We start from the raw sequence: 57,671 nt of genomic DNA, 5'->3' as shown, positions 1-57,671 counted from the left end.
CGCTGACCCGCACGGTCGCGGTGGACACCTCGTCCTCGCCCTCGGCGCCCAGCATGTGCACCATGCCGACGGCGTAGCCGATGCCGCGCCGCACCGCCGCCGGGTCGCCCGCACCGCCGGGCCCGCCGGGCAGCAGCCACTCGGCGTCCGGGTCGTCCACCGGCAGGGCCGGCAGCGGCTCGTCCGCGACCGCGTCCAGCAGCGCCCGCACCGGCGCCGGGCAGGTGACGGCCTGTCCGGTGGGCAGCGGGTCACCGGTGGACATCGCGTTGCGCCGACGGATCTCCACCGGGTCCACGCCCACCCGGGCGGCCAGCTGGTCCAGCTGCGACTCGTAGGCGAAGCAGGCCTGCAGCGCGCCCTCGCCGCGCATCCGCCCGGCCGGCGGGTTGTTGGTGCGCACCGCCCAGGCGTCCACGAAGACGTTGGGGCACAGGTACGGTCCGACCGAGAACGCCGTCGCGGCGGCCAGCGCCTCGGCGGAGACGTCCGCGTAGGCGCCGCCGTCCAGCAGGATCTGCGCCTCGACCTTCACCAGCGTGCCCTCGGCGTCGGCGTGGTGGCGGTAGCGCAGCAGCGCGGGGTGGCGTGAGGCGTGGGTGTGGAAGGACTCCTCGCGGGTGAGGGTCATCTTCACCGGGCGGCCGGTGCGCAGCGCCAGCAGCGCCAGGGTGACCTGGAAGGAGAGGTCCTCGCGGTCGGTGGTGGCTCCGGGCACGCCGGTGACCACCAGGCGGACCCGGTCGGGCTCCAGGCCGAGGCAGGCGGCGGTGCGGTCGCGGTCGCCGTGCGGGTCGGTGGAGGACAGGTGCAGCTCGACGCCGCCGTCCGGGCGCGGCACGGCCAGCCCGGCCTCGGCGCCGAGCGGCGCCGGGTCCTGCCGGCCGACCTGGTAGAGGCCCTCGACGACGATCTCGCCGACCGCGTCCGGGTCCCCGGTGCGCAGCGGCAGGTGGCGGAAGAGGTTGCCGTCCGGGTGCAGCGCCGGAGCGGTGAAGGACTGCTCGGGGTCGGTCACGGCCTCCATGGGCTCGTAGTCGACCGCGATCAGACCGACCGCCAGCCGGGCGGTGTCCGGGTGGTCGGCGGCCACTGCGGCGACCGGCTCGCCGTGGTGGCGCACCACGCCGGCGGCGAGCACCGGCCGGTCGGCGACGACCGGGCCGGCCGGGGCGCCGTCGGGGGTGCCGTCCGGGCCGGGCGGCAGGTCGGCGGCGGTGACCACGGCGTGCACGCCGGGCAGCGCCAGCGCGGCCGAGGTGTCGATGCCGCGGATGCGGGCGTGCGGGTGCGGCGAGCGCAGCACCGCGCCCCACAGCAGCCCCTCGGCCCACAGGTCGGCCGCGTACGGGTAGATGCCGAGCGCCTTGGGCAGCGCGTCACTGCGCAGCGGGGAGCTGCCCAGTCCGAACGGCTCCGGTGCGCCGCCCTCGCCGCCGTCCTGCTGGAGTGCTGCGCCGATGTCGGTAGGCGACGTCATGATGCGTGGTCGTCCTCGGGGAGCCGGATGCCGTGGGCGGGGGTGGCGCTGTACGGGACGCCGGCCGGGGCACCGCCCTCGACCGGGGCACCGTGCGGGTGCGGGGCGTACGGGGTGCCGTGCGGCGGCGTGCCGTCGTGGACGGCGCCGGGCAGCGGGGTGCCGTGCGCGGGGGTCGGCTCGTAGACCGGGGCGTCGTAGCCGGTGTCGTAGCCGTTCTGCTGCTGGTGGCCGTCCGGGTAGGGCAGGTAGGTGCCGTGGGCGGGGGTGCCCTGGTACGGCTGCTCGGGGTAGCCCTGCGGCGGGTAGTAGACCTGGTCGTCGGCGGTCTGGGCGGGGACGGCGCCCTGGACCTGGATCGGCACCGTGTCGTAGACGCCGGTGTCGTAGCCGCCCGTGTCGTAGCCGCCCGGCACGTCGCCGTAGGGCATCCCGGCCGGGGCGTGGGGCTGCTCGACGGGCTGCGGCGCGACCGGGTGGGCCTCGGCGGGGTGGGCCGCGAGGTGCTGCGGCTCGACGTGCTGCTGCGGCTCGACGTACTGGGGCACGACGTGCTGCTGCTCGGCGTACTGGGGCTCGGCGTGCTGCGGCTCGACGGGCGGCTGCGGGACGTGCTCGATCCAGGCGTCGGCGTCGGTGTAGACCGGCGGCTCGACGGCGGGCTGGGGTTCGGCGGGCAGCGCGGACAGGGCCTCGGCGGCCGCCTCGGCCGCCGGGTCGGCCGGTGCCCCGGCGGCGGTCTCCCCGGCCTGCGCGGCGGTGGCCTCGGCCGCCTCCTCCGCCCCCTCGGCTTCCACCGCACGGGCCTCCGCGACGGTCTGCACGGCGGCCAGCACGCCCTTGTAGCCGGTGCAGCGGCAGAGGTTGCCGCAGAGCGCCTGTCGGGCCTCGACGTCGGTGGGCCGGTGGTTGCGCTGGAGCAGGTCGTGCACCGCCATCGCCATGCCGGGGGTGCAGTAGCCGCACTGCACGGCGCCGGAGGCGGCCAGCGCCTGCTGGACGTCGCTCGCGCCGCCGCCGGCCGACAGGCCCTCGACGGTGTTGATCTCGCTGTCGGCGGCCAGCGCGGCGGGCACCAGGCAGCCGGCCACCAGCTGGCCGTCCACCTGGACCGAGCAGGCCCCGCACTCGCCCTGCTCGCAGCCGTCCTTGGCGCCGGCCAGGCCGAGCCGCTCGCGCAGCACGTAGAGCAGGCTCTCGCCGATCCAGGCGTCGGTGACGGGCCGTTCGAAACCGTTGACCCGCAGCGTGTAGGAGGCGCACGGGCGCAGCTCGCGGCTGACCTGCGGGGAGAGGCCGAGCGGGTCGGCGTCGAGGGTCTCGATGGGGTCTGTGGTCACTTCAGCGCCCTTCCCAGTGCCCGTCGGGCCAGCACCGCTACGGTACGCCGCAGCCGAACGGCCGCCGCGGTCGGCCCCTCGGTCACGGCTTCCCAGGCCCCCTCGGCGCCGTAGTTGTCGGGGACGCAGGCGGTGGCCACGTACTCGCCGAAGGCGGCGTTCGCGGCCGGGTCGATCTCGCGGCTGCCGTCCCAGTCGATGCAGCCGGCCACCCAGGCCTCGGCCTCCAGCGGGCGCAGCGGCACCGGGGCGACGGCGCCGACGGCGCAGCGCACCGAGCGCCGGGCGGGGTCGAGGACGAGGGCGACGGAGGCGGTGGCGCGGGCCGGGCCGCTGCGGCCGGTGGCCTTGAGGAAGACCTGCGGGGCGTGCAGCAGCGGGACGCGCACCCAGGTGAGCAGTTCGCCGGGGCGGACCGGGTCGAGGCCGGTGAGCAGGTGGCTGACCGGCACCTCGCGGCTGGCGCCGGCCCGGGCGAGGGTGACGGTGGCCTCCAGCGCGGTGAGCACCGGGAGGGTGTCGCCGGCCGGGGCGGCGCTGACGATGTTGCCGCCGAGGGTGCCGACGTTGCGGACCTGCGGCGGGCCGGCGGTGCGGGCGGCGTCGGCGAGGGCGGGGATGAGCGCGGCGAAGTCGGGGCGGTCCATCCGGGCGTGGGTGAGTCCGGCGCCGAGCACGGCGGTGCCGCCGTCCTCGTAGCGCCAGCCGCGCAGTTCGGTGATCCGGCCGAGGCCGACCAGGGCGGCGGGGCGCAGCCGTCCGGCGTTGACGGCCTCCATGAGGTCGGTGGCTCCGGCCACCGGTACCGCGGCCGGGGCGGCGGCCAGCGCGTCGACGGCCTCGTCGAGCGAGGCCGGCAGCATGATCGTCCGGTTCACCTGGGTCCCACCGTGCTCCACTTGCTCATCGATCGCCTGCCGCCCGCGGCCTTGGGCCGTGGTGTCCGCGTCAGCAGCCCGGCCTGGCCCGTAGGGTACGGGCGATCGGGCCGGGTTGGGCAACTCTGGCACACAATGCTCGATGATCATTTCGGGGCCGGTGAACGGGACTGCCCGATTGGGACCGTTACCGGGCGGTATCTGCCCCGGCCCGGATGGGGCCAGGGCAGATGTTCATCTGCTCTTGACGTCCGACGACCACTCAGAAGTTCCCGGCGGGTGGCACCCGTACCCGTCGCCGCCTCCCGTGGACAGCAGTGCGACGCCCCGGCGACGCCCGGCCTACCGCACCGGCGGCGGACCCTCGATCGGCCGGCCGGCCACCCCGGGGCGGCGCTGCCAGGGCAGCGGCCCGTCCGCCGGGCGGTACTCGACGCCGAGCGCGTCCAGCGCCTTCAGGTGCGTGGCCAGCCGCCGTTCGAAGCCGGCGAAGTCGCGCTCGGCCGGGCGGACGGGCAGCTCGGACCAGGCGACCTCGGCGAAGGCGACCAACCGGGGGAAGGCCCGGTAGTCGATGTCCCGGGCGCTGTCCGCGAACTCGCTCCACAGGTTGGCCTGGGTGCCGATCACGCGCCGCGCCGCGGCCCCGTCCAGCTGCGGGGGCACCGGCTCGAAGCGGTAGACGTCCTCCAGCGTGCGCACGAATCCGACCGGGATCGGCTCGTCCGGCCCGTCCGCCTGCCGGTGGTCGAAGTAGACGTGCTGCTCGGGGCACATCACCACGTCGTGCCCGGCCTTCGCGGCGGCGATCCCGCCGCCGAAGCCGCGCCACGAGGAGACGGCCGCGCCCGGGGCGAGCCCGCCCTCCAGGATCTCGTCCCAGCCGATCAGCCGGCGGCCGCGCTCGGCGAGCCAGCGGTCGAAGTGCCGGATGACGTGGCTCTGCAGCTCGTCCTCGTTGGCCAGGCCCAGCTCGCGGATCCGGGCCTGGGCGGCGGCGCTGTCCTTCCACTGCTCCTTGGGGCACTCGTCGCCGCCGAGGTGGACGAACTCGGACGGGAAGAGCTCCAGCACCTCCTCCAGCACCCCCTCGAAGAAGCGCAGGGTCTCCTCGGAGGCGTTGAGCACGTGGTGGCTCACCCCCCAGTCCGTCCAGACGCCGAGCGCGGTGGTGTCCACCACGTCGGTGTTGCCCAGTTCGGGGTAGGCGGCGACGGCGGCCTGGGTGTGGCCGGGCAGGTCGATCTCCGGGACGACGGTCACCCCCCGCGCGGCCGCGTACGCGACGATCTCGCGCAGGTCGTCCTGGGTGTAGTAGCCGCCGTGCGGGCGGTCGTCGCGCCGCCGGCCGGAGCGGTAGCCGACCATCGAGCGCTCCCGCCAGGCACCCCGCCGGGTCAGCCTCGGGTAGCGCTTGATCTCCACCCGCCAGCCCTGGTCGTCGGTCAGGTGCAGGTGCAGCACGTTGAGCTTGTGCGCGGCCAGCAGGTCGACGAAGCGCAGCACGTCCGCCTTGGGCAGGAAGTGCCGGGCGACGTCGAGCAGCGCGCCGCGCCAGCCGAACCGGGGTGCGTCCTCGATGTCGGCGCCGGGCAGCACCCAACCCTCGTGGCGCAGCGGCGACCGCCGGTAGGCGTCCGGCCCGAGCAGCTGCCGCAGGGTCTGCGCGGCCCAGAGCGCGCCCGCCGGGCCGCCCGCGGCGAGCAGCGCGTGGCCGGGGCGCACCGTGATCCGGTACGCCTCGGCGGCGAGCGCGTCGTCCCGGACCAGTTCGATGCCCGCGCCCGGCCGGCCGGGGCCCAGGGGCAGCCCGGTGGCGGCGGACAGCGTGCCGCGCAGCCAGCGCTCGGCGTCGGCCAGCGCGGGCGGTGCGGTCAGCGTGGTGGCGGCGTCGAGCGGGAAGTCCTCGTCCGGGCGGCGGACGGCACTCGAAGGTGCGGGAATGAGGTCCATTCCGACATCCTGCCCACGCCCGGAACGATTGGCATAGACCACCGCGCGATCGCGGTGCCATGCAAAACGGCCCTGCGGGACCGCGGACTACTTGTCGTCGCCGTCGCCGCCCTGCGGCTTGCCGATGCCGTCGTAGATCTCCTTGCACATCGGGCAGACCGGGTACTTCTTCGGGTCGCGCCCGGGCACCCACACCTTGCCGCACAGCGCCACCACGGGAGACCCGGAGAGTGCGCTCTCCATGATCTTGTCCTTCTGGACGTAGTGCGCGAAGCGCTCGTGGTCGCCGTCCCCGTTGGACACCTGCGGGACGGGCTCGACCAGGGTGCCGGTGCCGAGGCCGCGCTCGGGCTCAAGAGTGCTCATGAGTGCCAAGTCTATGGGCGCCCCGGGAAACCGGGCCAGTGTCGCGCCGCGGGGCCCGTTCCTCAGTTCATCGTGGGGTCGTCCGGGTAGGTCGCCAGCAGGGCGAGCGGACCGCGCTGGCGGCGCAGCACCGAGCGCCACAACCGCTCCGGCTCGGGGCTGGAGACGTCCCCCGGCTCGCAGTCCACCAGGAACCAGGCGCCGCTCTCCAGCTCGGCCTCCAGCTGCCCGGGCGACCAGCCGGCGTACCCGGCGAAGATCCGCAGGCTGCCCAGTTCGCCCGCCAGCACCTCGGGCGGCGCCTCCAGGTCCACCAGGCCGATCGCGCCGTGCACCCGCCGCCAGCCCAGCGGCTCGCCGGTGCCGGGCTCCCCGGGCGCCACGGCGAGGCCGAGCGCCGAGTCCAACGCCACCGGCCCGCCCTGGAACACCACGGCCGGCTGCCCGACGAGCCTGCCCCAGCCGTCCAGCACGGCGCCCACCTCGACCGGCGTCGGCCGGTTGAGGACCACACCGAGCGCCCCCTCGGCGTCGTGGTCGAGGAGGAGCACCACCGCCCGCGCGAAGTTCGGGTCGGTGAGCAGGGGCGTCGCGACGAGCAGACGGCCGGTGTGGGACCGGCCTCCGTGCGAATGGGCCGCCGTCATGCCTCACATGATCCCGCAGAACGGCCGCTCGGACACCGCAACGCGCGAAACCCCGCCACGCCGAACGAACACCCGTACAGGCGCACCGGCGGGCGCCGCCGACCCCGGAGAGAGCACCATCACGGGAGAGGCTCACGGGAACCATCGGGACGCCTACTACCATCTACGTCTGGTGGACGCCCTTATGCGGTGCCGACTCGGTCACGCCGGGGGCCCGAACGCGCCCGTACGACCGGTCCACCACCGGCTCTCTACCGGAGCCCTTCCCCAACTCCTCTGGCACCCCGGATTGCGAGAACGATGACCGACGACGTCCTGCTGGTCCACGGCGGAAACCCGCTCGAAGGCGAGATCCGCGTCCGCGGTGCGAAGAACCTGGTCCCCAAGGCCATGGTCGCCGCCCTGCTCGGCCAGGGCCCCAGCAGACTGCGAAACGTCCCGGACATCCGCGACGTCAAGGTGGTTCGCGGTCTGCTGCAGCTGCACGGCGTGACGGTGCGCGCCGGCGACGAGGACGGCGAGCTGATCCTCGACCCCTCGCACGTCGAGAGCGCCAATGTCGCCGACATCGACGCACACGCCGGTTCCTCGCGGATTCCGATCCTCTTCTGCGGCCCGCTGCTGCACCGCCTCGGCCACGCCTTCATCCCGGGCCTCGGCGGCTGCGACATCGGCGGCCGCCCGGTCGACTTCCACTTCGAGGTGCTGCGCCAGTTCGGCGCCACCATCGAGAAGCACCCGCAGGGCACCTACCTGGTCGCCCCGCAGCGCCTGCGCGGCACCAAGATCGAGCTGCCCTACCCCTCGGTCGGCGCGACCGAGCAGGTGCTGCTCACCGCGGTGCTCGCCGAGGGCGTCACCGAGCTGCGCAACGCGGCCATCGAGCCGGAGATCGTCGACCTGATCTGCGTCCTGCAGAAGATGGGCTCGATCATCACGCTGGGCACCGACCGGACCATCCTGATCACCGGTGTGGACGAGCTGAACGGCTACACCCACCGTGCGCTGCCGGACCGCCTGGAGGCCGCTTCCTGGGCCTGCGCGGCGCTCGCCACCAAGGGCGACATCTACGTCCGCGGCGCCCGCCAGCTGGAGATGATGACCTTCCTCAACACCTTCCGGAAGGTCGGCGGCGCCTTCGAGGTGGACGACGAGGGCATCCGCTTCTGGCACCCGGGCGGCGAGCTCAAGGCGATCGCCCTGGAGACCGACGTGCACCCCGGCTTCCAGACCGACTGGCAGCAGCCGCTGGTCGTCGCGCTGACCCAGGCCACCGGCCTGTCCATCGTCCACGAGACGGTGTACGAGTCGCGGCTCGGGTTCACCGGCGCGCTGAACCAGATGGGCGCGCACATCCAGCTCTACCGCGAGTGCCTGGGCGGTACCCCGTGCCGCTTCGGCGCCCGGAACTTCCTGCACTCCGCGGTCGTCTCCGGCCCCTCCAAGCTGATGGGCTCCGAGCTGGTCATCCCGGACCTGCGCGGCGGCTTCTCGTACCTGATCGCGGCGCTGGCGGCCGAGGGCACCTCGACCGTGCACGGCATCGACCTGATCAACCGCGGCTACGAGAACTTCATGGACAAGCTCCGTGACCTCGGCGCCCACGTCGAGCTGCCCAGCGAGCAGCTGGTCGACGCCTGATCAGCGGCCCGACACACGGCGAGAGGCCGGGCTCCCCACGTGGGGAGCCCGGCCTCTCGGGCGTTCAAGGGGTGGCTCAGGCAGCGCCCTTGGCGGCTTCCTTCAGCTTGGAGCCGGCGCTCACCTTGGCGCTGTAGCCCGCGGCGATCTGGATCGGCTCGCCGGTCTGCGGGTTGCGGGCGGTGCGGGCAGCGCGGTGGGTGCGCTCGAAGGTCAGGAAACCGGGGATGGTGACCTTCTCGTCGCCCTTGGCGACGACCTCGCCGACGATCTCGGCGAAGGCGGCCAGAACGGCGTCGGCGTCCTTGCGGGTCACCTCGGCGCGCTCGGACAGCGCGGCCACCAGCTCACTGCGGTTCATGTGTACTCCTGTGGTCTGTTCGCTTGCGGTGTGCGGGGGCCCATCGGTGCTCCCACCGGGGGGCACCCGGATGGGCCGCAGGTCCGCACACTGTGCTCATGCAGGCAATGCGTGGTCGCAGGCCGGGTCCGTACCCGATGCCGCGCGCCGGAGCCTTCGAAGGCCCGCCCGCCCGCCTGGATACGAATCCTGCCCCGACCGGCCCCGAGAAAGCCAATCGGGCCCCGGCCGGGCCACCCGAACAACGCCCGCCCGTTGGAGGTGTGACGCTCCGTCGGCTCCGGCGGACCGGGCGCGGGCGGCGGTCGGGACGACTCGCCGGAAGACCAGGGGGACGTTCCGTACTTGTCGGACACGCCTGCCCCGTGCAGGGCTACCGTACGCCCTACGACTGACAAGCCCAAACACGCCCCTCGCCCTTGTGTCGCAAGGGTTCGGGGCGGGCTGGGCGGGTATGACCGCTATTCGTGCGTTTGAGCGACCGACGACACGTCCGCCGGTCCGGTCGTCAGAGCTTGACGGTGGGGAAGGCGGAGGTGTCCAGGGTGCCCACGATGCCCGGGGTCGGACGGGCCGGCGCGGGGGCCTCCTGACCGCCCGCCAGGGCCGCCTCGCGCACCGCGGCGGCGACGGTCTTGGCGACGTCCTTGTGGAAGACGCTCGGGATGATGTAGTTCGCGTTCAGCTCGTCGTCGGCGACGGTGGTGGCCAGCGCCCGGGCGGCGGCGATCATCATCTCGGTGTTGACCGTACGGCTCTGGGCGTCCAGCAGGCCGCGGAAGACGCCCGGGAAGACCAGCACGTTGTTGATCTGGTTGGGGAAGTCGCTGCGGCCGGTGGCGACCACGGCGGCGGTCTGCCGGGCGATCCCGGGGTCGACCTCCGGGTCCGGGTTGGCCAGCGCGAAGACGATCGCGTCGGGGGCCATGGTGGCCAGGTCGTCGCCGTCCAGGACGTTCGGGGCCGAGACGCCGATGAAGACGTCCGCACCCGCCACGGCCTCCTTGAGGCTGCCGGTGCGGCCCGAGCGGTTGGTGTGCTCGGCGATCCACCGCAGGTTGTCGTTGAGGTCCCCACGGCCCTGGTGGACCACGCCCTGCACGTCCGCCACGGTGGCGTGCTCGACGCCGGCCGCCATCAGCAGCTTGAGGATCGCGGTGCCCGCGGCGCCGGCGCCCGACATCACCACGCGGATGTCGGCGATCTCCTTGCCGACCACCTTGAGCGCGTTGGTGAGGGCGGCCAGCACCACGATCGCGGTGCCGTGCTGGTCGTCGTGGAAGACCGGGATGTCCAGGGCCTCGCGCAGCCGGGCCTCGATCTCGAAGCAGCGCGGCGCGGAGATGTCCTCCAGGTTGATCCCGGCGAAGCCCGGGGCGATCGCCTTGACGATCGCGACGATCTCGTCGGTGTCCTGGGTGTCCAGGCAGATCGGCCAGGCGTCGATCCCGGCGAACCGCTTGAAGAGGGCCGCCTTGCCCTCCATGACCGGCAGCGCGGCCGCCGGGCCGATGTTGCCCAGGCCCAGCACCGCCGAGCCGTCGGTGACCACGGCGACGCTGTTGCGCTTGATGGTGAGGCGGCGGGCGTCCTCGGGGTTCTCGGCGATCGCCATGCAGACCCGCGCGACACCCGGGGTGTAGATCATGCTGAGGTCGTCACGGTTGCGGATCGGCAGCTTGGACGACATCTCGATCTTGCCGCCGAGGTGCATCAGGAAGGTGCGGTCCGAGACCTTGCCGATCGACACGCCGTCGATCGCCCGGAGCTTCTCGACGATCTCCTCGCCGTGCGCGACCGAGGAAGCCGCCACCGTGACGTCGATCCGCAGCGCCTCCAGGCCGGAGGCGGTGACGTCGAGGCCGGTCACCGATCCGCCGGAGGACTCCACGGCCGTGGTGATCGCGCTGACGGCGTTGCCCCGGGCCGGGACCTCCAGCCGTACCGTGATCGAGTTGGAGACACTGGGCACCGTCGCCATCGACGCTTCCTTCTTCCGTCTGTCCCGCAGGCTCAACATTTTGTTGAAGGCATCGCCTGCGCATGCTAGACCTCGATCGTCGCACCTTCCAAGGGGTAGCCAGAAATATCGTTCATTGAGTGTGCGGATCCGACAATCCGGCCGGCTTCCGTCGACCTTCCGCCGACCTTCCGTCGCCGACTCCTTGCCTCTCCGGGCCGATGCGTTACATTGGACGGGCACCGGCTCGATCCAAGCCCCCGGGCCCAACCTTCGTCCCTTCGAGGGACCACTTGCCGCGAGGCGAGCATGGCGGGTCGGTGTACTAAACGTCTGAAGGCCCCTCACCGAAGCGGTGGGGGGCCTTCTTCCGTGGCTCCGACAGTGTCCGTCAGCTGCCGTCAGCCGTTTGCAGCAGCGCGGGCACGCCGGCCGCGTCCGGCAGGTCGTCCGGGCCGGACAGCACGGTCAGCCGCTGGGTCGCGCGGGTCAGCGCGACGTACAGCACCCGCAGGCCGGCCTCCGACTCGCCGGCGATTCCGGTCGGGTCGGCCACCACCGTCGCGTCGTACTCCAGGCCCTTCGCCTCCAGGCTGCCCAGCGGCACCACGCGCTCGCCCAGGCCCTCGGCCCAGCCGGCCGCCTCGGCCCGGCGGTCCATCGGCACGACGATCGCCACGGTGCCGTCCACCTCGGCCAGCAGCCGCTCCAGCTCCGCCCTGGCGGCCTTGCCGAACGCCGCCGGCGAGGGATCGGTGACGGCCGCGAAGCGCGGCTCCACGCCGACGCGGCGGACCGCGCTCGGCGACGGCGTGCCCGGCGCGGCCAGCGCCAGCACCTTGGCCGCGACCTCGGCGATCTCGGCCGGGTTGCGGTAGTTCACGGTCAGCGTGAAGCGGCGGCGCGGCTTGCCGGACAGCACCTCGTCCAGCGCGGACTGGGCCTCCTGCGGGAACGGCCAGGAGGACTGCGCCGGGTCCCCGACGATCGTCCAGGTGGCCATCCGGGCCCGGCGGCCGATCATCCGCCACTGCATCGGGGTGAGGTCCTGGGCCTCGTCCACGATGATGTGGGCGTACTCCTTGCGCTCCACCGGCTGGCGCTCGCGCTGGCGGGTGGAGCGGTCGGCGAAGGTGGTGACCTCCTCCAGGCCGGTCAGCAGGTCCATCGCGTCCACCTCGCGGACCTTCGGCCGGGACGGCTCGCCGAGCAGCACCTGGAGCTCGTCCACCAGCGCGACGTCGTGCGCGGACAGCGCCCCCTCGCCCTCCGGGGACAGGTGGCGCCAGGAGGCGGCCAGCAGCCGCGCCTCGTCCGGCGTGACGACGCGGCGCGCGATCCGGTTGATGTGACGGTGCTGCCTGAGCGTGCCCAGCACCCGCCGCGGGGTCACGGCGGGCCACCAGGCGTCCAGGAAGTCCAGGAACGGCGCCTCGTCCGAGACGTACTCGTCGAAGCTCTCCTTCTCCTCCTGGCGCTGCTCCCGGGCGTAGTGGTCGGCGGGCTTCGGGAGGCCCTTGACGACCTCCTGCCACAGGGCGTCCAGCAGCAGCCGGCGGGCCCGCGGACGCAGCAGGTTCAGCGGGGTGCCGCCGGAGCCCACCACGTTGCCGCGGACCGCCTTCAGCCGGCCCGCGTCGAGCTTCAGCACCTCCCCGCGGGCGACGACCTTCAGCTCTTGCGGCGCGCCCAGTTCCAGCGCCGCGCGGGCGGCCCGGCGCAGCAGCTGCGCCATCCGGGCCGAGCCCTTGACCCGGGCTGCCTCGGGGGTGTCGTAGGTGCCCGCCTCGATGCCGTCCACCAGGGAGCCGACGGCCCGGATGGCGACCTGGCCCTCCTCGCCGAGCGAGGGCAGCACGCCCTCGGTGTAGGAGACCAGCAGCGGGGTCGGCGAGACGACCAGGATGCCCCCGGCGTAGCGGCGGCGGTCCTGGTACAGCAGGTAGGCGGCGCGGTGCAGGGCGACGGCGGTCTTGCCGGTGCCGGGGCCGCCGGTGACGAGGGTGGCCCCGGCCGCGGCGGCCCGGATCACCTCGTCCTGCTCCTTCTGGATCGAGGAGACGATGTCGCGCATCGAGTGGCTGCGGGCGCGGCCCAGCGAGGCCATCAGCGCGCCGTCGCCGACCACGGCCAGCTCCTCGCCGTCCAGGGTCGGGGTGAGGTCGGGGCGCAGCAGGTCGTCCTCGACGCCGATCACCTTGCGGCCCTTGGAACGGATCACCCGGCGGCGGATGACCCGGCCGGGCTCGACCGGGGTGGCGCGGTAGAACGGGGCGGCGGCGGGAGCGCGCCAGTCGATCACCAGCGGGCCGTACTCGGCGTCCAGGACGCCCAGGCGGCCGATGTGGAGGGTTTCGGCGACGGCCGGGTCGGCCGGGTCCATCGGGGTGTTCGAGGGGATGCCGTGCTCCTCCGGGGCGTCCGCCTGCTGGAGGTCGATCCGGCCGAAGAGGAAGTCCTCGAACTCGTTGTTGAGGCGCTGGAGGTGCGCGCCGGCCCGGTAGACCTGGGCGTCTCGCTCGGCGAGCGCGCCCGGGGTGCCGACCTGGACGCGCTTGGCGGCGTCCTCCAGGATGTACTCGGCCTCGGCGAGCTTCTCCTCCAACCGGTGGTAGACGGTGTCGAGGTGCTGCTGCTCACCGGCGATCTCGCGCTCGCGGACGGTCTCGTGATCGGCGGTGGGGGTGGTGTCCGTGTTGCTCATGGCCTCGGTGGTTGCGGCGGAATCCGGCTCCGGAAAACGAGCGGACGGATGATCCTACGCCGCGACCCCCGGGGCGCGCTGCTCCGGAACGTACAAAAGTTGAAGGCCGCCCTCCGCGGAGCGGTGGACGGCCTTCGGTGTGAACATGGGGTGGTGGAGATGCCGGGAATCGAACCCGGGTCCAGTGGAGTTAATTCAGGGCTTCTCCGAGCGCAGTCCGCTGTGATTTTCTCGGCCCTGGCGGTCACGCGGACAAGCCGCCAACAGGCCCAGCTGCTGTTTGATTTCCCATCCACCCCCGCAGCCCGGGCGGACGGTTGAGTTCCCTAGATTATGCCAGGGTCCGGGTCGGGAACTCCCCGGTCTGACACCCAAGCGCTATCGGTGCTTATTAGGCAGCGAGAGCGAACTGCTGGGAATCGCGCTTAGAGTTGGCGATTATTTTTTTGCGACACGTGGTTTACGAGATCATTGCCGCGTTCCTCGGCTCGCTTCCCCTGTTTCAACATCCCCTGTCGAAACCGATCATCCCCATGTTTTTTTGAGAAACAGCTCGGACGGTGACCGTCCGTGTTGCTTGCGCCATAGTACGCGAGGCGACGGGCGAGGGTCCAGCGGATTAACCCTGGCGCCGCCGAGCCGCCGCCACCGCGCGGGCCGTCTCGCGGGTGTCCTGCTTCTCGCGGAGCGTCTGGCGCTTGTCGTACAGCTTCTTGCCGACGGCGAGCGCGAGCTCCAGCTTGACCCGGCCGTCCTTGAAGTACAGCGAGAGCGGGATCAGGGTGTGGCCCGCGTCGCGGACCTTGGTCTCGATCTTGCGGATCTCCAGCTTGTGCAGCAGCAGCTTGCGCTTGCGCCGGGCCGCGTGGTTGGTCCACGTCCCCTGGGTGTACTCGGGGATGAAGACGTTGTCGATCCACGCCTCGTGGTTCTGGATGTAGGCGTAGCCGTCGACCAGGTTGGCCCGCCCCTCGCGCAGCGACTTGACCTCGGTGCCGGTGAGTACGAGGCCGCACTCGTAGGTGTCGAGGATCGTGTACTCGTGCCGCGCCTTCTTGTTCTGCGCGATCAGCTTGTGTCCGGTTTCCTTTGCCATAGCGCGGTCATTCTCGCACTTCGGGGCGGGATCGGGCAGCTGCTTTAGCCGCGGGTTCCGGCGCTCAGGCCCGGGTGCCGAGCCCCGCGAGGACGCGCAGGGCGAGCGCGTCGGCGTCCTCGCCGGTGGCCGCCGGGACGTCGGGGGTCAGGCCGGTGCCGTCGAGGGAGCGGCCGGCCGGGGTGAAGTAGCGGCCGACGGTCATCTCCAGCACCGCGCCGTCGGCGAGGCGGCTGGGCTGCTGCACGGTGCCCTTGCCGAAGGTCCGCGCGCCCACCACGACGGCGCGGCTGCGGTCCTGGAGGGCGCCGGCGAGCAGTTCGGCGGCGCTCATCGTGCCGCCGTCCACCAGCACCACCAGCGGGCTGCGCTGGTCGCCGCCGCGCGGGGCGGTCAACTCCCTGGTCCCGCCGCGCTCCTGGTACGAGCCGACCGGGCCGCCGTCCAGGAAGATCCCGGCCGTGCCGGCGGCCTCGTCGACCAACCCGCCGGAGTTCCCGCGCAGATCGAGCACCACGCCGGTGTGCGGGGTGCGCAGCGCGGCGCGCACCCGATCGGCCACGCCGCCGGTGAAGGCCCGCACGGTGATCCGCAGGACGCCCCCGTCCAGGTGCTCGGCGGCGACCTGCTGACTGTCCAGCAGGACGCGCCGCAGCCGCAGTTCGCGCACCTCGCCCCCGCCGCGGCGGACCTCCAGGGTGACCTCGGATCCGGCCCTGCGCTCGCCGCCCTGGCCGCGCAGCCGCGCGACCACCTCGGTGACCGGCAGGTGGTCGGCCTGGTCCTGGCCGACCCGCAGCAGCCGGTCGCCGGGCGCGATCCCGGCCGCGGCGGCCGGGCCCTCGGGCGCGACCTGGGAGACCTCGGTCACGCCGTCCTCGCCGCGGCCCACGGACAGGCCGACGCCCAGGTACCGGCCGTCCAGGCCCTGGCTGAACTCGGCGTACTCCTGCGCGCTGTAGTACGCGCCCCAGCGGTCGCCGCTGGCCCCGAGCAGGTGCTCGGCCTGCTGCTCGGACAGCGTGCTGCCGGCCGGGTCCGCCGGGAGCCCGCCGCCCGTGGCCCGGGCGGCGTCGACGGAGGGGCGCGGCAGGTCGCTCGGGTCGCCCCAGGCTCCGGTGGCCGCGCCGACCAGCAGGACGGCACCGAACACCAGGCTGAGGGCGGCCACCTGACGTGCCCTGCGCGGAGTTTGCAGCATGGCATCGGAGTGTAGACACCGTGCCGCGCGCGACGGGCCGGAACGGGGAGCGCGGAACGACGGCGGCCCCGGACGGCGCAGTGCCGTCCGGGGCCGCCGAGGCGTCCGGGATCAGACCTTGAGGTACTTGCGCAGCGTGAAGAACGCCGCCACGCCGGCCATGCCCATACCCACCACGACCAGCAGCGGTATCACCGCGAGCACCGAGCCGAGGCCGATGAAGTGGATGAACTGCACCCGGTCGGCCAGCCAGTTCTGGACGAAGAAGTGGCCGCCGATCAGCAGCCCGGAGGCCATCGCCGCGCCGAGCAGCGCGGCGAACGCGGCCTCGGCGATGAACGGCATCTGGACGTAGAAGTTCGAGGCACCGACCAGGCGCATGATGCCGGTCTCGCGCCGCCTGCTGTACGCCGACACCCGGACCGTGTTGACGATCAGCAGCAGGGCCACGAAGAGCATCAGCACCATGATCACGAAGGCCGCCGTCTGCAGGCCGTTGAGCAGGCCGAACAGGTTCTCCAGGATCTTGCGCTGGTCCTCGACCGACTTCACGCCCGGCTTGCCGGCGAAGGCGCTCTGGATCACGTCGTACTTGGTCGGGTCGTTGAGCTTGACCCGCCAGGACTGCGGCATGGCGTCCGGCCCCAGGACGGAGATGAGCGGGTTGTCCGGGTTCATCTCCTTCCAGTGCTTGTACGCCTCGGGCGAGCTCTCGTACGTGGAGGACTGGACCACCGAGGTCATCTTGTCCAGCTGGTCCTTGATGTCCTGGACCTGCTGGTCGGTGGCCGCGCCCTTGTCGCACTGGGGCGAGTTGCGGGCATCCGCCTTCGTGCAGAAGTAGATGCTCACCTCGACCTTGTCGTACCAGTACCCCTTCATGCTGTTCACCTGGTCGCGGACCAGGAGCGAGGAACCGGCGAGGGCGAGGGAGAGCGCGACGCTGACGACGACCGCGATGGTCATCGTCAGGTTGCGTCGGAGACCCACACCGATCTCCGACAGGACGAACTGGGCACGCATGCGGAACAACTCCAGGGTCGGTACTGCTCTGGGTCGGGCGGTTCGGGCCGGCGGCCCTACGGGGTCAGCGCTGGTGGGTCAGTGCTGGTACCCGTAGACGCCGCGGGCCTGGTCGCGGACGAGCAGTCCCTTGTCGAGCTCGATGACGCGCTTGCGCATCTGGTCGACGATCGCCTGGTCGTGGGTGGCCATCAGCACCGTGGTGCCGGTGCGGTTGATGCGGTCGAGCAGCTTCATGATGCCGACCGAGTTCTGCGGGTCGAGGTTTCCGGTGGGCTCGTCCGCGATCAGCAGCATCGGGCGGTTCACGAAGGCGCGGGCGATCGCCACGCGCTGCTGCTCACCACCGGAGAGCTCGCCCGGCATGCGGTCCTCCTTGCCGCCGAGGCCGACCAGCTCCAGCACCTCGGGCACCACCTTGTTGATGGCGCTCTTGGGCTTGCCGATGACCTCCAGGGCGAAGGCGACGTTCTGCGCGACCGTCTTGTTGGGGAGCAGGCGGAAGTCCTGGAAGACGGTGCCCAGCTGGCGGCGCATGTGCGGCACCTTCCAGTTGGACAGCTTGCCCAGGTCCTTGCCCAGCACGTGCACCGCGCCGGTACTGGGCCGCTCCTCGCGCAGGCACAGGCGCAGGAAGGTGGACTTGCCCGAGCCGGACGAGCCGACCAGGAAGACGAACTCGCCCTTCTCGATCTCCAGCGAGACGTTGTCCAGGGCGGGACGGTTCTGCTTGGGATAGGTCTTGGAGACGTTGTCGAATCTGATCACGGCTGCATCACGGAGGCCATCCTAGGCGGCGCCAGTCCTCGGTCGGTCCGCCCCGGGGGCCCGGTCCGGGCGCGGGCGAAAGGAGCGCGGAGGGCGGCTCCCGGTCTGGGACCATACGCGAATCGGCAACCGGCCCGCAGGGGCAGCCCATGACAGTTCCCGGAATCTGCGGGAGAATGTTCGCTTATGCCCCGAATATTGCGAGGCATCTCACAGCCCGGGAGCCGGAACCGCCGGAACCTGGCAGAGTGGAGGTGGCGACCGTGACCGGCCGCTCCCCCGTACAGGGCAAGAAATGGAACCAAAGCCCCGTCCGGTGCGTTTGCAGTAAGCAGCGAGGAGGAGATCGCATGACCTGCGACCATCTGGTGTGCGCCAACTGCAACGGCCGCGTCAGCGACGGGCGTTGCCCGGTGTGCCGCGCCAACCGGGCCCGGCTGCAGGAGCAGCAGGGGCCGTTCGCCGCGCTCTCCCCCGCGCTGCTGCTGGCCCTGGTGGCCGGGCTGCTCGCGGTGGCGCTGATCGCCCGGCAGGCGCTGGCCTGATTCCGTCGACCGACGACGAAGGGCCCCCGACCGCTGCGGTCGGGGGCCCTTCGCTCTGTGTTCTGCGGTGTGCCCGGCGCGCTACCCGGCGCCGGTCCCGGGCTGCTCGCGCCGGCGGACAGCGGCCTCGATGCCGTGCTCGGTCGTCATCGAGGCCGACCTGCTCACGCCTCGGTCGACGTCTCGCGCTGCTTGCGCCAGCGGATCCCGGCCTCGATGAAGCCGTCGATGTCGCCGTCCAGCACGGCCTGCGGGTTGCCGGCCTCGTACGCGGTGCGGACGTCCTTGACCATCTGGTACGGGTGCAGGACGTAGGAGCGCATCTGGTTGCCCCAGGAGCTGCCGCTGTCCTTGAGCGCGTCCATCGCCGCCTTCTCCTCCTGGCGGCGCCGCTCCAGCAGCTTGGCCTGGAGGACGTTCATCGCGGACGCCTTGTTCTGGATCTGCGAGCGCTCGTTCTGGCAGGAGACCACGATGCCGGTCGGGAGGTGCGTGATGCGCACCGCCGAGTCGGTGGTGTTGACGCCCTGGCCGCCGGGGCCGGAGGCGCGGTAGACGTCCACCCGCAGGTCGCCCTCGTCGATGTCGACGTGGTCGGACTGCTCGACGACCGGGAGCACCTCGACGCCGGCGAAGGAGGTCTGCCGGCGGCCCTGGTTGTCGAACGGCGAGATGCGGACCAGGCGGTGGGTGCCCTGCTCGACCGAGAGGGTGCCGTAGGCGTACGGCGCCTTCACGGTGAAGGTCGCGGACTTGATGCCGGCCTCTTCGGCGTACGAGGTGTCGTACACCTCGGTGGGGTACCCGTGCCGCTCGGCCCAGCGCAGGTACATGCGCATCAGCTGCTCGGCGAAGTCGGCGGCGTCCACGCCACCGGCCTCGGCACGGATGTTGATCAGCGCCTCGCGGGCGTCGTACTCGCCGGACAGGAGGGTGCGGACCTCCAGCTCTTCGACCGCCTTCTGGAGGGCGACGAGCTCGACCTCGGCCTCGGCGCGGGTGTCCGCGTCGTCCTCGGCCTCGGCCAGCTCGAACAGCACGCCGAGGTCGTCGATGCGGCCGCGGAGGCCCTCGACGCGGCGCAGTTCGCCCTGGAGGAAGGAGAGCCGGCTGGTCACCTTCTGCGCGTTCGCGACGTCGTCCCACAGGGTGGGGGCGGCTGCCTCCTCCTCCAGGACCGCGATGTCGGCCCGGATCTTGTCCAGGTCGAGGACGGCCTCGATCGACCCCATGGTCGTATCGAGGTTCTTGAGCTCTTCGGAAGGATCGACGGCTGCCACGCCCCCCAGGGTAATGGTTCCGGGGGTGGTCATGACGACACCCCCGTTCCCACCGGGGTCAGGGCGCCCGCGGGGCGGTGCTGTGGACGACCGGACGGGCCGGCCGGCCGCCGTCCGGCCCGGTGGCCGCGAAGGCCGTCCAGGCCGCGGCGGCGCCCGCCAGCAGCAGGACGGTGGCCAGCAGGACGGCCAGCAGCCGGCGGCGTCGCAGCAGGGCCTGGCGGTCCCGGCGGTGCCCCGGGGCGGTGCGCTGCGCCCGTGACTCGGCGGCGTACGCGGCCAGCTCCTCCGCGGACGGGCGGCGCAGGCTGGTGTGGGTGTCCCGGGTGGAGTCCGGGGCGGCGCCGGGGACCAGCGGGACGGCCGGGCCGCGGCGGCGCTTGTGCAGGCCCGGGCCGGTGTCGGCCTCGGCGTAGACCGCCTCGCCGGGGGTCAGCTGCTCCTCGGCCGGGGCGCGGCCCTGGGCGGGCAGGGCGATCACCGGCAGACCGGCCAGCGACGGCAGCTGCTCGCGCAGCCGGGCGGCCAGCTCGGCGGCCCGCAGCCGGGAGGCGGGGGCCTTGGCCAGGCACTCGGAGATGATCCGCCACAGCCCGTCCGGCAGGCCGGGGATCGGCGGCACCTGCTCGGTGACGTGCCGGCGCAGCACCGCGCCGGTGTGGCCGCCGCCGAAGGGGGTGAAGCCGGCCAGCAGCTCGTAGAGGACGGTGGCGAGGGCGTAGATGTCGACGGCGGCGCGCGGCTCCAGGCCCTCGATGATCTCGGGGGCGAGGTAGTCGGGGGTGCCGATGATCCGGGTGGCGCGGGTGCGGCGCGGGGCGTCGACCAGGCGGGCCACGCCGAAGTCGGTCAGCTTGGCGCGCGGGGCGCCGCCGGGGCCGGGGGCGGCGGCGAGGTCGAGCAGGACGTTCTCCGGCTTGACGTCGCGGTGGACGATCCCGGCCGCGTGCGCGGCGGCCAGGCCGTCGGCGACGTCGGCGATGATCGAGGCGGCGGTCTGCGGGGGCAGCGCGCTGTCCCGTTCCAGCCGGGAGCGCAGGTCGGTGCCCTGGACCAGCTCCATCACCAGGGCGAGGTCGCTGCCGTCCACGACCATGTCGCGCACGCCGACCACCCGGGGGTGGTCGAGGCTGGTCAGCGCGGTGCGCTCCTGGACGAAGCGGCCGACCAGCACCTGGTCGGAGGCGAGGTCCTCGCGCAGCAGCTTGACCGCCACCGGGCCGTCGGGCCCCTCACCGAGCCAGACCGTCCCGGCCGAACCCCGGCCGATCACCTGGTGGACGGTGTACCGGCTGCCGATCTTGCGTGCCAATGCTGCTCCGTGGGCGGCGGGAGCGTTCCGGGGGTCCGGTTCGCTCGGTGGGGCGGGACAACAGCGACCAACCTACGCGCCCGGAGGCCCCGCGGGGGCCGCCTGAGGGGCCCGGAGCGGGAGTCTCGGGCGGGAAATCTCGTGAATTGTCGACAAAGCGTCAATCTTGCCGTCCGGCACGGGTTCGGAGGCCCGGAACGGCCCGACGCGGCCCGGTCCGCAGCCCGAACCGGCCCGAAGCGGGTCGTTCCGGGCTCCCCGACCGGGCCGGACCGGGAGCCCGGCGGCGCTACTTGCCGAAGACGCTGTTCACCCAGTCCCGCGCCGAGTCGAACCAGCCCACGGCGTTGTCCCAGTAATGCGGCAGCGGCGTGAAGTTCCACAGCGCCAGCGCGGCCACGGCCAGCACCAGCAGCACCATCAGGCAGCCCTTGAGGCAGCCGAGCCCCGGGATGTACATCCGGTTGCGGCTGCGCGGGCGCCGCTCGCGGGCCGGCGCGGGCTCGCGGCGGGCGGGCTCGCGCGGCGGCTCCTCGCGGCGCGGCGGCGCCTCCCGGTACTGCGGCGCGGGCGGCTCGGCCCGGCGCGCCGCCGGGGCGGGCGGCGGCGGGTAGCCGCCCTGCGGCCGGCCGTACCCGGCCGGGGCCTGCCGGTTGCCACCGGGCGGCTGGGCCTGCGGCTGCCGACCCTGGCGTCCGCCCTGGGGGTCCTGACCCCCCGGCCGGGCCTGGTAGGGCGGCGGGGCCACCGGCGGGCGCTGCGCGTAGCCGGGCGGCGGCGGGGCCTGCCGGTAGCCGGCCGGCGGCTGCCCCTGCGGCGGGCGGCCCGGCGCTCCCCGGCCGGGCTGCCCCCCGTGTCCGGCCTGGTAGGGCGGCGGGGCGACCTGCGGCTCGCCGTACTCCTCGTAGTCCTCCGGGCCGAAGTACCCGACCTCGGTCTGCTGGTTGCGGTCCCGCGCCGCGCGCAGCTGGGTCTGCCACGGGTGCGGCGCCTCCTCCTGCGGACCGGGGGGCGCGGTGGGCGGGGGCGGCGGCACGGCGACGGGCGGCATCACCCGGGTGCGGTCGGGGGCGCCGTACGGGGGCGCGGGCGGCTGCTGGGTGCCCATCACCCGGGTCGCCGCGGCCGGGTCGTGGTGCGGGGCGCCGGGGGCGGTCGGCGGCAGCACCTGGGTCCGGTCGTCGGTGCCGGGCGGACCGGCCGGGACGGTCCCGGGGACGACGGTGGGCTGCTGGTCGGGCTGCAGCAGGGCGGCGACGGCCAGCGCCTCGTCCACCGCCGCCGGCGAGGCGTGCACGCCGACACCGGCGGCGACCACCCGCAGGGCGCGGGCCAGCGAGGTGGCGCCGGGCCGCTGGGCCGGGTCCTTGCGCAGGCAGCGCTCGATCACCGTCCAGAGTGGCTCGGGCATGGTGCTGGGCCGCTGCGGCTCCTGCGCCAGGTGGGCCTGGAGGACCGCGAGCGCGCCGTCGCCCTGGAACGGCTGGCGCCCGGTGACCAGCTCGTACAGCATGATCCCGGCGCCGTACACGTCCACCGCGGAGGTCTGCGGGCGGCCCTCGGCGGACTCCGGCGCGACGTACGCGGGGGTGCCGACGAACTCGTGGGTACGGGTGACGCCCGGGGAGTCGGCGAGGCGGGCGATGCCGAAGTCGGTGAGCAGCGGGTGCATCCGCTCGACGCCGTCCACCACGGTGGAGGCGAGCAGCACGTTGGCCGGCTTGAGGTCGCGGTGGACGATGCCGTCCGCGTGGCTGGCCGCCAGCGCGTCCGCCACCTGGGCCATCAGCAGGGCGCCCGCGATCGGGCTGAACGGGCCGTTGGCGCGCAGGTAGCGAGCCAGGTCGGGGCCCTCCACGAGGTCCATCACCAGGGCCAGCAGCTCGCCCTCGACGACCAGGTCGCGGACCCGCACGATGTTGGGGTGGGACAGCCGCAGCAGCAGCGAGCGCTCGCGCAGGAAGCGCATCACGACGTCGGGGTCGGCCGCCAGCTCCTCGCGCAGCACCTTGATCGCCACCCGCTGCCCGGGCTCGCTGCCCGGCGCCTGCACGTCGTCGCGCACCACGCCGCGCCAGACGGTGCCGGTCGCACCCCGTCCGAGGGTCTCATCCAGCAGATACTTGCTGCCGACTGGCCGCACCTGTCGCACTCCTCGCCGTGCCGCCCGCGCGGGGCGCTCCTCCGCCGGTGCGGTGAGCCTGCCGGGCCCGTGTCTGCGGCCACTCTAACGGTGTCCGTTCGGGTTTTCGGGGTGACCGGCAGGGCATCCGAGCAGGGTTGGGGGACATCCCCTAGGGGAGTGCCCGGAGCCGGTCGGCGGGCCTGCCCGGGGGCCGCGAGGGGGGCGGTTGACCTGACCCACCGTCGCCTCCACCATGGCGATGATCGCAAGATCGTCAAATCCGGTACCGTGCGCGGACCGTCCGTGCCGGATGGCAGGATGGACACTCGCCACTCGTGTGGCCCAATGGGGTCGCCGCGGCCGCCCGGTGCGTCCGCGACGGCGCCGGGGTACCAGGCTTCACACCAGCAGAAGGGACCCGCGGGCGAGATGCAGATCCGGCTGACCGTCCTCCGACCGCGCAGCGGCCCGACCGCCGCCGGCTCCGCCATCCCCTACGTGGACGTGCTGGTCACCGCTCCCGTCGGCACCGCACTCGGCGCCATCGCGGGCGCCCTCGCCGGCGCGGTCGGCGTGCGCGGACCGCGGGCCGCCACCCATGTGCACCTGTACGCCGGGGCGCACCGGGTGGACGAGCACACCCTGCTCGGCCACCCCCCGCTGCTCGACGGAGCCGTCCTCAGCCTCAACGAGCCCGACCCGACCGCCGACGACTCCGACGACACCCCCGCCGTCGCCGAACTGCGCGTGGTCGGCGGACCGGACGCCGGCGGCGTGCACCGGCTGCACGGCCGGGAGATCCGGATCGGCCGTTCCGGTGAGGCCGACGTCCCGCTCGACGACCCGGACGTCTCCCGGCTGCACCTCGCGCTGCACCTCACCGAGGACGGCCGGGTCTCCGTCCGCGACCTCGGCTCCACCAACGGCACCACCCTGGACGGCCGGCTCGTCCCGCCCGGCCCGCCCGAGGCCGCCGTCCCGCTGGAACCCGGCGCCCTGCTGCGGATCGGCGAGTCGACCCTGCAGGTGACGGCCCCCGACCCGGCCGACGCCGCCGGGGCCGTCCGCGCCGCCCTGCCCGACGGCCACGGCCACCTCCAGCTCGCCGCGCCGGGCCCCGTCCGACCCGCGCCGCCGGCGGCCGAACCGCCCGCCGCCCCCGAGCCCGCCCCCGGCCGCGGTCGTGGCCTGTTCTCCCTGCTGCCCGGCCGCACCGCCGAACCGCCCGGCCAGGAGAGCGCCGAACGCCACCACGCCGCCGTACGGCTGCGCCAGACCGCCGCCCAGCGCGAACGCTGGCCCGACCTCGCCGCCCTGCTGCTCGGTGCCGTCGGCCCCGGCCCCCGGCTGTGGGAGCGCGGCCCCGGCCACCCCGACGCGCTCACCCTGCGCCTGGGCACCGCCGACCGCCCCGGCGGTCCCGGCACCACGCCCGGCACCCTGCTGCCCGCCGTCCCGGTCACCCTCGACCTGCAGACCGCCGGCAGCCTCGGCCTCTGTGGCCCGCGCGAACGCCTGGACGCGCTCACCCGCGGCGTCGTCGCCCAGCTCGCCGCACTGCACCCGCCCACCGGCCTGAGCCTGGTCGTGGTCGACGCCGACCCGACCCGCGCCCCCGAGGAGCGCGCCGACACCTGGGCCTGGGCCCTGTGGCTGCCCCACCTGCGCCCGGCCGACGGCCAGGACTGCCGCCTGCTGCTCGGCCTCGACGACGAACAGGCCACCGCCCGGCTGACCGAGCTCACCGCCCGGCTCAGCGGCCCCAGCGGCCTCGGCGGCCACCCCGCCACGGTGGTCGTGGTGGACGGCCGACCGGCCACCGAGACCGCCCGGCACGCGCTCGACCTGCTGCTGCGCCAGGGCCCCGCGGTCGGCATCTTCCCGATCTGCCTCGCCGAGCAGCCCGAGCTGCTCCCCCGGGGCCTCGGCGCCACCGCCCTGATCACCGGCGAGGTCGGCACCCAGCTCTCGCTCGACCGCCCCGTCGCCCGCGGCCGCGAGACCCTGCACGAGGTCTCGCTGGACGCCGTCTCCGACGCCTGGGCCGAACGACTGGCCCGCGTCCTCGCCCCGTTGCGCGAGGCCATCCCGGCCGCCCGCGGCCCGCTGCCCGACGCGCTGCGCCTGCTCGACCTGCTGCAGCTCGACACCGTCACCCCGGCCAAGCTGTCCGCCCGCTGGGCCGCGCACGCGGGCGGCATCGGCGCCGCCACCGCGCTGCTCGGCACCACCCGGGACGAGCTGTGCACGCTCGACCTGGCCGACCCCGAGCTCGCCCTCCCCTCCCCCGACCCCGGCGGCCCGCACCTGCTGATCGGCGGCGGCCGCGGATCCGGCAAGACCGAGCTGCTGCGCACCCTGATCGCCTCGCTCGCCGTCTCCGAGCGCCCCGAGCGGCTGACCGTCACGATCGTCGAGGGCCGGGCCACCGAGGACGGCCTGGACGGCTGCACCGAGCTGCCGCACGTCACCGGCCTGGTGAACGCCGCCACCGACCCGCGCGCCGCACTCCTCGCGGCCGAAGCGCTGGAGGACGAACTCGCCCTGCGGGAGCGGTTGTTCGACGGCCTGGACTTCGCGTCCTGGCACGCCGCACGGATCCTGGACGGCCAGCACGGCCGGCACGGCCTGGACGAGCAGCCCGCGGACCATCCGCAGGTGCCGGTGCCCGCCACCGTCGGAGCGGCGGCCGCCTCGGCGCCCCGGATCATCGCGCCGCGCAGCGCGGACGGCCCCCGGCCGGGCACCCCCGCGACGCCCGCCTCCGCCGCGCCCGTCCCGGCCCGCCTGGTCGTCGTCGTGGACGACTACGACGCCCTGCTCTCGCCCACCTCCCCGGCCGGCCGGCCGCTCGCCCGCGCGCTCGCCGGCATCGCCCGCCGCGGCGGCCCGCTCGGTGTCCACCTCGCCGTCGCCACCGGCCGCCCGGAGGAGAGCGCAGGAAGCGAGGTGGACGAGGCCGCCCTGCTGCGGATCGCGCTGCGCACCGACGACCCGGCCGACTCCGACCTGCTGATCCACCTCGGCGACGCCGCCGCCCTCCCCGAGGACACCCCCGGCCGCGGCTACCTGCGGCTGCCGGACGGCGGCGTCACCGCCTTCCAGACCGCCCGGATCAGCGGCCGCATCCCGCGCACCGCCACCCTGCGCCCGACCGTGGTCGCGATCGACCCGCTCCAGCTCGGCGCCCCGCCCGCCCGTCGGCCGGTCCGCGAACTCGGCAACGGTCCCACCGACCTCGCCCTGCTCGCCAGCGCCCTCCAGCGCGCCGCCGCGCAGCGCTGATCCGACGGCGGCCCGCTCCCCGGCGTGGCCGCTGCCGGTTCCGGCAGCGGGCCTCCCCGACGGACAGCCCCGGCCGGACGACGGAGGGCCCCGGCGAACCGGGTGGTTCGTCGGGGCCCTCAGCGGCCGGTCAGCCGGTCGGCCCGGTCAGACGCACTTCAGGTCGCGGTTCACCACGGCCATCCCCGCGACCTTGCCGTCCGCCATGGTGAACTCGTACTGCCAGCCCTGCTGACCCTCCACCGGAAACACGTACTTCCCGCTCTTGGCCGGCTGGAGGCCCTTGGCGCCGTACGCCGCCTGCAGGGCCTCCAGGGTGGTGCCGGCGCCGATGCCCTCGGCCGTCTTCGCCTCGGCCGGGGCGACCAGCTCGCGCAGGCCCGCCGCGGCGAAGGAGACCCGGCCGGTGGCCAGGTACGCCTTCTCCTTGGTCTCCCGGGCGACCATCATGTCGACGATGGACTGCGTGGCGTCCGCCATCAGCTTGGCGGTGGCGGCCGAGTCCTTGGCCGCGGCGGCCGAACCGGCGGCGGCCGCCGCCGCGTCCTTCGCGGAGGCGTTCGGCGGCAGGGTGCCCCCGGGGGCGGGCGTCTTGCCGGCGGCCGCGTCCGCCTTGGCGTTGAGGTCCTTGTAGCGGGCCTCGGTGGCCGCCTCGGCGGTCATCCGGGCCTGGTCCGGCGCCGGGCCGCCCTTGTAGACGAAGTCCGTGCAGCCGTCGAGCAGCGAGACGGGCGCTGCCTCCAGTGCTCCGGTGGCCAGACCCGCGTCCTTCGCCATGCCCGGCTTCAGGCCGCGGTAGCCGGCCGCCGTGAAGGCCTCCGGCCCCTTGGGCGTGGGCGCCGCCGAGGACGCGCCCGGCTGGGCCGTCGCCGCGGTGTCGGCCTTGGCCGGGTCCTTCTTCTTGTCGTCGGACGAGCAGGCGGCCGCTCCGGCGACCAGCAGCGCCACCGAGATGCCCACGCCGACCGCGCGGACCGCGGCCCGGTTCTTCCCCATGTTCTTTACCCCCACTTGGTTGTTCGAGGATCACCGTAGCGAAGGGCCACCCGTGATCCACAATCGGTTTCCGGGAGTCGCTGGGGCGGCCGCGCGAGCGGTGGGGTCGGGGCGCACGGCGCGGGGCCCGGGGACGCGGACGGGTGTCCGGACACGCGGAAGGGCCCGCGTCCGGGGACGCGGGCCCTTCCGTGCGGCTGTCCGTCAGCGCATCGAGCCGGTGCGCAGCAGGGTGCGGATGACGCGCATCGCGACCGAGAGGCTGGACAGCTCGTAGTTGTCCGAACCCCTTATGTCGTCGAGGGTGCTCTTGGCCCGGTTGAGCAGCGTGGCGTTGAGCTCGGCCCAGGCCGTGTAGCGCTCCTCCGGGGTGGCGCCCTCGGGGCCGCAGGCCAGGATGTCGGCGGTCAGCGCCGCGTGGGCCGCGAAGAGGTCCTCGCGGATCGCGGCCCGGGCCATCGACGACCAGCGGTCGGTGCGGGGCAGCTCGATGATGCGGTCGAGCAGGTGCGAGATCTGCAGCCGGTCGCCCAGGTCGTAGTACAGCTCGGCGACGTCGGCGACGTCCTTGCCGGAGCGGTCCGCGACCTCGGTGATGTCCAGGGTCGGGAAGACCGAGGAGAGGCCGGCGATCCGGGTGGCCAGCTCCTCCGGCACCCCGGCCGCGGCGAGCTCGTCGTACACGGACTCGAACCAGGTGAGGTCCTCGCCGCGCAGCGGCTTGGGCAGCGAGCCCCAGACCTGGTTGACCCGGTCGTGGAAGAACTCGATGGTGCCGGCGATGTCGAGCGGCTGGCGGCGGTTGTTGAGCATCCACCGGGTGGCGCGCTCGACCAGGCGGCGCGAGTGCAGGCGCATCTTGGTCTGCACCCGGGCCGGGACCTGGTTGTCCAGGCCCTCGATCTCGCCCCAGATCGTCTCCAGGCCGAAGACGGCCCGCGCGGCGGTGTGCGTCCGGGCGATCTCCTCGTAGGTCGCGCCGGTCTCCTCCTTCAGGCGGAAGGCGAAGGTGCAGCCACCGCGGTTGATCGTGTCGTTGACGATCAGCGTGGTGATGATCTCGCGGCGCAGCGCGTGGCTGTCGATCGCGTCGGCGAACCGGGCCCGCAGGGCGCTGGGGAAGTACTCGTGCAGCGCGGCGCGGAAGTACGGGTCGTCGGGCAGGTCGGTGGCGAGCAGCTCGTCGGCCAGGATGATCTTGGTGTAGGCGAGCAGCACGGACATCTCGGGCTGGGACAGCCCGCGGCCGTTCTGCTGGCGGTCACGGATCTGGCGCTCGGTGGGCAGGAACTCCAGTGCCCGGTCCAGGCGGCCGGCCGCCTCGAAGCGGTTGATCATCCGGGAGTGGACGTTGACCATGCTGTGCGCCTGGGCCACGGCGTTGGCCAGCACCACGTTCTGCGCGTAGTTGTTGCGCAGCACCAGGTGGCCGACCTCGTCGGTCATCTCGGCCAGCAGGGCGTTGCGCTGCTTGACCGTCATGTCGCCCTCGGCGACGACCTGGTTGAGCAGGATCTTGATGTTGACCTCGTGGTCCGAGGTGTCCACACCGGCCGAGTTGTCGATCGCGTCGGTGTTGATCCAGCCGCCGGTGGCCGCGTACTCGATGCGGCCGAGCTGGGTGCAGCCGAGGTTGCCGCCCTCGCCGATGACCCGGGCCCGGACCTGCTCGCCGTTGACCCGGATGGCGTCGTTGGCCTTGTCGCCGACCTCGGCGTTGGTCTCGGCGGAGGACTTGACGTAGGTGCCGATGCCGCCGTTCCAGAACAGGTCGACCGGCGCCTGCAGGATCGCCTTCATCAGCTCGGCCGGGGTCAGCTTGCCCGCCTCGACGCCGAGCGCGGCGCGGACCTGCGGGCTCAGCTGGATCGCCTTGGCGGACCGCGGGAAGACCCCGCCGCCGGCCGAGATCAGCGACTTGTCGTAGTCGTCCCAGGAGCTGCGCGGGAGGTCGAACAGGCGGCGGCGCTCGGCGTACGAGGCGGCCGCGTCCGGGTTCGGGTCGAGGAAGATGTGGCGGTGGTCGAAGGCGGCGACCAGGCGGATGTGCTCGCTGAGCAGCATGCCGTTGCCGAAGACGTCGCCGGACATGTCGCCGATGCCGATGACGGTGAAGTCCTCGGTCTGGGTGTCGACGCCGAGCTCGCGGAAGTTGCGCTTGACCGACTCCCAGGCGCCGCGGGCGGTGATGCCCATGCCCTTGTGGTCGTAGCCGGCCGAGCCGCCGGAGGCGAACGCGTCGCCCAGCCAGAAGCCGTACGACTCGGCGACGCCGTTGGCGATGTCGGAGAAGGTCGCGGTGCCCTTGTCGGCCGCGACGACCAGGTAGGTGTCGTCCTCGTCGTGGCGGACCACGTCGGCCGGGTGCACGACCTCGCCGCCGACCAGGTTGTCGGTGATGTCGAGCAGCGCCGAGATGAACGTCTTGTACGAGGAGACGCCCTCGGCCAGCCAGGCGTCGCGGTCCACCGACGGGTCCGGCAGCTGCTTGGCGACGAAGCCGCCCTTGGCGCCGACCGGGACGATGACGGTGTTCTTGACCATCTGCGCCTTGACCAGGCCCAGGATCTCGGTGCGGAAGTCCTCGCGCCGGTCGGACCAGCGCAGACCGCCGCGAGCGACCTTGCCGAAGCGCAGGTGCACGCCCTCGACCTGCGGCGAGTAGACCCAGATCTCGAACGCCGGGCGCGGGGCCGGCAGGTCCGGGACGGCCTTCGGGTCGAACTTCATCGACACGTAGGTGTGCCAGTCGCCGTCGGCGGCGTGCTGGAAGAAGTTGGTTCGCAGGGTGGCCTTGATGAGGTTCAGGAAGGAGCGCAGGATGCGGTCCTCGTCCAGCGAGACGACCTCGTCGAGGGCGCCGGACAGCTCCTCCAGGATGCCCTCGGTCAGCTCCAGGGCGCCCGAACGGTGGCTCGGGCTCAGCCGGGCCTCGAACAGGTTGACCAGCAGGCGGGTGGTGTGGGTGTTGTTGCGGAGCGCGTCCTCCATGTAGTCCTGGGAGAACGTGGAGCCTGCCTGGCGCAGGTACTTGGCGTACGCGCGCAGCATCATCGCCTGCCGCCAGGTCAGCCCGGCGGTGAGGACCAGCTCGTTGAAGCCGTCGTTCTCGGCCTTGCCGGTCCAGGTGGCCGCGAAGGTCTCCTGGAAGCGCTCGCGGGCCTCGTCGCTGAGCCCGGTGGCCTCGCGCAGCTTCAGGCCGAAGTCGATGACCCACGCGGTGGTGCCGTCGGAGCGGCGCAGCGCGTACGGGTGCTCGTCGAGCACCTCGACGCCCAGGCGCTGGAGGACGGGCAGGACCTCGGTGAGCGAGATCGGGCCGCCGACGCGGTAGATCTTGAAGCGGCGCTCGTCGTCGCCGGCGCCGACCGGCTGGTACAGGTTCAGGCGGAAGTCGCCCGCGCCGTGCAGCGACTCGATCTGCTTGATGTCGGAGACGGCGGTGCGCGGCGGGAAGTCGGCGCGGTAGCCGTCGGGGAAGGCGTTGGCGTACTTGTGGCCGAGCTCGGCGGCCTTCTCCTCGCCGAGTTCGAGGTGGAGCTGGTCGTGGAAGCCGTCCATCCAGAACCGGGCGGCCTCGGCCAGGCGGTTCTCGATCCGCTCGATGTCGGAGTCCGAGAGCTGCGGCAGCTCGGTGCCCGGGGCGACCCGGACCACGAAGTGCAGACGGGTCAGCACCGACTCGGTGGCGTACACCGTGTAGTCGATGGTGGCGCCGTTCAGCTCCTCCTTGAGGATGTCGGTGAGCAGCAGCCGGATGCGCGTGGTGTAGCGGTCGCGCGGCAGGTAGATGAAGGCGGAGAAGTAGCGCCCGTACTCGTCCTGGCGCAGGAAGAGGCGCAGCTTGCGGCGCTCCTGCAGGTACAGCACGCTCGTGGCGATCGAGAGCAGCTCGGAGGCCGGGGTCTGGAAGATCTCGTCCCGGGGGAAGGTCTCCATGATCTGCAGCAGGTCGCGGCCGTCGTGGCTCTCGCTGGAGAAGCCGGATTCCTCCAGGACGGCCTGGACCTTGCGGCGCACGACCGGGATGCGGGTGACCGACTCGGTGTAGGCGGCGGAGGAGAACAGGCCGAGGAAGCGGCGCTCGCCGATCGGCTCGCCGGCGGCGTTGAACTTCTTCACGCCGACGTAGTCGAGGTAGGCCGGGCGGTGCACGGTGGCGCGGCTGTTGGCCTTGGTCAGGACGAGCAGCTTCTTCTCGTGGGCCTTGGCGCGGACCGGCGCGGAGAGCCGGCCGAAGGCCTCGCTGACCGAGTGGTGGCGGTCGTCGTGGCTGTGCGGGTCGGAGCGCAGGATGCCCAGGCCCGTCCCGGCGACGGCCTTGAGGACCTCTTCGCCCTCGTGCTCGACCAGGTCGTACTCGCGGTAGCCGAGGAAGGTGAAGTGGTCGTCGGCGAGCCAGCGCATCAGCTCCCAGGCCTCGCCGACCTCCTGCTCGGGCAGGCCGGCCGGGGGCTCCTCGGCCAGCTCGTCGGCCAGGCGCAGCGCGCTCTCGCGCATCTTGCCCCAGTCCTCGACGACCTCGCGGACGTCGCCGAGCACACGGCGCAGGTCGCCCTCGATGGTGCGCAGGTCGTCGCGGTCGGTCTCGCGGTCGATCTCGATGTGCATCCACGACTCGACGGTCGCGTCGGCCGGCCACTCGGTGCCGGCGGCCTGGCTGCGGGAGCAGGCGTCGACGTCCAGGATCTCCAGCAGCTTGCCGGTGATGTCACGGCGGACGACCAGCTGGGGGTGGATGACGATGTGGATCGCGCGGTCCTGGCGGGACAGCTCGTTGGTGACGGAGTCGACCAGGAACGGCATGTCGTCGGTGACCACCTCGACGACCGTGTGGCCGCAGGACCAGCCGTTCTCCTCGACCGAGGGGGTGTGGACCCGCACCTCGGCGGTGCCCTGCGGGCGCTTGAGGCCCAGGCGGTAGTGGGAGGCGGCCGCCCCGTAGACGTCGACCGGGTCGCGGTCGACCAGGTCCTCGGGCGCGGTGTGGAGGTAGTAGTGGTGCAGGTACGCGGTCAGAGCGCCGTTGCTCAGACCCTCTCCCGGCGCCGCTCCCCCTACCTGGCTGTTCTCAGCGGCTGCGGCTGCCTTCTTGAGCAGTTCGGCCTTGGCTGCGTCCAGCTTGGTCTGCATGACTTCTTGGCTCCTGTCGCGCGCCGTTGCGTGACTCGGTGGTGTGTGGATGTACACCGACGGGTCAGCCGCAATCCTGCCGCACCATCCGACTGAAAGGGGCTCATGGCGCGCATGAAACGTCCTCCCAGTGGGTAGGACGTCACGTTCGTCCTGCAAGCCACCCGACGACGCCAGCCAGCCTAACCGGATCAATCGAAGGTGCACAGGGACAGGGAGGCGCAAACCTGCAGGATGTCGGGTCCGTCCTGGACAGCATGTCCAAACCGGAGGCTGATGTTCACTCTCAGCCCATGTGGGGGTAGCCGTGGTGGGTCGGCGGCACGAAGGACTCCTTGATCGACCGTGCCGAGGTCCACCGCAGGAGGTTCTGGGCGGCCCCCGCCTTGTCGTTGGTGCCCGACGCCCGGCCCCCGCCGAAGGGCTGCTGGCCGACCACGGCGCCGGTGGGTTTGTCGTTGATGTAGAAGTTCCCGGCGGTGAAGCGCAGCTCCTCCACGGCCTGGGCGATGGCGTAACGATCCTGCGCGATCACCGAGCCGGTCAGGCCGTACGGGGCGGCGTCGTCGATCCGCCGGAACACGTCGTCCCAGCGGGAGTCCTCGTAGACGTGGACGGCGAGGATCGGGCCGAAGTACTCGGTCCGGAAGATCTCGCCGCGGTGGTCGGAGGAGACCAGCACGGTGGGCCGGACGAACCAGCCGATCGCGCCGTCGTACTGGCCGCCCGCCGCCAGCTCGACCGTCGGGTCGGCCTTGGCGCGGTCGATGGCGTCCCGGCTCTTCTCGAAGGCGCGCCGGTCGATCAGCGCGCCCATGAAGTTGGACAGGTCGGTCACGTCGCCCACGGCGAGCGCGTCCACCTCGGCCAGGAGGTCGTCCTTGATCTTCTGCCAGAGGCTGCGCGGCAGGTACGCGCGGGAGAGCGCGGAGCACTTCTGGCCCTGGTACTCGAAGGCGCCGCGGATCAGCGCGGTCCTGAGGATGTCCGGGTCGGCCGAACGGTGCGCGAGCAGGAAGTCCTTGCCGCCGGTCTCGCCGACGATCCGCGGGTACGTGCGGTAGCCGCCGATGTTGGCGCCGACGGTCTGCCACAGGTGCCGGAAGGTGGCGGTGGAGCCGGTGAAGTGCAGCCCGGCGAGCGCCTGGTCGGCCAGCGCGACCGGGGAGACCTGCAGGCCGTCGCCGGTTACCAGGTTGATCACCCCGGGCGGCAGGCCGGCCGCCTCCAGCAGCCGCATCAGGTGGTACGCGGCCAGGGTCTGGGTCGGCGCGGGCTTCCAGACCACGGTGTTGCCCATCAGCGCGGGGGCGGTGGGCAGGTTGCCCGCGATCGCGGTGAAGTTGAACGGCGTGATCGCGTAGACGAAGCCCTCCAGCGGGCGGTGGTCCGTGCGGTTCCAGACGCCGGGCGAGGAGATCGGCTGGTCGGCCAGGATCTGCCGGGCGAAGTGGACGTTGAAGCGCCAGAAGTCGATCAGCTCGCAGGCGGAGTCGATCTCGGCCTGCTGAACGGTCTTGGACTGGCCGAGCATGGTGGCCGCGTTCAGCGTCTCCCGCCAGGGACCGGAGAGCAGGTCGGCGGCGCGCAGGAACACCGCGGCACGGTCGTCGAAGGAGAGCGAGCGCCACTGCCGCCCGGCGGCCAGCGCCGCGTCCACCGCCGCCCGGGCGTCCTCCCGGGTGGCGTTGCCGAGCACGCCCAGCTTGGCCGCGTGGTGGTGCGGCTGGACCACCTCGATCCGCTCGCCGCCGCCGAACCGCTGCTCGCCGCCGATGGTCATCGGCAGCGGGACCTGTTCGGCCGCCAGCTCGTCCAGCCGCCGGACCAGCCGGTCCCGCTCCGGGCTGCCGGGCGCGTACGCGTGCACCGGCTCGTTGACCGGGGTCGGCACCTCGGTGACTGCGTCGATGGGCATGGCGGCTCCGTCCTGCTGGCTGATCGGCTGTCGGTCCAGCCTGACCAGCGACGGCCCTATCCGCCCGTTCAGACACGCGGACGGCGGACGTGGCGCCCGCCACTGCGGCCCCGGCCGGGCGCGCTCAGCCGGTGATCCGGCCCGCCAGCTCGACCGCCTCGGCGAGGGTGTCCACCACCGGGACGCCGACCGGCTCCAGCTTCTCCCTGGTGTGCGAGCCGCCGGTGTACAGCACGGCGTGCGCGCCCACGCTCAGCGCCGCCAGGGCGTCGTCCGCGGCGTCGCCGATCAGCACCGTACGGGCCGGGTCCACCTGCTCGCCGAGCGCCGCCAGGTGCCGGACCAGGTGCTCCGCCTTCTGCCCGCCGGCCGGGCCGCTGCGGCCGTCGACCCGCAGGAAGTGGCCGGTCAGGCTGAAGGTGTCGACCAGCGGCACCAGCTGCTCGTGCACGTACAGCGACAGCAGCGACTGGCTGTGCCCGGCCGCCTCCCAGCCGGCCACCAGGTCGCGGGCGCCCTCCGTCAGCCCGCAGGACGGGCTCAGCTCGCGGTAGCGGTCGTGGAAGGCGTCGTCCAGCTTCAGCCACTCCTCCGTGGAGGGGTCCCGGCCGAGCAGGCGCCGGTAGAAGCGCGGGATCGGGATCTCGTACTGCTCGCGGTACTCCTGCAGGCTCATCGGCCCGACGCCGATGGTGGCGAAAGCGGCATTGCTCGCCCCGAGCACTGCTTCCATGTCGTGGAAGAGAGTGCCGTTCCAGTCCCAAACGATGTGAGTGCGCACGGGGAACAACGGTAACGCCGGGCACCGGCACGCCGGTAGGGCGGAGCTCACGCACCCGCCCCGGGGCACCCCTCCGTCGGGCACCCGTCGCGTACTCGCCGTGCACCCGTCGTGCACCCGCCTCAGGCGAGCAGCGCGGGGATCTCCTGGGTGGCGAACCAGAGCAGGTCGTGGTCCTCGGCGCCGTCCACGGTGAACTGGGCGTCCTGGTCGCCCGCATCGGCCGCGGCGACCGCCGCCACCGCCGCGGCGACGTCCGTGACCACCTCGTCGTCGGACACGTCCGCGTGCACCGCCGCCGCCTTGGCCAGCCGCACCGGACCGGCCAGCACCACCCGGCCCAGCGAGGCCTGGTCCTGGTACTCGTCACCCGGGAACGGCCCCACCGAGCCGTCGGCGACGTCCAGCGCCACCACGACCCGGCGGCGCGGGGCGTCCGGGTCGGCGGCCAGCAGCCGCAGCGAGGCCTGGGCGGCGCGGTTCAGCGCCGCGTACTCCAGCTCCTCGATGTCGTCGCTGACGTACCACTCGCGCAGCGCGGGCGTCACGGCGTACGCCGCGGACTGCTCCAGGGCGCCGCCCTCGTGCGCCGCCGCCAGGCCGGTCAGGGTGGTGGGCACGTACACGCGCATCGGTGGCACTCTCCGGTTCGGTCCAGCGGGCTTCGTCCAGCGGAACGGATTCTCCAGCGCCCCAAGAATAAGCTCCGCCGGGCTCCCGTGATCACCTCCGGTTCCGGGTCCGGCCGATCACCGCACGGCCCGCAACGCCTCCCGGCTGGTGCGCAGGGCGCACTCCAGGACCGCGCCGCGGCGGGCCGGGTCCATCATGTTCGGGCCCATCACCGCGAGGTCTGCCAGGGTCGGCGCGAGCAGCTGCACCCGGACGCCCTCGGCCCGCAGCAGCGCGGCCTCGCGCAGCAGCTGCCGGGTGACGGCGCGGCGGTAGCGGCTGACCAGCTGCGCCAGCACTCCGCGCGGACGGTCCCGGGCGCGCCACTCGCGCAGCGCGGCCAGGGTGTCGCGCCCGCGTGCGGCCGGCCCCGCCCCGTCGGCGCGCACGGCCCGCTCCACCCGCTCGGGCCGGGGATCCAGCCGCAGGGCCATCGGGGCCAGCACGTACACCTCGTCCAGCCCCCGGCCGAGCAGCAGGTCGGCGTTGGTGGCCGACCAGCAGCCGCCGTCCACGTAGGCCGAGCCGTCCAGGCGTACCGGAGCGAACCACCCGGGAATCGCGCAGGAGGCCATCACGGCGTCGGCGACCGCGACCGCCGGGGCGTCCGGGTCGCCGAAGACCACCCGGCGGCCGTTGCGGTAGTCCACGGCGGCGACCCGCAGGGGCGAGCCGACGGCGTCACCGGCGCCCACGGCCCGGGGGTCCACGTCCGCGGCGCACGTGTCCGGAGCGGCCGCGCCCGGCCAGCCGCCCGGTCCGAGCAGGCCGCGCACCAGCTCGCCGACCGGCGCCAGCGAGCCGCGGCCGTGCGGCGCCATCGCCGAGACCATGGTCAGCAGGGGGTACTCGCGCGGGTGCCGGACGGCGTCGCGCAGCAGGTCGGGCGAGCCGATGCCGGCCCGGGGGCGGGGCGGTGTCGCACCGCCGACCGCCGTTTCGTAGTCGAAGGCGATCCCGGCCAGCGGGCCGTCCTCGATCGGCAGGCCGCGCTGGTGGTCGCGCAGCTGCTCGGGACGGACACCGCCGGACAGCATCGCCGCGAGGATCGCGCCCGCCGAGGTGCCGAGCAGGACGTCGGCGTCGCCCGGCTGCCGACCGGCGGCCTCCTCGACGGCGCACAGCGCGCCGACCGTCCAGGCCGCTCCGAGCATCCCGCCGCCGCCCAGGACCAGGCCGCGACGGGGTGCGCCCCCGGCGCGCGCGGCGGTGTCCGCGCCCGCCGGGGTCGGCACCACTACTGCCCGTGTCGTCATTCCGGCCGCCCGTCGTCGCGGGGAGGCGGCTGCCCCGCTCCCCTCGGTTCCCGGTCAGGCTCCGATGGTGCGCGCCGGGCAGGGACGGCGCAATGCGACAGCCCGGCGCCGCCACCCGGTCCGCCCAGCCGGAGCGTCCCCTTTTGGGCCGTACGGCTCGCCGCCGCACGTCAACCGAGCGCCACGGGGCCACCGCGCCGACCCGTCGCCGCACTGGCCGGTTCACCCGGATAGGTGAACTCGCAGACCGGCTCCGGCCGCCCGGGAAAGGCGTTGCGGCCCCGCGCGGCACGCCGCCAGCCTGAGACCCGTCCGTACTCGCACCACCCAGTCGAGGAGCCCCCGTGACCGCCCGTCCCCACGCCCGCCCCGAGGCCCGTCCCGACGCCCGCCGCGCCGCCCACCCGCACCACCGCCCGCGCACCGCCGACGGCGGCGCCTGCGACCCGGCCGGGCGCCGTCCCCGGCACCCGCGCGCCGCCTGCACCGGCACTCCCGGGCACGACCCCCGGGCGCTGGCCTCCCGGTTCGCCCACCAGCTGGTCGAGGTGCTGACCGGCGTCCGGCCCTCCGGCCAGCTGATGCGGCACACCAGCCTGGACGGCTACGGGCAGCTCGCCTCGCTGGTCCGGACGGGCGCGCTGCGCCGCGGCGGGGCCGCCGACCGGCCGAGGCTCGGCCCGGTGCACGACCGCTCGCCCTCGCCCGACGCCGTCGAGGCCTGCGTCCGGGTCGACCTCGGCCGGCGGCACCACATGGTGGCCTTCCGGCTGGAGCAGCGCGGCCCGGCCGGGCAGTGGCAGTGCACCGCCGTGGAGGCCCGGTGACCGCGCACGGCCCGGGAACGGCGCAGGGCGCCGCCCCCGTCCGGGAGCGGCGCCCTGCGTGGCGTCCTGCGGCCTGCTCAGGCCTTGCGGCGACGGCCCTTGGCCGACTTGGCGGCCTTGCGGCGCTCGGCGCGGGTCATCCCGTCGCCCTCGTCCTCCGGCGCGAGGTCCTCGAAGTCGCCCTCGACCACGCCGCCGCCGATCTCGTCCGAGGGGGCGGTGTAGTGCAGCCGCTGCGGCTTCGGGGCCTCCAGGCCCTTGGCCTTGATCTCCGGGCGGGCGGCGTCCTTCTCCAGCTTGTCGAGCACCACCTGGGCGTCCTCGACCGGGACCTCCTCGACCTGCTGCTCGACCTGGACCTCCAGGTTGAACAGGTAGCCGACGGACTCCTCCTTGATGCCCTCCATCATCGCGGTGAACATGTCGAAGCCCTCGCGCTGGTACTCGACCAGCGGGTCGCGCTGCGCCATGGCCCGCAGGCCGATGCCCTCCTGGAGGTAGTCCATCTCGTAGAGGTGCTCGCGCCAGCGGCGGTCCAGCACCGACAGCACGACCCGGCGCTCCAGCTCGCGCATGATCTCCGCGCCGAGCTGGTCCTCGCGGGCGCCGTACTGCCCCTGGATGTCCTCCTGGACGACCTTGACCAGGAACTCCGGGGTCAGGCCGGCCGTGCCGCCGGCCTCCTCCTCCAGGTCCGCCAGGTCCAGGGTGACCGGGTAGAGCTGCTTGAGCGCGGACCAGAGCTTGTCCAGGTCCCAGTCGTCCTCGAAGCCCTCGCCGGTGGCCGCCTTGACGTAGGCCTCGACGGTGTCGTCCATGAAGTGGCCGACCTGCTCCTGCAGGTCCTCGCCCTCCAGCACGCGGCGGCGCTCGCCGTAGATGACCTCGCGCTGGCGGTTGAGCACCTCGTCGTACTTGAGGACGTTCTTGCGGATCTCGAAGTTCTGCTGCTCGACCTGGGTCTGCGCGGACGCGATCGCGCGGGTGACCATCTTGGACTCGATCGGCACGTCCTCGGGCACGTTGGCCATCGAGAGCACGCGCTCGACCATGCCGGCCTTGAACAGGCGCATCAGGTCGTCGCCCAGCGACAGGTAGAAGCGGGACTCGCCCGGGTCGCCCTGACGGCCGGAGCGGCCGCGCAGCTGGTTGTCGATCCGGCGGGACTCGTGCCGCTCGGTGCCGAGGACGTAGAGGCCGCCGGCCTCCTTGACCTCGTCCTGCTCGGCCTTGACCGAGGCCTTGGCCTTCTCCAGCGCGGCCGGGAAGGCTGCCTCGTACTCGTCCGGGGTGTCCGTCGGGGTGAGCCCGCGCTGCGCCAGCTCGGCGGCGGCCAGGTGGTCGGCGTTGCCGCCCAGCATGATGTCGGTGCCGCGGCCGGCCATGTTGGTGGCGACGGTGACGGCGCCCTTGCGGCCGGCCTGCGCGACGATCTGCGCCTCGCGCTCGTGGTGCTTGGCGTTCAGCACCTCGTGCGGGATGCCGCGCTTGCGCAGCTCCTGCGACAGGTACTCGGACTTCTCGACCGACACGGTGCCGACCAGCACCGGCTGGCCCTTCTCGTGCTTCTCGGCGATGTCCTCGACCACGGCGGCGAACTTGGCCGGCTCCGACTTGTAGATCAGGTCGGGCTGGTCGATGCGCAGCGGCGTCTTGTTGGTCGGGATCGGCACCACGCCGAGCTTGTAGATCTGGTGGAACTCGGCGGCCTCGGTGGTGCCGGTACCGGTCATGCCCGCGAGCTTGTCGTACAGGCGGAAGAAGTTCTGCAGGGTGATGGTGGCCAGGGTCTGGTTCTCGTTCTGGACCTCCACCCCCTCCTTGGCCTCGATCGCTTGGTGCATGCCCTCGTTGTAGCGGCGGCCCGCCAGGATGCGGCCGGTGTGCTCGTCGACGATCATGACTTCGCCGTTCATGACGACGTAGTCCTTGTCCGCCTTGTAGAGCTCCTTCGCCTTGATGGCGTTGTTCAGGAAGCCGACCAGCGGGGTGTTCACCGACTCGTAGAGGTTGTCGATGCCGAGGTAGTCCTCGACCCGGCTGACGCCCTCCTCCAGGATGCCGACGGTGCGCTTCTTCTCGTCGACCTCGTAGTCGCGGTCGATCTTCAGGCGCAGCACCAGCTTGGCGAAGTCGGCGTACCACTTGGTCGCCTGGTCGGCCGGGCCGGAGATGATCAGCGGGGTGCGGGCCTCGTCGATGAGGATCGAGTCGACCTCGTCGACGACCGCGAAGTTGTGGCCGCGCTGGACGAGTTCGTCCTTCGACCAGGCCATGTTGTCGCGCAGGTAGTCGAAGCCGAACTCGTTGTTCGTGCCGTACGTGATGTCCATGCCGTACTGGCGCTTGCGCTCGGCGGGCGTCATGTTGCCCAGGATCACGCCGACTTCGAGGCCGAGGAAGCGGTGCACCCGGCCCATCCACTCCGAGTCGCGCTCGGCGAGGTAGTCGTTGACGGTGATCAGGTGGACGCCCTTGCCGGTCAGCGCGTTCAGGTACGCGGGCAGGGTGCCGACGAGGGTCTTGCCCTCACCGGTGCGCATCTCGGCGACGTACCCGAAGTGCAGGGCCGCGCCACCCATGAGCTGGACGTCGTAGTGCCGCTGTCCGAGCACGCGCTTGGCGGCCTCGCGGACGGTGGCGAACGCCTCGGGGAGGATGTCGTCCAGGCTCTCGCCGTCGGCGAGGCGCTGCTTGTACTCGTCGGTCAGCGCGCGCAGCTCGGCGTCGGTGAGGTTGACGAAGTCCTCTTCGATGGAGTTGACCTGGGCAGCAATCCGCTGCAGCTTGCGAAGGATCTTGCCTTCGCCTGCGCGCAGGATCTTGTCGAAGACGGACACTTGAGCGGGCTCCTTGCCTGTATTGGCACTGGACGACTGCACGGCGGGTCCACCCCACCGCACGGGCCATCGTATGCGAGGAGTCCAATGCCCCGGGAGGTGCGTCAGCACGGTATTCCCGTGTCACCCGCGCGAGCACATGGCCCGATAGCACCGTCCACCGGGACAAATCGGTCGACGGGCCGAGGAGTTGGCCCCTAAAACGGATGCCTGCTATTCCGTTCCGGAGAAATAATCCGTTCATGGAAGAGCCCCGAAGCGAACCGGCCACCCTCACCACCGAGCGCCTCGTGCTGCGCGCCCCGGGGGAATCGGACATCGACGCCGTCTTCGCCGCCTGCCAGGACGCGGAGATCCAGCGCTGGACGGTCGTCCCCTCCCCGTACCGGCGCGAGGACGCGGAGTTCTTCGTGCGCGATCTCGCCGTCGACGGCTGGCGCACCGGCGCGAACCGGATCTGGTGCGTCTTCGAGCGCGGGTCCGGCGCCCTGGTCGGCTCGCAGGGCCTCGTCCTGCGCGAGAACGACCCGGGCTGCGCCGAGATCGGCTGGTGGGCCACGAAGGAGTTCCGCGGCCGCGGCTACACGGTCGAGGCCGCCCGCGCGGTCTCCCGCTTCGGCCTGCGCGAGCTCGGCCTGCGCCGCCTGGAGTGGATGGCCTACGTCGGCAACGACGGCTCCCGCGCGGTCGCCGAGCGGGTCGGCTACCGCTTCGAGGGCACGATGCGCTCGTACGCCGAGCAGCGCGGCGTCTTCCACGACGCCTGGGTCGCCTCGCTGCTGGCCTCCGACCTGGACTGAGGCGGTCCCGGGGCCGCCCCCGGCGCCCGGGACGGCTGTCAGTAGCCGGGGCTACGCTCGCCGGCATGACCGCCGCAGCCCCGCACAGCGCCCCCGTCACCGTCCTGAGCGCCGACGACGCCCGCCGGATCGCCCTGCGGGCCCAGGGCCTGCTCGGCGCGCCCGACCGCCGGGCCGGGGTGCGCGGGGTGCTGCGGCACCTGGGCGCCGTCCAGCTGGACACCATCTCGGTGCTCGCCCGCTCGCACGAGCTGGTGCCGTACGCCCGCCTCGGCGCGGTCGGCCGCCCGGCCGTCGAGGCGGCGTACTGGGGCGGCGGCACGAGCTTCGAGTACTGGTCGCACGCGGCCTGCGTCCTGCCGGTCGAGGAATGGCCGCTGTTCGCCTTCCGGCGCCGCCGCTACCGCGACCGCGGCCACCTCTGGGGTCACCAGGTCACGCCCGAGGCCTACCGGCTGGTACTCGACCGGCTGCGCGCCGAGGGGCCGCTGACCTCCACCGAGCTGGGCGGCGCCAAGAAGACCGCCGAGTGGTGGGACTGGTCCGACACCAAGATCGCGGTCGAGCGGGCGCTGGCCTTCGGCGACGTGGTCTGCACCGAGCGACGGAGCTGGAAGCGGGTCTACGCGCTGGCCGAACAGGCCATCCCGGACGCACTGTTCGGGCAGGAGCGGTCGGACGGGGAGTGCGTGCGCACCCTGGTCGCCCAGGCCGGCGCCGCGCTCGGCGTGGCCACCCGGGCCGATCTGCTGGACTACCACCGGCTGCGCGCCGAGGAGTTGGACCCGGTGCTCGCCGACTGCGGGCTCGTCGCGGTCGAGGTGGCCGGGTGGGGCCCGGACGGCACCCCGGCCCCGGCCTGGGCCGACCCGGCCGCCCTGGCCACCACCCCGCGCGGACGCCACCGCACCACGCTGCTCTCACCGTTCGACTCGCTGATCTGGGACCGCGCCCGCACCGAGCGGATCTTCGGAATGTCGCACCGGCTGGAGGCCTACACCCCCAAGCACAAGCGGGTGCACGGCTACTTCGCGATGCCGCTGCTGGCCGGCGGCCGCCTGGTCGGCCGGGTCGACCCGGCCCGCGAGGGCCGCACCCTGATCGCCCGACAGGTCTCGCTGACCGACGACCGGGGCCGCGGCACCCGGCACCTCGAACCGCTGGCGACGGCCCTGCGCGAGGCGGCGGCCTGGGTCGGCTGCGACACCGTACGGGTCGAGGCGCTGCACGACGAGCGGCTGCGCCCGGCCCTGGAGAAGCTGCTCGCGGACGGGTGAGCCCGGCCACGCGGGAGCGGCCGGCCGGGCGGGTGAGCCCGGCCGGCCCGGCTCACCCTATTTCGAGGATCTTCTCCCGCATCGCGTACACCACGGCCTCCATCCTGGAGTGCAGTTGGAGCTTCTCCAGGATGTTGCGCACGTGGTTCTTCACGGTGTTCTCGCTGATGAACAGCTCCTTGGCGATCTCCCGGTTGTTCATCCCGGTCGCCACCAGCTTGAGCACCTCCAACTCCCGGTCGGTGAGCCGGGGTGCGGGCACCAGGTCCCGGTCGTCGGAGCGGCGCTGGATCATCGACTTGAACTCGGTGAGCAGCTTGGAGGCCATCGAGGGGCTGATCTGCGACTGCCCGTCGGCGACCGCGCGGATCGCGGTGGCGACCTCGTCGGTGGAGATCTCCTTCAGCAGGTAGCCGGTGGCGCCCGCCTTGATCGCCTCGTAGAGGTCAGCCTCCTCGTCGCTTATCGTCAACATGATGATCTTGGTGCTGGGCGCCACGTCCTTGATCGCCGTGCAGGCCTCGATCCCGCTGCGGCGCGGCATCCGGACGTCCATCAGGATGATGTCGGGCAGCAGGTCGGCGGCCTTCAGCACGGCCTCGGCGCCGTCCCCCGCCTCGCCGACGACCTTGATGTCCGGCTCCTCCGCCAGGACGATCTCCAGCCCCCGCCGGAACAGCGCGTGGTCGTCCACCACCAGCACACGGATCGGCTCACCCCGGTGCGGCGCGTACGCGGGCTCCTCCTCCGGCCCCAACGGCAGCCCGGGCCCAGCCGCGGGCCCCAGCCCGAAGTGATCCCCCATCCGCTCCTCCCCCTTCGCGGGTCGTCGTGCGCCAATCATTCCACGCCCGGGCCCCGCCACGGTCACCCTCCGGTGCCAATTCCCTCGCATCGGGTGACCCCTGCCCCGGGACCCGACCGCGGTCGAACCATCCGCCCCCCGAACGCCGGTGACCCCGGTGGCCGCGGCCACCGGGGTCACCCCTCCATCGCTGCTCGGACGGTCAGTCCTCGTCGCCCCCGCCGATCGCGCCGCCCGCGCCACTGCCCGGCCCGGCCTGCAGGTCCGTCTGCAGGTGGATGACACCGTAGTTGTAGCCGTGCCGGCGGTAGACGACGCTGGGCAGGCCGCTGTCCTTCTCCACGAAGAGGTAGAAGTCGTGGCCGACCAGCTCCATCTCGTAGAGCGCCTGGTCCAGCGCCATGGGGGCGGCCGGGTGCGTCTTCTCCCGGACCACCAGCGGGCCTTCGCCCTCCACCTCCAGGGATCCCATCATGGTCTTGCGGACGGCGCCGTTCGTGCCGCCCTCCAGCGACGGCTCCGGCAGCGCGGCCAGGGCCGCGGTCGCCTCGGCGACGCTGATGGGGGTGCGGCCGTTCGCGCCGCCCTTGTGCACCCGGCGCCGGTCCGCGGACTTGCGCAGCTGCGCGTCGAGCTTCGCCGAAGCCAGGTCGAGCGCCGCGTACGGGTCACCGGCGGCGGCTTCGGCCCGGATCACCGGCCCACGGGTACGGAGGGTGATCTCCACCCGCTCCGACCGGTCGGCCTGCCGCGGGTTGTGCTCCTTGGACACCTCGACGTCGAGGCTGATCACCTTGCCGTCGAACTTCTGGACCTTCTCCAGCTTCTCGGCCACGTGCTCGCGGAACCTCTTGGGCACCTCGGTCTTGCGGCCCTTGACGACGATGTCCACGCAGAACTCCGATCCCTCGTGCTGACGCCGATCCGGGTGCTACCGGATCGGGCTGAGACCCAGCTGGACCAGCCCATCCACTGCCGGCCCCCCGCCCCCGCCAGCGGCGGGAAACGACTGGCCCTCACCTCACTTCCTCCCCACCAGGGACGGTTGAAACCCCCCTGGTGCCTTATCGAACACCTCACGCGGGGTTTTCGCCTCCCCGGGCGGGAAGGGGGGTATGACCCGATACTGCGATCGGGCGGTCAAGCTGTTGCACCCTGTCTACCCTCCCCAGGGTGAAGTATGGGTAAATACCTGGACAACGACCCCCATACGGCGCATCCTTTGCTCACTCCCCGTGCCTGTCGCCGCCAGGAGCAGCCGTGCCGCCGCATCCCCCCACCATCCGTCCACCGTCCGCACACGGACCGTTCGGCCACGCACTGGCCGGGCTGCTGGACGTCCTGCTCCCCGCGAACTGCGCCGGCTGCGGCAGCGAACGCACCCAGCTCTGCCCGGCCTGCCGCCGGGTCCTCGCCACCGCGCGGCCCGGCCCGACCCTGCTGCCCTGGGCGCACGCCGCCGCGCCGTACGCCGACCCGGTCCGGCAGTTGCTGCTCGCGCACAAGGAGCGGGGCGCCCTGCGGCTGGCCGGTCCGCTCGGCGAGGCCCTCGGCCGGGCGGTGCGCTCCGCGCTGGGGCCGCGGGCCGGTGCCGCCCCGCTGCTCCTGGTGCCGATGCCCTCGACCCGCGCGGCCGTCCGCGCCCGCGGGCACGACCCGACGCTGCGGCTGGCCGGGGCCGCCGCCCGCTCGCTGCGCCGGGCCGGCCTGGACGCCCGGGCCGCGTCGATGCTGCGTCACGCCCGACCGGTCGCCGACCAGACCGGGCTGAACGCGGCGGAGCGCCGCCGCAACCTGCACGGAGCGCTCACCGTGCTGCCGCGCGCGCGGGCGGGACTGGCGGGGCGTCACCCCGTCCTGGTGGACGACCTGGTGACCACCGGGGCCAGCCTCGCCGAGGCCGCCCGGGCGCTGGCCGACGCCGGCCTGCCGGCCCGGGCAGCCGCCACGGTCGCCGCGACCGAGGTGCACCCGGCGGGGTGACGGGGGGCCGAGCGGCGGCCGCGGGGGCGTCAGCCCGTACGGACGGCGCGCCGGACCGGCCCGGACGGCGTGTCGGCCCGCGCGGACGCGGCGTCAGCCCGCGTCCGGACCCGCCGTCAGCCCGCGTAGAAGAAGGACCGCGGCTTGTCGATCAGCGGGGCCTCCCGCCACTGGTTGTTGACGAGGCGGTAGGCCTTGAGCTCGCTCGGCTTGCCGTCCGGCTGCTTGACCTCCGCCATCGCGAGCACCGGCGGCGCCTGGGTCAGGCGGTCGCCCCGGGACTCCGAGGCCGCGACGGTCATCATGCTCTCGGCGCTCTGCAGCTGGGTGTCCGTGCTCTGCGACCCGTCGGTGCTGATGAAGTAGAGCTGCTGGGTCCGGTCGGCCTCCTTGCCCAGCACCAGCAGCTGGTCGGTCTCCGCCCAGGACACCGAGGCGACGTCGGTGAGCGTGGGGGCCGCCCGGCGCAGCCCGGTGATCTTCACCGTCGGTGCCTGCGGGGTGCCGCCGTGCACCACCAGGCCGAACATCAGCGAGCGGATGGCCACGCCCGGGGTCTTGACCACCAGGGCCACCCGGACGCCGTCCGAGGAGATCTTCAGCGACTGCACGGTCTGCCCGGTCAGGCCCTCGACCGGAACGGTGTACGACTTGTTGCCGCGCACCATGACCACCCGCTGCCCCTGCTGGTTGCGGTCCACCACCCACAGGTCGCTGCGGCCGTCCCAGCTGGGCGAGGCGAAGCCGTCCTCCTTGTCGCCGGACTTCGCCTGCGAGGTGAGCACCGGATCGCCCAGGCCCACCGCGGCGTCCGTCAGCGGCACCGAGTAGACCTGGTGGCCGTCCTCGCTGATCGCGGCGGCCTGGGAGCCGCTCCGGCTGACCGCGATGGCGCCCAGCCCCGGCTTGGTGTTCGACTGCGGTCGGCCGAGGATCCCGTGGACCGGGTCCCCGGGGCGGCCCTCGTCGGTCGCCACCAGGGCGCCGTCGGCACGCTGGTAGTACTGCGTCGTGGGCGTCGGCCCGGCCAGGGCGCCCGGGCCGGTGGCCGGCACGTCGGTGCGGCTGGCGGTGCAGGAGCCGCGCTGTCCCTTCAGTTCCAGCCGCTCGACCTGGCCCTTGCCCTGGTCGGCGAGGGTGTAGAAGAGCTGGGTCGCCATCCGCCGGCACGCCATCGGCTCGCTGACGTCCGCCTCGCCGAGCTGCACGTGGGCGACCCGGCTGTCGTCGATGGTCACCCGGTCGACCCTGGCGCCGTTCGGGAAGGCCGTCCGGACCACCGGCGAGAGCCAGGTCGAGGGCCCGTCGGCCAGCGCCTGGGCGGCCGTGGTCAGCGGGTCTATTCGGCGCCGCAGGTAGATCGGGTCGGCGACCAGCACCTCCTGGCCGGCGTTGCCGGAGGCCACCGCGGACGGGTCCGGCGCGGTGTAGAAGAACCGCTCGACCTGCCGGAAGCTGTTCCGGAAGTTGGTCTCATTCATGATCACGCCGGGCGGCAGCTTGTCGATCCGCCACTCGCCGTCCTTCTCCCGGACGAAGGTGAAGTCGGACGAGACGTTGTTGTTCTGCCCGGCCACCTGCAGGTACGAGCGCTTCTCGTCGACGCTGGCGACCAGCTGCCCGCTCACCGTCACCGTGGCCTGGGCGTCGGTGTCGACGACGTCCTGGCCACCGGGGATGGTCGTGGACGAGAGCACCCGGATCCCGGCCTCCGGCTTCCAGGCCGCGGCGGCGCTCTCGGTGAGGTACTTGCGCGCGGTCTCGTACCCCTCGTCGGCGGTCACCGCGTCCAGGAACCCGGTCAGCAGCTCGCGCGGCTTGGCGCCCTTGCCCGGCGCCACCGGGTAGACCCTGGCCTGCAGGTTCTTGTCCGCCGAGCCCTGGGACAGCTCCACCTTGGTGATGCCGCCGGAGTCGGGCATGGCCGCGCAGCCGCTCGCCGTCAGGGCGAGCAGCGCGCCGGCCACCGCGAGGAGCCGCGGCTCAGTCCTGTTGCTCGTCCCTCGCACGCTGCGACCCCTCCACGTCCGTCCCACCCGTCATGTCCGGCTCCGCCGTCCGCTGTGCCACCGACGGCCGTCCGGGCGTCGGGTCCACCATGACCTGGGCGCCGGTCGCCCCGTAACCCGCCCCCGCCGTCCGCACGTCCGAGGGGTCCGAGCGCGGGCCCTCGGGCATCCGGCTCCGACCGAGGCCGGGGCCGATGTTCAGCACCCCGCCGAGCCCGCTGCCGAAGCCGGCTCCGCCGCCGTCCGGCGCCTCCGTGGGCTCCTCGGCGACGGCCATCGCCGTCGAGCCGACCGGGCTGATCGCCCGACGGTACGGCATGCCGTACGTGCCCAGTCCCCGGTTGTTGCGGGAATCCTCCGGTTCGAGGCGGAACGGCGCCCGGGAGATCTCGCCGCCGCGGGTGCGCGGCAGGGTGAGCCGGAAGTGCGACCCGCCGCCGGGCTCGCCCCAGGCCTGGAGCCAGCCGCCGTGCAGGTGGGCGTCCTCGACCGCGATGGACAGGCCGAGGCCGGTGCCGCCGGTGGTCCGCACCCGGGACGGGTCGGCCCGCCAGAAGCGGTGGAACACCCGGGACGCCTCGCCCGGCTTGAGGCCGATGCCGTAGTCGCGCACGCCGACCGCGACCGCGCCGTCCGCCGAGCCCAGCCGGACCACCACGTCGCGGCCCTCGCCGTGCTCCAGCGCGTTGACCACCAGGTTGCGCAGGATGCGCTCGATCCGGCGGGAGTCCACCTCGGCCAGCACCGGCTCGCCGTCGCCGCGGATCACCACCGCGCTGCCCTTGGCCTCGGCCAGCGGCTCGGCGGCCTCCACCACCCGGCCGACGATCTCCCGCAGGTCGACCGGCTCGGCGTCCAGGATGGCGGCGCCGGCGTCGAAGCGGCTGATCTCCAGCAGGTCGGCGAGCAGCGACTCGAAGCGGTCCAGCTGGCCCTGCAGCAGCTCCGCGGAGCGGGCCGCCATCGGGTCCAGGTCCTCGCGGCTGTCGTAGATGAGGTCCGCGGCCATCCGCACCGTGGTCAGCGGGGTGCGCAGCTCGTGCGAGACGTCCGAGACGAACCGCCGCTGCACCCGGGACAGCTCCTCCAGCTGGCGGATCTGTGCCTGCAGCGCGTTGGCCATCCGGTTGAACGACTCCCCGAGGCGGGCGATGTCGTCCGTCCCGGTCACCTTCATCCGCTCTTCCAGGTGCCCGTCGGCGAGCCGCTCGGAGATCCCGGCGGCCATCCGGACCGGGGTGACCACCTGGCGCACCACGACCCAGGCGATGCCGCCCATGAGGATCACCACGAACACGCCGGCGGTCGCCAGGGTGCCGGTGACCAGGTTGAGGGTGTCGGTCTCCTGGCCGAAGGAGAACACGTAGAACATCTGGTAGCTGTTCCCGGCCGGACCGACGAACTGCATGCCGAGGGCCAGCCCGGGCTCGGACTTCACGCTGCTCTCGGGCGCGCGGTGGATCCGGGTCGGCTGGTCGAACATCTGGCCGGGCTCGGACATGAGCTTGGCCCGCAGGGTGTCCGGGATGCTGCTGGGCTGGATGTCGCCCGAGTAGCGGGGCGCGAAGCCCCCGGTGTCCGGGACGACGGCGCCGGTGCCGGGCGCCATCGCGATCACCGAGTAGACGGTCTGCCCGCTCCCGGCCAGGTCGTTGACCTGCCGCAGCAGCCAGGTGCCGGTCTCGTCGACGGTCGGGTCGGCGGTGCCCCGCAGCTTCTGGTCCCTGGCCTCGTCGATCTTCTTCTGCTCGACCTGGAAGCCGATCCTCGCCTGCGCCCGCGCGGCGTCCATCTTGGTGTCGAGCAGGCCGGTGCGCACCTGCGCCACCACGACCACGCCCAGCACCAGGACCACCGCGATGGAGGCCAGCAGGGACACCGCGACCACGCGCAGCTGGATCGACCGCCGGTACAGCGCGGTCACCCGGTGGGCGGGTCGGCGCAGCTGACGCTTCACCAGCCCGATCAGGCCGGACGGGCCGCGTCGGCGGCGGGTGGTCGAACTCAGCACGTCCCCGCGCACGGCCCCGGCCCCGTCGGTCGCGGTACCCGACGGGGTCTCGTCAGCCCGGTCCGTCACGTCAGCTGGGTCCGGCCTTGTAGCCGACGCCGCGGACGGTCACCACGATCTCGGGGCGCTCCGGGTCCTTCTCGATCTTGGAACGGAGGCGCTGCACGTGGACGTTGACCAGGCGGGTGTCCGCCGCGTGGCGGTAGCCCCAGACCTGCTCCAGCAGCACCTCGCGGGTGAACACCTGCCAGGGCTTGCGGGCGAGCGCGACCAGCAGGTCGAACTCCAGCGGGGTCAGCGGGATGCCCCGGCCGTCTCGCTTCACGGAGTGACCGGCCACGTCGATCACCAGGTCGCCGATGGTCAGCTGCTCGGGCGTCGGCTCCTCGGCGCGGCGCAACCGGGCACGCACCCGGGCCACCAGCTCCTTGGGCTTGAACGGCTTGGTGACGTAGTCGTCGGCACCCGACTCCAGGCCCACCACGACGTCGACCGTGTCGGTCTTCGCGGTCAGCATGACGATCGGGATGCCGGACTCGGCCCGGATCTGCCGACACACGTCGATGCCGTCCCGACCGGGCAGCATCAGGTCGAGCAGGACCAGGTCGGGTTTGGTCTCCCGGAACGCGGCTAGCGCCTTGTCCCCGTCGGCGACGAAAAACGGCTCAAAACCCTCACCACGCAGCACGATGCCGAGCATCTCGGCCAGTGCGGAGTCGTCATCAACGACGAGGACGCGTCCCTTCATGCGTCCATCCTCTCATTACCGGATTGTGACCTGCCGCACAGCAGTGCCATTGCTCCAGAACGGCCAACTCCCGCAGCCGGTGAATTCCGGCCATACCGGGCGAATGACCCCCGGTGGAGCACCTCCGAACCGTCCACGGCCCGCCGCCCGCGCCACCGCGGCCACCCGTTGCCGATCAGCAACCGGATCCCCATGGGGCCTGCTACCACCCCATGGCACGATTGGCGCTGCGCGCGGGTGGAAGATCCATCCGCAGTCGCGCCCACGACGCCCCTCCGAGGAGCAGTGATGACCGACACTCCGGGCTGGGCCTCGCCCGGCTCGTCCGAGCCACCCCGCGACGGCGTCCGGCCCCCGGTCGACGCGCCCGCCGCCGTGCCCGGGCCGTCGGCACCACCGCAGGCCACCCCCGGCTGGAACGCCCACCCGGGCGAGCAGGCCCGTCCGCAGTGGGGACAGCAGCCCCCCGGCAGCCGGCAGCCGTACGGCTGGGGCGCGCCGCAGAGCCCCAAGCCCGGCGTCATCCCGCTGCGCCCCCTCGGCATGGGCGAACTGCTCGACGGCGCCGTCAGCACCGTCCGCCGGCAGTGGCGGACGGTACTCGCCCTCTCGCTCGGCATGGCGGTGATCGCCCAGGGCGGCACCGTCGTGGTCGATCTGCTGGTCAAGGGCAAGACCGGCACCGCCACCCAGGCCCTGCGGCTGGTGGCCGCCCTGCCGCTGCAGCTGCTGCTCGACGTGCTCGCCGCCGCGCTGCTCACCATCGTCGTCAGCCGCGCCGTGCTCGGCCGCTCCGTGACCGCCGGCGAGGCCTGGCGCGACGCCCGCCCGCGCCTCCTGCAGCTGCTCGGGCTCACCCTGCTCACCGCCCTGATGGGCCCCGGTGTGGCCCTGCTCGGCTTCGCCCCCATGTTCGGCTACAGCGCCGGAGGCGCCGACGAGCCCGCGACCACCGCGCTGCTGTCCCTGGTCGGCCTGCTGGCCCTGCCGGTGGCCGCCTGGCTGTGGATCCGCTACAGCCTCGCCGCCCCCGCGCTGATGCTGGAGAAGCAGGGCGTGACCGCCGCGCTGTCGCGCTCGCGGCGCCTGGTCCGCGGCTCCTGGTGGCGGATCCTCGGCATCACGCTGGTCAGCAAGGTGCTGTCGATCGTCGTCGCGGTCGTCATCGCCGTCCCGTTCCGCTTCCTCGGCGTACTGCTGGGCCTCGACAGTTTCGCCGGCCAGGGCCTGACCGCCGCCGCCCATGAGGGCGCCGGAATGGTGGCCCTCATGGCGGTCGCCGGGATCATCGCCGGCACCCTCACCACCCCCTTCATGGCCGCCGTCGGCGTCCTGCTCTACGTCGACCAGCGGATCCGCCGCGAGGCCCTGGACATCGAGCTCGCCCGCGCCGCCGGCCTGCCCGAGTACGGCGGCACCGGCTGGGGCGGACAGGCCGACCAGCCCCCGGCGGGGCGCTGAACCGGATGCCTACCTGGGGGGACAGGCTCCTCGCCGCGGGCGGCGCCCCGGTCACCGTTCCGCGCGACCCCGCGCGCGACGCCGCCCGGGACGAGCTGCTCGACGCCGAGTACCACAAGCACGACCCGTCGGTCCTGCAACGGGCGATGGACTGGTTCTGGGACCACATCTCCAGCGCGCTCAGCGGCATCTCCGGCGACGGCACCGACGGCACCACCGGCCTGGTGCTCTTCCTGATCGTCGCGGTGCTGATCGGCGCCGCACTGTGGTGGCGCCTCGGCGCGCCCCGCCGCGCCGCCCGCACCCTCGGGGACGTGTACGGCGTCGAGGGCCCGCGCAGCGCCGCGCAGTACCGGGCGGACGCCGCCGGACACGCCGCCGCCGGGCGCTGGACCGAGGCCGTCCGCGAGCAGATGCGCGCCCTGGTGCGCGCCCTGGAGGAGCGGACCCTGCTCGACTCCCGCCCCGGCCGCACCGCCGACGAGGCCGCCGCCGAGGCCGGCCGGGCGCTGCCCGAGCACGCCGCCGCCCTGTCCGCGGCCGCCCGGACCTTCGACGACATCGCGTACGGCGAGCGCACCGCCGACCAGGCCGCGTACCGGCTGCTGCACGAGCTGGACCGGACGCTGGAGCGCTCCCGTCCCGTCCTCGCACCGGGCCCGCCGGCCGTCCCGGCCCCCGTGCCGAACCAGGCCCCGGGAGGAACGGCATGACCGCCACCGCCCCCGCGCCGCCGGTGGCCGGGACGCCCCCCGGCGCCGCCCCGACCAGCCTCGCCCCCACCGGGCGCGGCCTGTGGCGCCGCGCCCGCTGGTACCTGGCCTTCCTCGGCGCCCTGCTGATCGGCACCCTCCTCGTGACCTCCCTCGGCCGGGACCACCTCTACCCGCCGCTCGACCCGCGCTCGTACGACGCCGACGGCGCCCACGCCGTCGTCGCGCTCCTCGAACGCCAGGGGCTCACGGCCGAGTTCACCAGCGACCCGACCGGCAACCCGGCCGGTCCGGACACCCTCGTGCTGCCCGAGCCCGACCTGCTCTCCGCCGACCAGCTGCGCGCCGTCGCGGCCGCCCGGCACCGGCGGCTGGTCCTGATCGCCCCGGGCCCGGCCGCCCTCACCGCGCTCGCACCCGGCATCCGGCTGTCCGAGGAGGACGGCGGCCTGCCGTACGCCTCCGTCCGCAGCACCGACGCGGACTGCTCGCTCATCGAGGCCGCCCGGGCCGGCAGCGCCCACCTCGGCGGCATGCTCTACACCAGCGGCAGCCGCGGCGAGGGCTGCTACCCGCGCGGCCACGGCTACCCCCTGGTCGGCACCCGGAACGACGACGGCGGCGACGTCGTCGTGCTCGGCAGCGGCGCCTTCCTGCAGAACGGAAAGCTCGCCGCGGACGGCGACGCCGCCCTCGCGCTCGGCCTGCTCGGCTCGCAGCCCCGCCTGACCTGGCACCTGCCGGACTACTCGGCCCCGCTCGCCGAGGGCAACGGCTTCAAGAGCTTCGAGGACTACATCCCGGGCGGCTGGCACTGGGCCTACTACCAGCTCGTCGTCGCCGCCGGGCTCGCCGCCCTCTGGCGCGGCCGACGGCTCGGGCCGGTGGTCAGCGAGGACCTGCCCGTGGTGGTCCGCGCCTCCGAGACCACCGAGGGCCGGGCCCGCCTCTACCGGCGCGCCAAGGCCCACGGCCACGCCGCCGAGGCCCTGCGCCGCGCCGCCGCCCACCGCCTCGCCCCGGCCCTGGGCGTCCCGCTCCGAGCCGGCGCGCCCGACCCCGAAGCACTCTGCGCGGCCGTGGCCGACCGGCTCCCCGACCGGCCCGCCGGGGACGTCCGGGCCCTGCTGTACGGCCCGCCCCCGACCGACGACGCCGCACTGCTGCGGCTCGCCGACGACCTCGACACCCTCGAAAGGCAGGTACGGAACCCGTGACCGACCAGGCAACCGCCCAGCTCCGCACCGTTCCCGGCACGGCGACCGCCACCCCCGGCAGCACCGACCCGCGGGCCGCGCTGACCGCCCTGCGCGCCGAGATCGGCAAGGCCGTGGTCGGCCAGGACGCCGCCGTCACCGGGCTGGTGGTCGCGCTCCTCTGCGGCGGCCACGTGCTGCTGGAGGGCGTCCCCGGCGTCGCCAAGACCCTGCTGATCCGCACCCTCTCCACCGCGCTCAGCCTGGAGACCAAGCGCATCCAGTTCACCCCCGACCTGATGCCCGGCGACGTCACCGGTTCGCTCGTCTACGACGCCCGCACCGCCGAGTTCTCCTTCCAGCCCGGCCCGGTCTTCACCAACCTGCTGCTCGCCGACGAGATCAACCGCACCCCGCCGAAGACCCAGGCCGCCCTGCTGGAGGCCATGGAGGAACGCCAGGTCACGGTCGACGGCGAACCGCGTGCGCTGCCCGTCCCGTTCCTGGTCGCCGCGACCCAGAACCCGGTCGAGTACGAGGGCACCTACCCACTGCCCGAGGCCCAGCTGGACCGCTTCCTGCTCAAGCTGGTCCTGCCACTGCCCGACCGCGACCAGGAGTTCCAGGTCCTCGCCCGGCACGCCGCCGGCTTCGACCCCCGCGACCTCGCCGCCGCCGGCGTCCGTCCGGTCGCCGGCCCCGAGCACCTCGCCGCCGCCCGCGCGCAGATCGCCAAGCTGACCGTGTCCCCCGAGGTCCTCGCCTACATCGTCGACCTCTGCCGGGCCACCCGGCAGTCCCCGTCGCTGTCCATCGGCGTCTCCCCGCGCGGCGCCACCGCCCTGCTCGCCGCCTCGCGGGCCTGGGCCTGGCTGGCCGGCCGCGACTACGTCACCCCGGACGACGTGAAGGCGCTCGCCCTGCCCACCCTGCGGCACCGGGTCGCGCTGCGCGCCGAGGCCGAGATGGAGGGCGTCACCGCGGACTCCGTCATCCAGGCGGTCCTCGCCCAGACGCCCGCACCCCGCTGACCGGACCGGTCCACCCGCCCCTCCCGATCCCGCCCGATCCGCCCGATCCATCGCCCGCGCCCCGTCGCCCGTCGTCCCGTCGCGGGCCCCGGGGCGACGGGTCTCCGAAGGAGCGCACCGCATGGCCCTCACCGGGCGAACCGCCCTGCTCGCCGCGCTCGGCGCGCTCGTCGTGGGCCTGCTGCTGCCGTCGACGTCCGGGATCTGGCTGGTCACCGGCGTGGTCCTGCTCGCCGCCGCGGTCGACCTGGTGCTCGCCGCCCCCGTCCGCGAGCTGCGGTTCGAGCGGGGCGGCGACACCACCGTCCGGCTCGGCGAGCCCGCGTCGGTCGAGTTGACCGTCACCAACCCCTCCGGGCGCCTCCTCCGCGCCCTGGTCCGGGACGCCTGGGCACCGTCGTCCTGGCGCCCCGGCACCGCCGAGACCGCCTCCCGGCACACCCTCACCGTCCCGGGCGGCGAACGGCGCCGGACCGTCACCGTGCTCGGCCCGACCCGCCGCGGCGACCACCACGCCCACCGGGTGACGGTCCGCTCGTTCGGCCCGCTCGGCCTCGCCGCCCGCCAGGGCTCCCACCTGGTCCCCTGGACGGTCCGCGCGCTCCCCCCGTTCGCCAGCCGCAAGCACCTGCCCTCCCGGCTCGCCCGCCTGCGCGAACTCGACGGCCGCACCTCGGTGCTGACCCGCGGCCAGGGCACCGAGTTCGACTCCCTGCGCGAGTACCTGCCCGGCGACGACGTCCGCTCCATCGACTGGCGCGCCAGCGCCCGCCGCAACACCGTCGCCGTCCGCACCTGGCGCCCCGAACGCGACCGCCACATCCTCGTCGTCCTCGACACCGGCCGCACCTCGGCCGGCCGCGTCGGCGACGCCCCGCGACTGGACGCCGCCCTCGACGCGGCCCTGCTGCTCACCGCGCTCGCCACCCGCGCCGGGGACCACGTCGACCTGCTCGCCCACGACGCCGTCAAGCGCGCCGCCGTGGCCGGTTGTTCGGCGCACGAGGTGCTGCCCGCCTTCACCAACGCCATGGCCGGCCTGGAGCCCGCACTGCACGAGACCGACATGCGCTCGCTGGTCTCCACGGCCCTCAAGATGGCGCCGCACCGCTCGCTGATCGTCCTGCTCACCGGCCTCGACGCGGCGCCTGTCGAGGACGGCCTGCGCCCATTGCTGCCGCTGCTCACCAAGCGCCACGAGGTCGTCCTGGCTTCCGTCGCCGACCCTCGGCTGGACGTCCTCGCCGCCGGCCGCGGCACCGTCGAGGCGGTCTACGGCGCGGCGGCCGCCGAGCAGACCCGCGCCGACCGCCGCACCACCGCCGACCGCCTCACCCGGCACGGCGTCACCGTCCTCGACGCCCCGCCCGCGCGGATCGCCCCGGCCCTGGCCGACACCTACCTGGCACTGAAGGCGGCCGGCCGCCTCTGACACGCCCCGGCAGGCGCCTCAGCGTGACCCACGGGCGTTCAACCCCGCATTGAGCCGGGCCGCCTGACGCGTCAGGTAGTCGCGCTCGGCGAGGTTGGACGCCTTGTGCGCCGCCTCGACGTACAGCCGTGCCGCCGTCCCCGGATCGCCGTCGCGCTCGTGGAGGTACGCCGCCACCGCGGTGTGGCGGGGCAGCGAGTCGTCGAGCTCCGCGAGCGCCGCCAGCCCGGCCCGCGGACCGTCCGCCTCGCCGACCGCCACCGCACGGTTGAGCCGGGCCACCGGACTGTCCGTCAGGCGCACCAGCTCGTCGTACCACTCGACGATCTGCACCCAGTCCGTCTCCCCGGCCGTGGGCGCGTCGGCGTGCAGCGCGGCCACGGCGGCCTGGGCCTGGAACTCGCCCAGCCGGTCGCGCCCGAGGGCCCCCTGCAGGATCCGGACGCCCTCGGCGATCAACCCGGTGTCCCACCTGCTCCGGTCCTGCTCGGCCAGCGGCACCAGGCTGCCGTCGGGCGCGGTCCGGCCGGCCCGCCGGGCGTGGTGCAGCAGCATCAGGGCCAGCAGTCCCGCCACCTCGGGGTGGTCGATCGCGGCCGCGAGCTGCCGGGTGAGCCGGATGGCCTCGGCAGCGAGGTCGACGTCCCCGGAGTAGCCCTCGTTGAACACCAGGTACAGGACCCGCAGCACGGTGGAGAGGTCACCGGGCTGGTCGAACCGCACGCCGGACACGGTGCGCTTGGCCCGGCTGATGCGCTGGGCCATGGTCGCCTCGGGCACCAGGTAGGCCTGAGCGATCTGGCGGGTGGTCAGACCGCCCACGGCCCGCAGGGTGAGCGCCACCGCCGAGGACGGCGTCAACGACGGGTGGGCGCACAGGAAGTAGAGCCGGAGCGTGTCGTCCACCTCGGTCGCCGGCCCCGGCTCCGGCTCCTGGTCGACCAGGTCCTCACGCCGGCGTCGAGCGGTGTCCGACCGCGCCGCGTCGAGGAACTTGCGCCAGGCCACGGTGACCAGCCAGCCCTTGGCATCACGGGGCTGATCATCCGGCCAGACGCGGACCGCCTCGACCAGCGCTTCCTGCACGGCGTCCTCGGCCGCCGCGAAGTCGGCTCCGCGGCGGACGAGGATCCCGAGCACGCTCGGTGTGAGGCTCCGGAGCAGGGCCTCGTTCATCGGGAGGGTCACTCCGTGATGGTCGGCGGCTCGGCCAGGAACGGACGCAGCTCCAGCCACTCGTGGATCGGCTCGCCGCCGGCCCCCGGCGCCGCCGACAGCTCACCGGCCAGTTCGACGGCACGCTCGTAACTGTCGACGTCGATCACCATCCAGCCGGCGATGAGGTCCTTGGTCTCCGCGAACGGACCGTCGGTGACCGGCGGGCGGCCCTCGCCGTCGTACCGCACCCATGTCCCCTCGGGGGCGAGCGCCTGGCCGTCGACGAACTCGCCGGTCTTCTCCAGACGGGCCGCGAAGTCCTGCATGTACCGGATGTGCGCGGAGATCTCCTCCGGCGTCCACCGGTCCATCGGCACGCAGTTCACCGCGTCCGGGGCGCCTCGGTAGTGCTTGAGCAGCAGGTACTTGGCCATCGTGCTTCTCCCTCGATGCTGGTGCCACCCATTGTGGGCCGCTCTCACCCCGGGGACGGAGCGGACCACGGGTTCTCGACACCGCCGACCAAGATTTTTTCGAGAAGCTTCCGCCCGGCCTCCCGCGCAGGTCCGGAAATGCAAAGAACCCCTGATCCGAGTGGATCAGGGGTTCTTTGGAATGATTGTTCGGCGGCGTCCTACTCTCCCACAGGGTCCCCCCTG

Annotated in this window: 42 protein-coding genes and 1 other RNA gene (1 of these 43 running past the window's edge); 12 read left to right on the top strand and 31 right to left on the bottom strand. The window is 73.5% G+C overall.

The window, feature by feature from the left end; translation table 11 throughout:
• The 6 genes from ACIGG8_RS23810 to ACIGG8_RS23785 form a co-directional block, all read right to left on the bottom strand.
• Positions 1-1,480, bottom strand: partial view of a xanthine dehydrogenase family protein molybdopterin-binding subunit gene (locus tag ACIGG8_RS23810; protein WP_350521775.1) — the 5' portion only. 848 nt of this gene lie to the left of the window's left edge; the window shows 1,480 of its 2,328 coding nt (coding positions 1-1,480); the start codon lies at positions 1,478-1,480; its stop codon lies beyond the left edge, outside the window.
• Positions 1,477-2,820, bottom strand: coding sequence for a 2Fe-2S iron-sulfur cluster-binding protein (locus tag ACIGG8_RS23805; RefSeq protein ID WP_396550538.1), 1,344 nt, complete (start codon positions 2,818-2,820; stop codon positions 1,477-1,479). Before ACIGG8_RS23805 ends, ACIGG8_RS23810 begins: the two co-directional genes overlap by 4 nt.
• Positions 2,817-3,683, bottom strand: a complete 867-nt coding sequence (locus ACIGG8_RS23800; protein WP_350521914.1) for an FAD binding domain-containing protein — start codon at positions 3,681-3,683, stop codon at positions 2,817-2,819. Before ACIGG8_RS23800 ends, ACIGG8_RS23805 begins: the two co-directional genes overlap by 4 nt.
• Before the next feature lie 357 nt (positions 3,684-4,040).
• On the bottom strand, positions 4,041-5,651 hold the full coding sequence (locus tag ACIGG8_RS23795; protein ID WP_396550536.1) for a beta-N-acetylhexosaminidase: 1,611 nt from the start codon (positions 5,649-5,651) through the stop codon (positions 4,041-4,043).
• A gap of 87 nt (positions 5,652-5,738) precedes the next feature.
• A complete protein-coding gene (locus tag ACIGG8_RS23790; RefSeq protein ID WP_350521773.1) occupies positions 5,739-6,017 on the bottom strand; it encodes a DUF3039 domain-containing protein in 279 nt (92 codons plus the stop codon).
• 62 nt (positions 6,018-6,079) lie between these two features.
• Positions 6,080-6,664, bottom strand: a complete 585-nt coding sequence (locus ACIGG8_RS23785; RefSeq protein ID WP_350521772.1) for a YqgE/AlgH family protein — start codon at positions 6,662-6,664, stop codon at positions 6,080-6,082.
• Positions 6,665-6,964: 300 nt separating this feature from the next.
• Between ACIGG8_RS23785 and murA the strand changes: the two genes are divergently transcribed.
• Positions 6,965-8,305, top strand: a complete 1,341-nt coding sequence (gene murA, locus ACIGG8_RS23780; RefSeq protein ID WP_396550533.1) for a UDP-N-acetylglucosamine 1-carboxyvinyltransferase — start codon at positions 6,965-6,967, stop codon at positions 8,303-8,305.
• Positions 8,306-8,381: 76 nt separating this feature from the next.
• On the opposite strand, the gene ACIGG8_RS23775 is transcribed toward murA, so the two are convergent.
• The 8 genes from ACIGG8_RS23775 to ftsE all read right to left on the bottom strand — a co-directional run bounded on the left by ACIGG8_RS23775 (position 8,382) and on the right by ftsE (position 17,418).
• Positions 8,382-8,666, bottom strand: coding sequence for an HU family DNA-binding protein (locus ACIGG8_RS23775; RefSeq protein ID WP_030242980.1), 285 nt, complete (start codon positions 8,664-8,666; stop codon positions 8,382-8,384).
• 508 nt (positions 8,667-9,174) lie between these two features.
• Positions 9,175-10,647 (bottom strand): NAD-dependent malic enzyme, encoded by a 1,473-nt coding sequence (locus ACIGG8_RS23770; protein ID WP_350521770.1) that lies wholly within the window; start codon positions 10,645-10,647, stop codon positions 9,175-9,177.
• 370 nt (positions 10,648-11,017) lie between these two features.
• Entirely contained in the window at positions 11,018-13,330 is a 2,313-nt protein-coding gene (locus ACIGG8_RS23765) for a HelD family protein (protein WP_396550531.1), read from the bottom strand.
• Positions 13,331-13,481: 151 nt separating this feature from the next.
• Positions 13,482-13,863, bottom strand: a transfer-messenger RNA (tmRNA) gene (gene ssrA, locus ACIGG8_RS23760).
• Positions 13,864-13,949: 86 nt separating this feature from the next.
• Entirely contained in the window at positions 13,950-14,426 is a 477-nt protein-coding gene (gene smpB / locus ACIGG8_RS23755; RefSeq protein ID WP_396550530.1) for an SsrA-binding protein SmpB, read from the bottom strand.
• Between the two features lie 64 nt (positions 14,427-14,490).
• The gene (locus tag ACIGG8_RS23750) at positions 14,491-15,627 is read right to left on the bottom strand and encodes a S41 family peptidase (RefSeq protein WP_396550528.1); all 1,137 of its coding nucleotides are present in this window, start codon (positions 15,625-15,627) and stop codon (positions 14,491-14,493) included.
• Positions 15,628-15,738: 111 nt separating this feature from the next.
• Complete coding sequence (gene ftsX, locus ACIGG8_RS23745) at positions 15,739-16,650, bottom strand: permease-like cell division protein FtsX (protein ID WP_350521766.1); 912 nt, start codon at positions 16,648-16,650, stop codon at positions 15,739-15,741.
• 78 nt (positions 16,651-16,728) lie between these two features.
• A complete protein-coding gene (gene ftsE, locus ACIGG8_RS23740; RefSeq protein WP_030059730.1) occupies positions 16,729-17,418 on the bottom strand; it encodes a cell division ATP-binding protein FtsE in 690 nt (229 codons plus the stop codon).
• A 350-nt stretch (positions 17,419-17,768) separates the two neighbouring features.
• Between ftsE and ACIGG8_RS23735 the strand changes: the two genes are divergently transcribed.
• Positions 17,769-17,963, top strand: a complete 195-nt coding sequence (locus ACIGG8_RS23735) for a hypothetical protein (RefSeq protein ID WP_350521765.1) — start codon at positions 17,769-17,771, stop codon at positions 17,961-17,963.
• 164 nt (positions 17,964-18,127) lie between these two features.
• On the opposite strand, the gene prfB is transcribed toward ACIGG8_RS23735, so the two are convergent.
• The 3 genes from prfB to ACIGG8_RS23720 form a co-directional block, all read right to left on the bottom strand.
• Complete coding sequence (gene prfB, locus ACIGG8_RS23730) at positions 18,128-19,243, bottom strand: peptide chain release factor 2 (protein ID WP_396550525.1); 1,116 nt, start codon at positions 19,241-19,243, stop codon at positions 18,128-18,130.
• Positions 19,244-19,301: 58 nt separating this feature from the next.
• Positions 19,302-20,555 (bottom strand): serine/threonine-protein kinase, encoded by a 1,254-nt coding sequence (locus ACIGG8_RS23725; RefSeq protein WP_350521763.1) that lies wholly within the window; start codon positions 20,553-20,555, stop codon positions 19,302-19,304.
• Positions 20,556-20,844: 289 nt separating this feature from the next.
• Positions 20,845-22,698 carry a protein kinase gene (locus tag ACIGG8_RS23720; protein WP_396550523.1) on the bottom strand — a complete coding sequence of 618 codons (1,854 nt, stop codon included), beginning with the start codon at positions 22,696-22,698 and terminating at the stop codon, positions 20,845-20,847.
• Between the two features lie 411 nt (positions 22,699-23,109).
• Between ACIGG8_RS23720 and ACIGG8_RS23715 the strand changes: the two genes are divergently transcribed.
• Positions 23,110-25,965 (top strand): FtsK/SpoIIIE domain-containing protein, encoded by a 2,856-nt coding sequence (locus ACIGG8_RS23715; protein ID WP_396550521.1) that lies wholly within the window; start codon positions 23,110-23,112, stop codon positions 25,963-25,965.
• A gap of 147 nt (positions 25,966-26,112) precedes the next feature.
• Here the strand turns inward: ACIGG8_RS23715 and ACIGG8_RS23710 are convergent, their stop codons facing one another.
• From ACIGG8_RS23710 to ACIGG8_RS23685, 6 genes are all read right to left on the bottom strand, one after another.
• Positions 26,113-26,961, bottom strand: a complete 849-nt coding sequence (locus ACIGG8_RS23710; protein ID WP_396550519.1) for a hypothetical protein — start codon at positions 26,959-26,961, stop codon at positions 26,113-26,115.
• A gap of 204 nt (positions 26,962-27,165) precedes the next feature.
• A complete protein-coding gene (locus tag ACIGG8_RS23705) occupies positions 27,166-32,094 on the bottom strand; it encodes an NAD-glutamate dehydrogenase (RefSeq protein WP_396550517.1) in 4,929 nt (1,642 codons plus the stop codon).
• 286 nt (positions 32,095-32,380) lie between these two features.
• Positions 32,381-34,006: an L-glutamate gamma-semialdehyde dehydrogenase gene (pruA, locus tag ACIGG8_RS23700; protein WP_396550621.1), complete on the bottom strand. Its 1,626-nt coding sequence runs from the start codon at positions 34,004-34,006 to the stop codon at positions 32,381-32,383.
• A 130-nt stretch (positions 34,007-34,136) separates the two neighbouring features.
• On the bottom strand, positions 34,137-34,793 hold the full coding sequence (locus tag ACIGG8_RS23695; protein ID WP_396550515.1) for an HAD family hydrolase: 657 nt from the start codon (positions 34,791-34,793) through the stop codon (positions 34,137-34,139).
• Between the two features lie 122 nt (positions 34,794-34,915).
• A complete protein-coding gene (locus ACIGG8_RS23690) occupies positions 34,916-35,425 on the bottom strand; it encodes a DUF6912 family protein (RefSeq protein ID WP_350521757.1) in 510 nt (169 codons plus the stop codon).
• A 117-nt stretch (positions 35,426-35,542) separates the two neighbouring features.
• A complete protein-coding gene (locus tag ACIGG8_RS23685; protein ID WP_396550513.1) occupies positions 35,543-36,703 on the bottom strand; it encodes a patatin-like phospholipase family protein in 1,161 nt (386 codons plus the stop codon).
• 362 nt (positions 36,704-37,065) lie between these two features.
• On the opposite strand from ACIGG8_RS23685, the gene ACIGG8_RS23680 reads away from it, so the two are divergent.
• Entirely contained in the window at positions 37,066-37,548 is a 483-nt protein-coding gene (locus ACIGG8_RS23680) for an Rv3235 family protein (RefSeq protein WP_350521755.1), read from the top strand.
• 77 nt (positions 37,549-37,625) lie between these two features.
• Here the strand turns inward: ACIGG8_RS23680 and secA are convergent, their stop codons facing one another.
• On the bottom strand, positions 37,626-40,388 hold the full coding sequence (secA, locus tag ACIGG8_RS23675; RefSeq protein ID WP_396550511.1) for a preprotein translocase subunit SecA: 2,763 nt from the start codon (positions 40,386-40,388) through the stop codon (positions 37,626-37,628).
• Between the two features lie 242 nt (positions 40,389-40,630).
• Between secA and ACIGG8_RS23670 the strand changes: the two genes are divergently transcribed.
• Both ACIGG8_RS23670 and ACIGG8_RS23665 read left to right on the top strand, forming a co-directional pair.
• On the top strand, positions 40,631-41,188 hold the full coding sequence (locus ACIGG8_RS23670) for a GNAT family N-acetyltransferase (protein WP_396550509.1): 558 nt from the start codon (positions 40,631-40,633) through the stop codon (positions 41,186-41,188).
• A 65-nt stretch (positions 41,189-41,253) separates the two neighbouring features.
• A complete protein-coding gene (locus ACIGG8_RS23665; RefSeq protein WP_396550507.1) occupies positions 41,254-42,465 on the top strand; it encodes a winged helix-turn-helix domain-containing protein in 1,212 nt (403 codons plus the stop codon).
• Positions 42,466-42,517: 52 nt separating this feature from the next.
• On the opposite strand, the gene ACIGG8_RS23660 is transcribed toward ACIGG8_RS23665, so the two are convergent.
• Both ACIGG8_RS23660 and hpf read right to left on the bottom strand, forming a co-directional pair.
• Entirely contained in the window at positions 42,518-43,270 is a 753-nt protein-coding gene (locus ACIGG8_RS23660) for a response regulator transcription factor (RefSeq protein WP_350521751.1), read from the bottom strand.
• 202 nt (positions 43,271-43,472) lie between these two features.
• The gene (gene hpf, locus ACIGG8_RS23655; protein ID WP_396550505.1) at positions 43,473-44,162 is read right to left on the bottom strand and encodes a ribosome hibernation-promoting factor, HPF/YfiA family; all 690 of its coding nucleotides are present in this window, start codon (positions 44,160-44,162) and stop codon (positions 43,473-43,475) included.
• Positions 44,163-44,530: 368 nt separating this feature from the next.
• Here hpf and ACIGG8_RS23650 point away from each other — a divergent pair, with 368 nt between their 5' ends.
• A complete protein-coding gene (locus ACIGG8_RS23650; protein WP_350521749.1) occupies positions 44,531-45,253 on the top strand; it encodes a phosphoribosyltransferase family protein in 723 nt (240 codons plus the stop codon).
• A gap of 116 nt (positions 45,254-45,369) precedes the next feature.
• On the opposite strand, the gene ACIGG8_RS23645 is transcribed toward ACIGG8_RS23650, so the two are convergent.
• Genes ACIGG8_RS23645 through mtrA form a run of 3 tightly spaced genes read right to left on the bottom strand, consistent with a single transcriptional unit; the run spans position 45,370 to position 50,021 of the window.
• Entirely contained in the window at positions 45,370-47,262 is a 1,893-nt protein-coding gene (locus ACIGG8_RS23645; RefSeq protein ID WP_396550503.1) for an LpqB family beta-propeller domain-containing protein, read from the bottom strand.
• Entirely contained in the window at positions 47,237-49,342 is a 2,106-nt protein-coding gene (gene mtrB, locus ACIGG8_RS23640) for an MtrAB system histidine kinase MtrB (protein ID WP_396550501.1), read from the bottom strand. The genes ACIGG8_RS23645 and mtrB overlap by 26 nt, the downstream gene beginning before the upstream one ends.
• Position 49,343: 1 nt before the next feature.
• On the bottom strand, positions 49,344-50,021 hold the full coding sequence (mtrA, locus tag ACIGG8_RS23635; protein ID WP_030061806.1) for an MtrAB system response regulator MtrA: 678 nt from the start codon (positions 50,019-50,021) through the stop codon (positions 49,344-49,346).
• Between the two features lie 288 nt (positions 50,022-50,309).
• On the opposite strand from mtrA, the gene ACIGG8_RS23630 reads away from it, so the two are divergent.
• The 5 genes from ACIGG8_RS23630 (at position 50,310) to ACIGG8_RS23610 (ending at position 55,854) form a co-directional block, all read left to right on the top strand.
• Positions 50,310-51,482, top strand: a complete 1,173-nt coding sequence (locus ACIGG8_RS23630) for a glycerophosphoryl diester phosphodiesterase membrane domain-containing protein (protein ID WP_396550499.1) — start codon at positions 50,310-50,312, stop codon at positions 51,480-51,482.
• Positions 51,483-51,487: 5 nt separating this feature from the next.
• On the top strand, positions 51,488-52,195 hold the full coding sequence (locus tag ACIGG8_RS23625) for a DUF4129 domain-containing protein (RefSeq protein WP_396550497.1): 708 nt from the start codon (positions 51,488-51,490) through the stop codon (positions 52,193-52,195).
• Complete coding sequence (locus ACIGG8_RS23620; RefSeq protein ID WP_396550495.1) at positions 52,192-53,412, top strand: DUF4350 domain-containing protein; 1,221 nt, start codon at positions 52,192-52,194, stop codon at positions 53,410-53,412. The genes ACIGG8_RS23625 and ACIGG8_RS23620 overlap by 4 nt, the downstream gene beginning before the upstream one ends.
• Entirely contained in the window at positions 53,409-54,422 is a 1,014-nt protein-coding gene (locus tag ACIGG8_RS23615) for an AAA family ATPase (RefSeq protein WP_396550493.1), read from the top strand. Before ACIGG8_RS23620 ends, ACIGG8_RS23615 begins: the two co-directional genes overlap by 4 nt.
• Positions 54,423-54,543: 121 nt before the next feature.
• Positions 54,544-55,854 (top strand): DUF58 domain-containing protein, encoded by a 1,311-nt coding sequence (locus ACIGG8_RS23610; protein ID WP_396550491.1) that lies wholly within the window; start codon positions 54,544-54,546, stop codon positions 55,852-55,854.
• A gap of 18 nt (positions 55,855-55,872) precedes the next feature.
• Here the strand turns inward: ACIGG8_RS23610 and ACIGG8_RS23605 are convergent, their stop codons facing one another.
• Together ACIGG8_RS23605 and ACIGG8_RS23600 are read right to left on the bottom strand one after the other, a co-directional pair.
• Positions 55,873-57,030: an RNA polymerase sigma factor gene (locus tag ACIGG8_RS23605; RefSeq protein WP_396550620.1), complete on the bottom strand. Its 1,158-nt coding sequence runs from the start codon at positions 57,028-57,030 to the stop codon at positions 55,873-55,875.
• An 8-nt stretch (positions 57,031-57,038) separates the two neighbouring features.
• Complete coding sequence (locus ACIGG8_RS23600; protein WP_396550489.1) at positions 57,039-57,446, bottom strand: YciI family protein; 408 nt, start codon at positions 57,444-57,446, stop codon at positions 57,039-57,041.
• Between the last annotated feature and the right edge of the window lie 225 nt (positions 57,447-57,671).

It is taken from the genome of Kitasatospora sp. NPDC085464, assembly GCF_044541955.1.
GTDB lineage: Bacteria > Actinomycetota > Actinomycetes > Streptomycetales > Streptomycetaceae > Kitasatospora.
Note: the sequence above shows the minus strand (reverse complement) of the source record. Positions and strands in the feature narration are given on the sequence as shown.

Excerpts from the sequence above, each read along its gene's own strand:
- ACIGG8_RS23800 (WP_350521914.1), bottom strand. The coding sequence starts at position 3,683 with ATGCTGCCGGCCTCGCTCGACGAGGCCGTCGACGCGCTGGCCGCCGCC.
- ACIGG8_RS23795 (WP_396550536.1), bottom strand. The coding sequence starts at position 5,651 with ATGGACCTCATTCCCGCACCTTCGAGTGCCGTCCGCCGCCCGGACGAG.
- ACIGG8_RS23790 (WP_350521773.1), bottom strand. The coding sequence starts at position 6,017 with ATGAGCACTCTTGAGCCCGAGCGCGGCCTCGGCACCGGCACCCTGGTC.
- ACIGG8_RS23785 (WP_350521772.1), bottom strand. The coding sequence starts at position 6,664 with ATGACGGCGGCCCATTCGCACGGAGGCCGGTCCCACACCGGCCGTCTG.
- murA (WP_396550533.1), top strand. The coding sequence starts at position 6,965 with ATGACCGACGACGTCCTGCTGGTCCACGGCGGAAACCCGCTCGAAGGC.
- ACIGG8_RS23775 (WP_030242980.1), bottom strand. The coding sequence starts at position 8,666 with ATGAACCGCAGTGAGCTGGTGGCCGCGCTGTCCGAGCGCGCCGAGGTG.
- ACIGG8_RS23770 (WP_350521770.1), bottom strand. The coding sequence starts at position 10,647 with ATGGCGACGGTGCCCAGTGTCTCCAACTCGATCACGGTACGGCTGGAG.
- ACIGG8_RS23765 (WP_396550531.1), bottom strand. The coding sequence starts at position 13,330 with ATGAGCAACACGGACACCACCCCCACCGCCGATCACGAGACCGTCCGC.
- smpB (WP_396550530.1), bottom strand. The coding sequence starts at position 14,426 with ATGGCAAAGGAAACCGGACACAAGCTGATCGCGCAGAACAAGAAGGCG.
- ACIGG8_RS23750 (WP_396550528.1), bottom strand. The coding sequence starts at position 15,627 with ATGCTGCAAACTCCGCGCAGGGCACGTCAGGTGGCCGCCCTCAGCCTG.
- ftsX (WP_350521766.1), bottom strand. The coding sequence starts at position 16,650 with ATGCGTGCCCAGTTCGTCCTGTCGGAGATCGGTGTGGGTCTCCGACGC.
- ACIGG8_RS23735 (WP_350521765.1), top strand. The coding sequence starts at position 17,769 with ATGACCTGCGACCATCTGGTGTGCGCCAACTGCAACGGCCGCGTCAGC.
- ACIGG8_RS23715 (WP_396550521.1), top strand. The coding sequence starts at position 23,110 with ATGCAGATCCGGCTGACCGTCCTCCGACCGCGCAGCGGCCCGACCGCC.
- ACIGG8_RS23710 (WP_396550519.1), bottom strand. The coding sequence starts at position 26,961 with ATGGGGAAGAACCGGGCCGCGGTCCGCGCGGTCGGCGTGGGCATCTCG.
- ACIGG8_RS23705 (WP_396550517.1), bottom strand. The coding sequence starts at position 32,094 with ATGCAGACCAAGCTGGACGCAGCCAAGGCCGAACTGCTCAAGAAGGCA.
- ACIGG8_RS23690 (WP_350521757.1), bottom strand. The coding sequence starts at position 35,425 with ATGCGCGTGTACGTGCCCACCACCCTGACCGGCCTGGCGGCGGCGCAC.
- ACIGG8_RS23670 (WP_396550509.1), top strand. The coding sequence starts at position 40,631 with ATGGAAGAGCCCCGAAGCGAACCGGCCACCCTCACCACCGAGCGCCTC.
- ACIGG8_RS23665 (WP_396550507.1), top strand. The coding sequence starts at position 41,254 with ATGACCGCCGCAGCCCCGCACAGCGCCCCCGTCACCGTCCTGAGCGCC.
- ACIGG8_RS23660 (WP_350521751.1), bottom strand. The coding sequence starts at position 43,270 with ATGGGGGATCACTTCGGGCTGGGGCCCGCGGCTGGGCCCGGGCTGCCG.
- mtrA (WP_030061806.1), bottom strand. The coding sequence starts at position 50,021 with ATGAAGGGACGCGTCCTCGTCGTTGATGACGACTCCGCACTGGCCGAG.
- ACIGG8_RS23630 (WP_396550499.1), top strand. The coding sequence starts at position 50,310 with ATGACCGACACTCCGGGCTGGGCCTCGCCCGGCTCGTCCGAGCCACCC.
- ACIGG8_RS23625 (WP_396550497.1), top strand. The coding sequence starts at position 51,488 with ATGCCTACCTGGGGGGACAGGCTCCTCGCCGCGGGCGGCGCCCCGGTC.
- ACIGG8_RS23620 (WP_396550495.1), top strand. The coding sequence starts at position 52,192 with ATGACCGCCACCGCCCCCGCGCCGCCGGTGGCCGGGACGCCCCCCGGC.
- ACIGG8_RS23610 (WP_396550491.1), top strand. The coding sequence starts at position 54,544 with ATGGCCCTCACCGGGCGAACCGCCCTGCTCGCCGCGCTCGGCGCGCTC.
- ACIGG8_RS23605 (WP_396550620.1), bottom strand. The coding sequence starts at position 57,030 with ATGAACGAGGCCCTGCTCCGGAGCCTCACACCGAGCGTGCTCGGGATC.
- ACIGG8_RS23600 (WP_396550489.1), bottom strand. The coding sequence starts at position 57,446 with ATGGCCAAGTACCTGCTGCTCAAGCACTACCGAGGCGCCCCGGACGCG.